The 54,846-nt window shown below is 64.9% G+C and carries 58 protein-coding genes and 1 pseudogene (2 of these 59 cut by a window edge); 27 read left to right on the top strand and 32 right to left on the bottom strand.

The features are described 5' to 3' along the window. The 5 genes from ACVWYP_RS25780 to ACVWYP_RS25760 form a co-directional block, all read left to right on the top strand. Positions 1-175, top strand: the 3' portion of a protein-coding gene (locus tag ACVWYP_RS25780) for a hypothetical protein (RefSeq protein WP_028340728.1). Its footprint begins 83 nt before the window's first position; 175 of the gene's 258 nt are visible here — the last part of the coding sequence; the start codon falls outside the window, past its left edge; it ends in the stop codon at positions 173-175. A 304-nt stretch (positions 176-479) separates the two neighbouring features. Continuing rightward, positions 480-1,769: a hemolysin family protein gene (locus tag ACVWYP_RS25775; RefSeq protein ID WP_304495334.1), complete on the top strand. Its 1,290-nt coding sequence runs from the start codon at positions 480-482 to the stop codon at positions 1,767-1,769. A gap of 121 nt (positions 1,770-1,890) precedes the next feature. Further along, positions 1,891-2,490: a formyltransferase family protein gene (locus ACVWYP_RS25770; protein WP_304495333.1), complete on the top strand. Its 600-nt coding sequence runs from the start codon at positions 1,891-1,893 to the stop codon at positions 2,488-2,490. 192 nt (positions 2,491-2,682) lie between these two features. Continuing rightward, positions 2,683-3,042: a hypothetical protein gene (locus tag ACVWYP_RS25765; protein ID WP_245288714.1), complete on the top strand. Its 360-nt coding sequence runs from the start codon at positions 2,683-2,685 to the stop codon at positions 3,040-3,042. 121 nt (positions 3,043-3,163) lie between these two features. Continuing rightward, complete coding sequence (locus ACVWYP_RS25760) at positions 3,164-3,541, top strand: hypothetical protein (protein WP_155258496.1); 378 nt, start codon at positions 3,164-3,166, stop codon at positions 3,539-3,541. Positions 3,542-3,611: 70 nt separating this feature from the next. On the opposite strand, the gene ACVWYP_RS25755 is transcribed toward ACVWYP_RS25760, so the two are convergent. Beyond that, complete coding sequence (locus ACVWYP_RS25755; RefSeq protein ID WP_038387136.1) at positions 3,612-4,010, bottom strand: RidA family protein; 399 nt, start codon at positions 4,008-4,010, stop codon at positions 3,612-3,614. 232 nt (positions 4,011-4,242) lie between these two features. On the opposite strand from ACVWYP_RS25755, the gene ACVWYP_RS25750 reads away from it, so the two are divergent. Beyond that, positions 4,243-5,118, top strand: a complete 876-nt coding sequence (locus tag ACVWYP_RS25750) for a DMT family transporter (RefSeq protein WP_304495331.1) — start codon at positions 4,243-4,245, stop codon at positions 5,116-5,118. Between the two features lie 87 nt (positions 5,119-5,205). Here the strand turns inward: ACVWYP_RS25750 and ACVWYP_RS25745 are convergent, their stop codons facing one another. Together ACVWYP_RS25745 and cysK are read right to left on the bottom strand one after the other, a co-directional pair. After that, a complete protein-coding gene (locus ACVWYP_RS25745; RefSeq protein WP_028340734.1) occupies positions 5,206-5,445 on the bottom strand; it encodes a BrnA antitoxin family protein in 240 nt (79 codons plus the stop codon). Between the two features lie 18 nt (positions 5,446-5,463). Then, a complete protein-coding gene (gene cysK, locus ACVWYP_RS25740) occupies positions 5,464-6,438 on the bottom strand; it encodes a cysteine synthase A (RefSeq protein WP_304495330.1) in 975 nt (324 codons plus the stop codon). Positions 6,439-6,664: 226 nt separating this feature from the next. On the opposite strand from cysK, the gene ACVWYP_RS25735 reads away from it, so the two are divergent. After that, the gene (locus ACVWYP_RS25735; protein WP_028332087.1) at positions 6,665-6,880 is read left to right on the top strand and encodes a hypothetical protein; all 216 of its coding nucleotides are present in this window, start codon (positions 6,665-6,667) and stop codon (positions 6,878-6,880) included. A 9-nt stretch (positions 6,881-6,889) separates the two neighbouring features. Here the strand turns inward: ACVWYP_RS25735 and tgt are convergent, their stop codons facing one another. Further along, positions 6,890-8,023, bottom strand: a complete 1,134-nt coding sequence (gene tgt, locus ACVWYP_RS25730; RefSeq protein WP_304495329.1) for a tRNA guanosine(34) transglycosylase Tgt — start codon at positions 8,021-8,023, stop codon at positions 6,890-6,892. Between the two features lie 247 nt (positions 8,024-8,270). Between tgt and ACVWYP_RS25725 the strand changes: the two genes are divergently transcribed. The 4 genes from ACVWYP_RS25725 (at position 8,271) to ACVWYP_RS25710 (ending at position 12,484) form a co-directional block, all read left to right on the top strand. After that, positions 8,271-9,404, top strand: a complete 1,134-nt coding sequence (locus ACVWYP_RS25725; RefSeq protein WP_304495328.1) for a patatin-like phospholipase family protein — start codon at positions 8,271-8,273, stop codon at positions 9,402-9,404. A 96-nt stretch (positions 9,405-9,500) separates the two neighbouring features. Then, positions 9,501-10,250, top strand: coding sequence for a TetR/AcrR family transcriptional regulator (locus ACVWYP_RS25720; RefSeq protein ID WP_304495327.1), 750 nt, complete (start codon positions 9,501-9,503; stop codon positions 10,248-10,250). A gap of 262 nt (positions 10,251-10,512) precedes the next feature. Beyond that, a complete protein-coding gene (locus ACVWYP_RS25715) occupies positions 10,513-11,130 on the top strand; it encodes a PepSY domain-containing protein (protein ID WP_304495326.1) in 618 nt (205 codons plus the stop codon). Positions 11,131-11,446: 316 nt separating this feature from the next. Further along, positions 11,447-12,484 carry an aspartate-semialdehyde dehydrogenase gene (locus ACVWYP_RS25710; RefSeq protein WP_304495325.1) on the top strand — a complete coding sequence of 346 codons (1,038 nt, stop codon included), beginning with the start codon at positions 11,447-11,449 and terminating at the stop codon, positions 12,482-12,484. 193 nt (positions 12,485-12,677) lie between these two features. Here ACVWYP_RS25710 and queA read toward each other — a convergent pair whose 3' ends face one another. From queA to coaD, 5 genes are all read right to left on the bottom strand, one after another. Beyond that, on the bottom strand, positions 12,678-13,754 hold the full coding sequence (queA, locus tag ACVWYP_RS25705) for a tRNA preQ1(34) S-adenosylmethionine ribosyltransferase-isomerase QueA (protein ID WP_304495324.1): 1,077 nt from the start codon (positions 13,752-13,754) through the stop codon (positions 12,678-12,680). 135 nt (positions 13,755-13,889) lie between these two features. Next, a complete protein-coding gene (locus tag ACVWYP_RS25700) occupies positions 13,890-14,354 on the bottom strand; it encodes a peptidylprolyl isomerase (RefSeq protein WP_028340742.1) in 465 nt (154 codons plus the stop codon). Further along, positions 14,330-14,770: a hypothetical protein gene (locus ACVWYP_RS25695; protein ID WP_304495323.1), complete on the bottom strand. Its 441-nt coding sequence runs from the start codon at positions 14,768-14,770 to the stop codon at positions 14,330-14,332. Before ACVWYP_RS25695 ends, ACVWYP_RS25700 begins: the two co-directional genes overlap by 25 nt. Positions 14,771-14,776: 6 nt before the next feature. After that, complete coding sequence (locus tag ACVWYP_RS25690; RefSeq protein WP_304495322.1) at positions 14,777-15,340, bottom strand: peptidylprolyl isomerase; 564 nt, start codon at positions 15,338-15,340, stop codon at positions 14,777-14,779. A gap of 46 nt (positions 15,341-15,386) precedes the next feature. Continuing rightward, entirely contained in the window at positions 15,387-15,884 is a 498-nt protein-coding gene (coaD, locus tag ACVWYP_RS25685) for a pantetheine-phosphate adenylyltransferase (protein WP_028340745.1), read from the bottom strand. Between the two features lie 266 nt (positions 15,885-16,150). On the opposite strand from coaD, the gene ACVWYP_RS25680 reads away from it, so the two are divergent. The 3 genes from ACVWYP_RS25680 to ACVWYP_RS25670 all read left to right on the top strand — a co-directional run bounded on the left by ACVWYP_RS25680 (position 16,151) and on the right by ACVWYP_RS25670 (position 19,564). After that, complete coding sequence (locus ACVWYP_RS25680) at positions 16,151-16,408, top strand: hypothetical protein (RefSeq protein ID WP_038387125.1); 258 nt, start codon at positions 16,151-16,153, stop codon at positions 16,406-16,408. 167 nt (positions 16,409-16,575) lie between these two features. Beyond that, a complete protein-coding gene (locus ACVWYP_RS25675) occupies positions 16,576-18,474 on the top strand; it encodes a KUP/HAK/KT family potassium transporter (protein WP_439711200.1) in 1,899 nt (632 codons plus the stop codon). Positions 18,475-18,592: 118 nt separating this feature from the next. After that, positions 18,593-19,564: a phosphotransferase family protein gene (locus ACVWYP_RS25670; RefSeq protein WP_304495321.1), complete on the top strand. Its 972-nt coding sequence runs from the start codon at positions 18,593-18,595 to the stop codon at positions 19,562-19,564. 105 nt (positions 19,565-19,669) lie between these two features. Here ACVWYP_RS25670 and gyrA read toward each other — a convergent pair whose 3' ends face one another. The 3 genes from gyrA to ACVWYP_RS25655 form a co-directional block, all read right to left on the bottom strand. Beyond that, positions 19,670-22,396: a DNA gyrase subunit A gene (gene gyrA / locus ACVWYP_RS25665; RefSeq protein ID WP_304495320.1), complete on the bottom strand. Its 2,727-nt coding sequence runs from the start codon at positions 22,394-22,396 to the stop codon at positions 19,670-19,672. 224 nt (positions 22,397-22,620) lie between these two features. Continuing rightward, entirely contained in the window at positions 22,621-23,019 is a 399-nt protein-coding gene (locus tag ACVWYP_RS25660) for a DUF2306 domain-containing protein (protein ID WP_304495319.1), read from the bottom strand. Positions 23,020-23,276: 257 nt separating this feature from the next. Next, positions 23,277-23,768, bottom strand: coding sequence for a single-stranded DNA-binding protein (locus tag ACVWYP_RS25655; RefSeq protein WP_304495318.1), 492 nt, complete (start codon positions 23,766-23,768; stop codon positions 23,277-23,279). Positions 23,769-24,216: 448 nt separating this feature from the next. On the opposite strand from ACVWYP_RS25655, the gene ACVWYP_RS25650 reads away from it, so the two are divergent. From ACVWYP_RS25650 to ACVWYP_RS25635, 4 genes are all read left to right on the top strand, one after another. After that, the gene (locus ACVWYP_RS25650) at positions 24,217-24,963 is read left to right on the top strand and encodes an outer membrane protein (protein WP_038387116.1); all 747 of its coding nucleotides are present in this window, start codon (positions 24,217-24,219) and stop codon (positions 24,961-24,963) included. A 258-nt stretch (positions 24,964-25,221) separates the two neighbouring features. Continuing rightward, positions 25,222-25,881: an outer membrane protein gene (locus ACVWYP_RS25645; RefSeq protein WP_304500299.1), complete on the top strand. Its 660-nt coding sequence runs from the start codon at positions 25,222-25,224 to the stop codon at positions 25,879-25,881. A gap of 350 nt (positions 25,882-26,231) precedes the next feature. Further along, positions 26,232-29,219, top strand: coding sequence for an excinuclease ABC subunit UvrA (gene uvrA / locus ACVWYP_RS25640; RefSeq protein WP_028340754.1), 2,988 nt, complete (start codon positions 26,232-26,234; stop codon positions 29,217-29,219). 10 nt (positions 29,220-29,229) lie between these two features. Then, a complete protein-coding gene (locus ACVWYP_RS25635; protein WP_369525519.1) occupies positions 29,230-29,424 on the top strand; it encodes a barstar family protein in 195 nt (64 codons plus the stop codon). Between the two features lie 289 nt (positions 29,425-29,713). Here ACVWYP_RS25635 and ACVWYP_RS25630 read toward each other — a convergent pair whose 3' ends face one another. The 6 genes and pseudogenes from ACVWYP_RS25630 to ACVWYP_RS25605 form a co-directional block, all read right to left on the bottom strand. Then, entirely contained in the window at positions 29,714-30,085 is a 372-nt protein-coding gene (locus ACVWYP_RS25630) for a VOC family protein (RefSeq protein WP_304495317.1), read from the bottom strand. Positions 30,086-30,230: 145 nt separating this feature from the next. Then, the gene (locus tag ACVWYP_RS25625) at positions 30,231-30,563 is read right to left on the bottom strand and encodes a PRC-barrel domain-containing protein (protein WP_304495316.1); all 333 of its coding nucleotides are present in this window, start codon (positions 30,561-30,563) and stop codon (positions 30,231-30,233) included. A 255-nt stretch (positions 30,564-30,818) separates the two neighbouring features. After that, positions 30,819-31,757: a YVTN family beta-propeller repeat protein gene (locus ACVWYP_RS25620; protein ID WP_304495315.1), complete on the bottom strand. Its 939-nt coding sequence runs from the start codon at positions 31,755-31,757 to the stop codon at positions 30,819-30,821. Between the two features lie 2 nt (positions 31,758-31,759). Continuing rightward, positions 31,760-32,299, bottom strand: coding sequence for an SRPBCC family protein (locus ACVWYP_RS25615; RefSeq protein WP_304495314.1), 540 nt, complete (start codon positions 32,297-32,299; stop codon positions 31,760-31,762). A gap of 156 nt (positions 32,300-32,455) precedes the next feature. Next, complete coding sequence (locus ACVWYP_RS25610; protein ID WP_422109746.1) at positions 32,456-32,926, bottom strand: AAA family ATPase; 471 nt, start codon at positions 32,924-32,926, stop codon at positions 32,456-32,458. A gap of 69 nt (positions 32,927-32,995) precedes the next feature. After that, a pseudogene (locus ACVWYP_RS25605) lies at positions 32,996-33,100 on the bottom strand (AAA family ATPase); the annotation flags it as partial. Between the two features lie 281 nt (positions 33,101-33,381). On the opposite strand from ACVWYP_RS25605, the gene ACVWYP_RS25600 reads away from it, so the two are divergent. Then, the gene (locus ACVWYP_RS25600) at positions 33,382-33,705 is read left to right on the top strand and encodes a hypothetical protein (RefSeq protein ID WP_304495313.1); all 324 of its coding nucleotides are present in this window, start codon (positions 33,382-33,384) and stop codon (positions 33,703-33,705) included. A gap of 295 nt (positions 33,706-34,000) precedes the next feature. On the opposite strand, the gene ACVWYP_RS25595 is transcribed toward ACVWYP_RS25600, so the two are convergent. The 4 genes from ACVWYP_RS25595 to ACVWYP_RS25580 all read right to left on the bottom strand — a co-directional run bounded on the left by ACVWYP_RS25595 (position 34,001) and on the right by ACVWYP_RS25580 (position 38,247). Continuing rightward, the gene (locus ACVWYP_RS25595; protein WP_304495312.1) at positions 34,001-34,876 is read right to left on the bottom strand and encodes a PCC domain-containing protein; all 876 of its coding nucleotides are present in this window, start codon (positions 34,874-34,876) and stop codon (positions 34,001-34,003) included. A 4-nt stretch (positions 34,877-34,880) separates the two neighbouring features. After that, a complete protein-coding gene (locus ACVWYP_RS25590; protein ID WP_304495311.1) occupies positions 34,881-36,521 on the bottom strand; it encodes an acyl-CoA synthetase in 1,641 nt (546 codons plus the stop codon). A gap of 199 nt (positions 36,522-36,720) precedes the next feature. Continuing rightward, positions 36,721-37,122: an SPW repeat domain-containing protein gene (locus ACVWYP_RS25585; RefSeq protein ID WP_304495310.1), complete on the bottom strand. Its 402-nt coding sequence runs from the start codon at positions 37,120-37,122 to the stop codon at positions 36,721-36,723. 180 nt (positions 37,123-37,302) lie between these two features. Continuing rightward, positions 37,303-38,247 carry a tetratricopeptide repeat protein gene (locus ACVWYP_RS25580; RefSeq protein ID WP_304495309.1) on the bottom strand — a complete coding sequence of 315 codons (945 nt, stop codon included), beginning with the start codon at positions 38,245-38,247 and terminating at the stop codon, positions 37,303-37,305. 101 nt (positions 38,248-38,348) lie between these two features. Here ACVWYP_RS25580 and ACVWYP_RS25575 point away from each other — a divergent pair, with 101 nt between their 5' ends. Beyond that, entirely contained in the window at positions 38,349-38,621 is a 273-nt protein-coding gene (locus ACVWYP_RS25575) for a GNAT family N-acetyltransferase (RefSeq protein WP_304495308.1), read from the top strand. Positions 38,622-38,736: 115 nt separating this feature from the next. Here the strand turns inward: ACVWYP_RS25575 and ACVWYP_RS25570 are convergent, their stop codons facing one another. Continuing rightward, positions 38,737-39,528, bottom strand: a complete 792-nt coding sequence (locus ACVWYP_RS25570) for a fumarylacetoacetate hydrolase family protein (protein ID WP_304495307.1) — start codon at positions 39,526-39,528, stop codon at positions 38,737-38,739. Positions 39,529-39,632: 104 nt separating this feature from the next. After that, positions 39,633-40,046 carry a DUF3597 domain-containing protein gene (locus ACVWYP_RS25565; RefSeq protein WP_038387103.1) on the bottom strand — a complete coding sequence of 138 codons (414 nt, stop codon included), beginning with the start codon at positions 40,044-40,046 and terminating at the stop codon, positions 39,633-39,635. A 288-nt stretch (positions 40,047-40,334) separates the two neighbouring features. Between ACVWYP_RS25565 and ACVWYP_RS25560 the strand changes: the two genes are divergently transcribed. Both ACVWYP_RS25560 and ACVWYP_RS25555 read left to right on the top strand, forming a co-directional pair. After that, on the top strand, positions 40,335-41,246 hold the full coding sequence (locus ACVWYP_RS25560; RefSeq protein WP_304495306.1) for a DUF2189 domain-containing protein: 912 nt from the start codon (positions 40,335-40,337) through the stop codon (positions 41,244-41,246). 231 nt (positions 41,247-41,477) lie between these two features. Further along, positions 41,478-42,293, top strand: coding sequence for a lytic murein transglycosylase (locus tag ACVWYP_RS25555; RefSeq protein WP_304495305.1), 816 nt, complete (start codon positions 41,478-41,480; stop codon positions 42,291-42,293). Positions 42,294-42,427: 134 nt separating this feature from the next. On the opposite strand, the gene ACVWYP_RS25550 is transcribed toward ACVWYP_RS25555, so the two are convergent. Continuing rightward, positions 42,428-42,712, bottom strand: a complete 285-nt coding sequence (locus tag ACVWYP_RS25550) for a hypothetical protein (RefSeq protein WP_028332121.1) — start codon at positions 42,710-42,712, stop codon at positions 42,428-42,430. A 732-nt stretch (positions 42,713-43,444) separates the two neighbouring features. On the opposite strand from ACVWYP_RS25550, the gene ACVWYP_RS25545 reads away from it, so the two are divergent. The 4 genes from ACVWYP_RS25545 to ACVWYP_RS25530 all read left to right on the top strand — a co-directional run bounded on the left by ACVWYP_RS25545 (position 43,445) and on the right by ACVWYP_RS25530 (position 46,622). Continuing rightward, positions 43,445-43,597, top strand: coding sequence for a DUF1127 domain-containing protein (locus ACVWYP_RS25545; RefSeq protein WP_016846063.1), 153 nt, complete (start codon positions 43,445-43,447; stop codon positions 43,595-43,597). Between the two features lie 110 nt (positions 43,598-43,707). Next, positions 43,708-45,141 carry a methylenetetrahydrofolate--tRNA-(uracil(54)-C(5))-methyltransferase (FADH(2)-oxidizing) TrmFO gene (gene trmFO, locus ACVWYP_RS25540; protein ID WP_304495304.1) on the top strand — a complete coding sequence of 478 codons (1,434 nt, stop codon included), beginning with the start codon at positions 43,708-43,710 and terminating at the stop codon, positions 45,139-45,141. Between the two features lie 5 nt (positions 45,142-45,146). Further along, positions 45,147-46,250, top strand: coding sequence for a serine/threonine protein kinase (locus tag ACVWYP_RS25535; RefSeq protein WP_304495303.1), 1,104 nt, complete (start codon positions 45,147-45,149; stop codon positions 46,248-46,250). An 87-nt stretch (positions 46,251-46,337) separates the two neighbouring features. Then, positions 46,338-46,622 (top strand): DUF1488 family protein, encoded by a 285-nt coding sequence (locus tag ACVWYP_RS25530; RefSeq protein ID WP_304495302.1) that lies wholly within the window; start codon positions 46,338-46,340, stop codon positions 46,620-46,622. Here ACVWYP_RS25530 and ACVWYP_RS25525 read toward each other — a convergent pair. From ACVWYP_RS25525 to yajC, 5 genes are read right to left on the bottom strand one after another with little or no spacing between them, the layout of a single operon-like run. Next, positions 46,619-47,482: a phytoene/squalene synthase family protein gene (locus ACVWYP_RS25525; RefSeq protein WP_304495301.1), complete on the bottom strand. Its 864-nt coding sequence runs from the start codon at positions 47,480-47,482 to the stop codon at positions 46,619-46,621. The two genes, ACVWYP_RS25530 and ACVWYP_RS25525, sit on opposite strands and share 4 nt — an antisense overlap. After that, positions 47,479-47,862 carry an Mth938-like domain-containing protein gene (locus ACVWYP_RS25520; RefSeq protein WP_038387097.1) on the bottom strand — a complete coding sequence of 128 codons (384 nt, stop codon included), beginning with the start codon at positions 47,860-47,862 and terminating at the stop codon, positions 47,479-47,481. Before ACVWYP_RS25520 ends, ACVWYP_RS25525 begins: the two co-directional genes overlap by 4 nt. Before the next feature lie 6 nt (positions 47,863-47,868). After that, entirely contained in the window at positions 47,869-48,903 is a 1,035-nt protein-coding gene (gene secF / locus ACVWYP_RS25515; RefSeq protein ID WP_028342066.1) for a protein translocase subunit SecF, read from the bottom strand. A 10-nt stretch (positions 48,904-48,913) separates the two neighbouring features. Further along, the gene (secD, locus tag ACVWYP_RS25510; RefSeq protein ID WP_028342067.1) at positions 48,914-50,515 is read right to left on the bottom strand and encodes a protein translocase subunit SecD; all 1,602 of its coding nucleotides are present in this window, start codon (positions 50,513-50,515) and stop codon (positions 48,914-48,916) included. A gap of 40 nt (positions 50,516-50,555) precedes the next feature. Further along, positions 50,556-50,912, bottom strand: a complete 357-nt coding sequence (yajC, locus tag ACVWYP_RS25505; protein ID WP_026192737.1) for a preprotein translocase subunit YajC — start codon at positions 50,910-50,912, stop codon at positions 50,556-50,558. A 190-nt stretch (positions 50,913-51,102) separates the two neighbouring features. Here yajC and ACVWYP_RS25500 point away from each other — a divergent pair, with 190 nt between their 5' ends. Then, on the top strand, positions 51,103-52,086 hold the full coding sequence (locus tag ACVWYP_RS25500) for an ATP-binding protein (RefSeq protein WP_304495300.1): 984 nt from the start codon (positions 51,103-51,105) through the stop codon (positions 52,084-52,086). A gap of 240 nt (positions 52,087-52,326) precedes the next feature. Here ACVWYP_RS25500 and ltrA read toward each other — a convergent pair whose 3' ends face one another. Next, positions 52,327-53,703, bottom strand: a complete 1,377-nt coding sequence (gene ltrA / locus ACVWYP_RS25495; protein WP_225164672.1) for a group II intron reverse transcriptase/maturase — start codon at positions 53,701-53,703, stop codon at positions 52,327-52,329. 501 nt (positions 53,704-54,204) lie between these two features. Beyond that, positions 54,205-54,846, bottom strand: partial view of a LysM peptidoglycan-binding domain-containing M23 family metallopeptidase gene (locus ACVWYP_RS25490; RefSeq protein WP_453946019.1) — the 3' end only. 750 nt of this gene lie beyond the right edge of the window; 642 of the gene's 1,392 nt are visible here — the last part of the coding sequence; its start codon lies off the right edge, out of view; the stop codon is at positions 54,205-54,207.

The raw sequence follows: 54,846 nt of genomic DNA, 5'->3' as shown, positions 1-54,846 counted from the left end.
GCAACTCGCGGACCCCTCGCTCACCGCCTTCTCTCGCCGCGAATTGCGCAACCAGATGAAGCAATGCAACGCCGATTTGCGCGTGCAACTGCAGGCCGCCTCCAAACGAATGCTGGTGCAGCCCGCCTCATCGGGCAGGACGTTCGCCAAGCCGGCGCTGCGGATCCTCGCCTAGAGCACGATCCGGAAACGTGCGAAGCGGCTTTCCCTCGCGACAAACGCAGGGCGTTTGCGCGGAGATCATGCTCAAACAATGGGCTGAAGCGCGATGACGATTCAACCCAATCTCATCGCGCCTCAGCGTTTGTCTGGCTGTCACACATGCCAGCGCGCCAAAATGCCGCGATCTCCTGCTGCATGCTGGCCATACGCACCCTCTGCTTGTGCAGGGACGCCCGACAAGGCACAGCAAAACCGCTCCGGTATGCCTATATTGGGCGTCGTGTAGCGGCCAATGCCGCCAATGTTTAGGGACTCCCGTGTTATATCTGGAACTTGCGATCGTGGCGGTCTTGATCGTCGTCAACGGTCTGTTGTCGATGTCGGAGCTCGCGATCGTCTCCTCCCGTCCGGCGCGCCTTGCGGCGCTGGTCGAACGAGGCGTCAGCGGTTCGCGCCGCGCACTTGCACTGGCCTCCGATCCCGGCAAGTTCCTCTCCACGGTGCAGATCGGCATCACGCTGATCGGCGTGCTGTCGGGCGCCTTCTCGGGCGCAACGCTTGGTCAGCGTCTGACCCAATGGTTGCTTGAGCTCGGGGTGTCCGCAGGCATCGCCGACGCGGCCGGCGTCGGCCTCGTCGTCGGCGTGATCACCTATGCCTCGCTGATCGTCGGCGAGCTGGTGCCGAAGCAGATCGCATTGCGCGATCCCGAGTCGATCGCGGTCAAGGTCGCTCCGGCCATGACCATGATGGCGCGGCTGTCGCTGCCGCTAGTGTGGCTGCTCGACCGTTCCGGCAAGCTGCTGCTGTGGGTGCTCGGCCATCGCGAGGATGCACAGGACCGCATCAGCGAGGACGAGATCAAGACGTTGGTGGTGGAGGCCGAGAACGCCGGTGTGCTCGAGCCCGGCGAAAAGGAGATGATCGCCGGCGTGATGCGGCTCGGCGATCTTCCGGTCGGCGCGGTGATGACACCGCGCCACGAGGTCAGCCTGATCGACCTTGCCGCCCCCGCGGCCGAGATCCTGGCGACGCTGCAAAAGAGCAGTCACTCGCGCTGCGTGGTGTTCGACGGCAACCGCGATCATGCGCTGGGCATCGTGCAGGCCAAGGACGTGCTCGACGTCTACCTCGCGGGCCAGACACCCGACATCCGCGCGCTGACGCGCGATGCGCCGATCATTCCGGAGACCGTCGACGCCCGCGACGTGGTCGCGATCCTGCGCGACTCCAGAGTGCATATCGGCCTCGTCCACGACGAGTACGGCACCTTCCAGGGCGTCGTGACCAGCGCCGACATCCTCGAGGCCATCGTCGGCGCCTTCCACACCGAGGAAGGCCCGGCCGAGCCCGCCTATGTCCGGCGCGCCGACGGCTCCTATCTGATCTCGGGCTGGATGCCGGCGCTGGAATTCAGCGAACTGCTCGGCATCGCGCTGCCATCGCCGCGGCCGTACCAGACCGCGGCCGGCTTCCTGCTGCATGAATTCGGCGCGATCCCCGATGTCGGCGCGAAAACCGCCGCGCAGGGCTGGGAATTCGAGATCGTCGACCTCGACGGCCGGCGCATCGACAAGGTTTTGGCCAGCAAGCAGCCGGCGGCCTGACATTTGCCACCCGGCCGTCCTGTTGATAAGCGGCAAGACAGCGAAACAGGCGGCCGCGGTGTGCTATCGGCATAGCCGCGGCCCGAGCAATCCCCGAATAAACCCCACGGAATAGATCCCCATGCGCATTACCCTCGTCGGTTCCCGCCATTTCGGCGTGACGACCCTGAACATGCTGCGCGAACACCACGTCACGCTGGTCAGGGTGGTCGTGCATGACGGTGAGGACCGGCTGGCGGCAGCGGCCAGGGCGGCCGGCATCGAGGTCGTTGTCCAGGCCGATCCCAAGCTGGTGACGGCCGCCGAGATTGCGCCGGATACCGACCTGATCGTGACCGCCCACAGCCACGCCCGGGTCAGCAGGGAGGCGCTTGCCGCGTCCAGGCTCGGCGGCATCGGATACCACCCGTCACTGCTGCCGCGCCACCGCGGCATCGCGGCGGTGGAATGGACCATCAAGGAAGGCGATCCGATCGCCGGCGGCAGCATCTATCACCTCGCCGACCGCATGGACGCCGGCGCGATCGCCGCGCAGGACTGGGTGTTCGTCAAGAAAGGCGAGACCGCCCGCGAGCTGTGGGAGCGCGCGCTGGCGCCGCTCGGTTTGCGTCTGCTCGCCCAGGTCATCGACTATGGCAAGGTCAACGGCGCGCTGCCGGCCAAGGTCCAGGATGAGCAGTTTGCGACCAAGGCGCCGAATCTGAGCCCTGGCAAACACTAATCCGAGCTAGAGTATATAAATACCTCGTTCGGAAAAGCCACGCTCGGATTTTCCGTTCCTGATCCGGAACCGAATTCACTATGATGTGTTTGAGTTCACAGGAACATTTGGGGACCCCGCGACGCAGCAAATTTTGAACACATTGTGACAGGATAAGCCGCGTCATCACACGAAATTACAGGGATTTGATTCATGCGTTCGATCCGCATTCGCGACCTGATTTTGGTCACTACGGTCGCTTCGGCCGCCGCCCTCACCGCTGCTCCCGTCTCCGCTCAGCAGCCTTATGACGGCCTTTGGAACGTCACCGTCGTCACCAAGACCGGCAGTTGCGAACCGTCGCAGAGCTCGACCGTGACCGTCGCTGAAGGAAAGATCTCGGCCCAGGGCGCGGCGATCTCCGGCACCGTCGGCAGCGGGGGACTTGTGCGAGTCTCGATCAATGGTGCATATGCGAACGGACAACTCAGTGGCAACTCCGGATCGGGGAAGTGGAATGGGGCATCAGCTGGCGTACCGTGCAGCGGCCGATGGGAAGCGTCCCGTCAGTAAGATCACCAGCCTATCAAGTTTCTTCGCCATCGCGCGGCGGCCAGCATTTGCAGCCGCCGCGTTTTTCGTGACAGCACTCGCAAGCACCACGGGCCATGCCCAGTCCGGCCCGTTCGCCGGCATGGCAGGCACCTGGTCGGGCGCCGGCTCGGTCATGCTGGATGACGGCTCCAGCGAGCGCATCCGCTGCCGCGCCACTTATCACGTCGGTGGGCCCCGCATGACCATGAGCCTCACCTGCGCCAGCGACGCCTACAAGTTCAACCTGGCGGCCGATGTGCAGGCCGAAGGCAGCGCGGTCAGCGGCAATTGGAGCGAGTCCAGCCGCAATGTCAGCGGCTCGTTGCAGGGTCGCGGCGGCGGCGGCAACTTCCAGGTCGTTGCCAGCGCTCCCGGCTTCAATGCCGACATCTCGATGCGCACCACCGGCAACAAGCAGGCGGTCACGATCAGGGCCGACAGCCAGTTCCGCGGCGCCAGCATCGTGCTGTCGAAGTAATCGATCCGCGCTCCAACGTGCAAAGCCCTCGGGTCATCCCCGAGGGCTTTTTGTTTACTCCCCAGCGGTGCTATGCCGCAGGCACGAATGCCGTGACCTCGATCTCGACCTTGGCGCGCTGATCGACCAGCCCGCCGATATAGAGCAGCGTCGACGGCGGGAAATTACGCCCGAGCGTCTCCTTCCACGCCGCGCCGATACCGGCGCCCGCGGCCTCATATTCGCTGCGACTGGTCAGGTACCAGGTCAGGCGGACAATGTGCTCGGGGCCGGCACCGGCTTCGTTCAACAGTTTGATGATGCGCTTCAGCGCGGTGCCGACCTGGGCGGCCATGTCGGGGGCGTAGTCGCCCTTCTCGTCGCCGCCGGTCTGCCCCGCCAGCACGATCCACTTGCCGGGCGCGTCGAACGCGACACCGTGCGAGAAGCCGCGGGGTTTCGACCATTCGGCCGGTTGCAAAACACGCATGAGCAGATCCTCCTTTATGGCGTTCGTCATTCCGGGATGGCTCGCAGAGCCAGACCCGGAATCTCGAGATCCCGGGTTCGCCCGTTTCACGTGCGCCCCGGGATGACAGCGTAGTCGATGCTGCTTAGCAGAGATCACGTGGGTGACGCATCACCGCGCAGGCAGAATTGCGCGTTGCAAATTCATGGCAGCTCGCCGATACCGGGCACCCCTCCTCCGCTCGTTCCCCGTCATGGATCGCACGCCCTCAAAGACCCGCGCAGCATTGTGGATGTCCGGCTGGCTCGCGCTGATGCTGATCGTGGCGGTGGCCGGCCGCGAGGCGACGCGCGAGGTCAATGTCTTCCAGCTGATGGCCGTTCGCGGCGTGCTCGGCTTCGCGATGCTCTATCCGCTGATCCACATGAACGGCGGGTTTGCGATCGTGAAGACCGCACGGGTGCACGTCCATATCGCGCGCAACCTGATCCATTTTTGCGCGCAGCTTGGCTGGTTCTTTGCGCTGACATTGATCCCGATCGGCCAGGTGGTTGCGATCGAGTTCACGATGCCGATCTGGACCGCGATCCTTGCGGCGAGCTTTCTCGGCGAGCGGATGACGGCGTGGAAGATCGTCGCGATCGTGCTTGGCCTTGTCGGCGTATTCGTGATCGTGCGGCCGGCGGCCGGCGCGATCAATCCGGGCCAGCTGATCGCGCTTGCCGCGGCGGTCGGCTTCGGCATCTCGGTCGCCGTGGTCAAGTCGCTGACGCGGACCGAGCAGACGCTGACGATCATGTTCTGGATGCTGGTGGTGCAATCGCTCGCGAGCATCGGGCCTGCCCTCTACGTCTGGACCTGGCCGCCGCTCTCGACCTGGGGCTGGCTCGTCGTGATCGCGTTCTGCGGCACCTTCTCGCACTATTGCATGGCGCGCGCCCTGCTCCACGCCGACGCGACTGTCGTGATCCCGATGGATTTCGTCCGCGTGCCGCTGACGGCGATCGCCGGCTGGCTGATCTATGCCGAAAGGCTCGATGTCTACACGGTGCTGGGCGCGGCCATGATCCTGGCGGGCAACCTCATGAACCTGAAACCAACCGCAAGGAAGCCGGCGCGCGCAAGGTGACGCCCGCGCCGTGCGCGCGTAGCGCCGCCGCGCCCTGCCAGCCAAAGGCCCGGGGATCATCCCGGGCCTCCTGGTTTCGAAAGCGCGTTACTTTCCGGCGGCCTTGCGCAGCGCCGCGTTGATGCGGTCCTGCCACCCGGGGCCGCCCGCCTGGAAATACTCCAGCACGTCCTGATCGATCCGCAGCGTGACTGGCTCGCGGACGCCGGGGACAGCGACGGTCTTTGGCACCGCGTCCGCGACCTTGGTGGTGGCGCGCTTGAACGCCGCCTCGGCTTCGCTGCGGGCATCGCTCAGGGTTCGCGGTCGCCTCGGCTGGTCGGCCATATGTTGGATTCCTGTGTCTCAGATTCCTTCAAACAGTACCGTGGAGAGATAGCGCTCCGAGAATGACGGCACAATCGCCAGAATGGTTTTGCCGGCCGCTTCCGGCCGCTTGCCGATCTGCAAGGCGGCTGCGATCGCGGCGCCCGACGAGATACCGCCGGGGATGCCTTCGTTGCGCGCCAGCTCGCGCGCGGTCTCGATCGCGGTCGCGCTGTTGACCTTGACGATCTCGTCGATCACGGAGCGGTCGAGGATGTCAGGGATGAAGCCTGCGCCGATGCCCTGGATCTTGTGCGGCGTGTGCTGGCCGCCCGACAGCACCGGGCTCTCTTCCGGCTCCACCGCGACGACGCGCAATGACGGCTTGCGCGGCTTCAGCACCTGGCCAACGCCCGTGATGGTGCCGCCGGTGCCGACGCCGGCGACGAAGTAATCGATGTTGCCGCCGGTGTCGTTCCAGATCTCCTCGGCGGTGGTGCGGCGATGGATCTCGGGATTGGCGAGGTTCTTAAACTGCTGCGGCATGACAGCGTTGGGCGTCGTGCGCACCAATTCTTCCGCGGTCGCGATCGAGCCCTTCATGCCCTGCGCGGCCGGCGTCAGCACAATCTCCGCGCCGAGAAAGGCCAGCATCCGCCGCCGCTCGATCGACATCGATTCCGGCATGACGAGCTTGAGCCGATAGCCGCGCGAGGCCGCGACATAGGCAAGCGCAATCCCGGTGTTGCCCGAGGTCGGCTCGATCAGCACGGTGTCGGCATTGATGATGCCGGCCTTCTCCATCGCCACGATCATCGCCGCGCCGATGCGGTCTTTCACGCTGGCCGCCGGATTGAAGTATTCCAGCTTGGCGAGGATCGTCGCGTTGATGCCAGCCGCCTGCGGCAATCTGCGCAGCCGCACGGTCGGCGTAGAGCCGATCGCATCGACGATGGAGTCAAAGACGCGGCCGCGTCCGGGTTGCACTGCACTCGTTGTCGACGGCGCGTCCATCAAGCGGCTCCTGTAGCGGGATGTGCTGGAAATATGCGGTCTTGTCTCATTAGAAGCAGCGCATCATGACGTGCAAGTGAGAAACCGCCGTGGCGCGAATTCGTTGCATCGCAAAAAAAGAACCTACGCAAATAACGTAAAACCTACGCATTTGTGTTGCGACATGGTCAAACAAATGCGTTTATATACTTTCGTCAGGTGCAGCTCAGAACGCAAAGGAGGTCACATGCCAGCTCTCGCTGAAGTTCTGTCGACCACAGCGTCCAGGCCCGATCCGCGCGGCTGCGATTTGCCGACCTGTCCGGTGTGTGCTGACTCCATGGTGGCGGCGGAAGCCTCCGCGTACCTCTTCGACAATCTGATCAGCTATCTCTGGACCTGCGACAACTGCGGTTACGGGTTCGTGACCAAGCACGCGGTGAAACCGATCGTGTGCAACTGATCACACAGCTCACCTTGGAGCGATGTCACCGCGCGCCCAACCGGCGCGCGTTTTCGTTCTGAAGTCCTCGAACGCGCCGTTCGCCACCGCATCACGGATGCCCTGCATCAGCTGCTGGTAATAGGCGACGTTGATTTCGGACAGCAACATTGCCCCAAGTGTTTCGCCCGATCGCACCAAGTGATGCAGATAGGCGCGCGAATAGCCATTCGCCGCCGGCCACGGACTCTCGTCGTCGAGCGGACGCGGGTCGTCGACGTGCCGGGCGTTGCGCAGGTTGATCTGGCCGAAGCGGGTGAACGCCATGCCGTGGCGTCCGTTCCGTGTCGGCATCACACAGTCGAACATGTCGACGCCGCGCGCCACCGCCTCGAGGATGTCCTCCGGCGTGCCGACGCCCATCAGATAACGCGGCCGATCGACCGGGAGCGCCGGCGCGGTCTCCTCGATCATCGCCAGCATCACCGCCTGCGGCTCGCCGACCGCGAGGCCTCCGATCGCATAACCGTGAAAGCCGATGTCGGTCAGCCCGCGCGCGCTGACGTGCCGCAGATCCGGGACGTCGCCGCCCTGCACGATGCCGAACAGCATGTAGCCGTCCGGCGCCGCCTCGAAGGCGCGCTTGGAGCGCTCGGCCCAGCGCAGCGACAGCTGCATCGCGCGCTCGATGTCGGCGCGCTCGGCCGGCAGCCGGACGCACTCGTCCATCTGCATGGCGATGTCGGAGCCGAGCAGCCGCTGCACCTCGATCGAGCGCTCCGGCGACAGCTCGACCTTGGTGCCGTCGATATGCGAGCGGAAGGTCACGGCCTTCTCGGTCACCTTGCGCAGCTCCGACAGCGACATCACCTGGAAGCCGCCGGAATCCGTCAACATCGGGCCGCCCCAGCCGGTGAAGCGCTGCAGGCCGCCAAGCCCGGCAATGCGCTCGGCGCCGGGCCGCAGCATCAAGTGATAGGTGTTGCCGAGCACGATGTCGGCGCCGGCATCGCGCACCTCGCGCCAATGCATGCCCTTCATCGCGCCCGCGGTGCCGACCGGCATGAAGGCGGGCGTCCGCACGAGGCCGTGCGGCGTGGTCAGGCGCCCGGTGCGGGCGGCGCCGTCGGTTGCCAACAGCTCGAAATGGTTGGGAAGATTCATGCGGCTGCTTATTGCGTGTCGCCGGTGCCCGATCAACCCGTCGGATAACGGCCCTCGCGCGACTTCGTGAACACGGGCAACCGGCCGGACGCTTGCCTTGCATCGTCCGCCCCGCTAAACAAAACGAAACAGTGTCGTTTTATGACGACAATATGGCAACCGGCTTCCGCAGCGACGTCAATCCGCGAACGTGACTGGCAGAGATGGTCTCACCCCCTAGCGCCCGGCCCGCGGCGCCGGCCCTCGGATGACGGCCGCCCGCACGATCCGGCAAGCGGTCCTGCTGTGCGGCCTCGCCTTGGCGCTGGCGGCCTGCAGCTCGCTGCCGCGGATGCCCTACACGGCCGCCGATGCCGCCAATGCGCGGGTGCTCGACCTCGACGGGCTGCGCCGCTATGCCGACGAGCCGGCGTCAAAATTCAAGCTCGAGAAGAGCGACCTCGCCCCGATCAAGACCTACCTCGCGCTCTCCGGCGGCGGCGCCGACGGGGCCTATGGCGTGGGCGTCCTCAACGGATGGACTGCGGCCGGCAACCGCCCGGCCTTTTCGGTTGTTTCCGGCGTCAGCACCGGCGGACTGATTGCGCCCTTTGCCTTCCTTGGCCCGCGCTACGACGACACGCTGAAGGAGGTCTACACCTCGGGCATCGCGGAAAGCCTGCTGCAGGATCCGAGCCTGATGCGGGTGCTGTTCGGCTCCGGCCTGTTCGGCAACAAGCGGCTGCGCGAACTGGTGGCGCGCTACGTCGGGCCGGACATCCTGAGCGAGGTGGCGCGCGAAAACGCCAAGGGCCGAAAGCTCCTGATCGTCACCACAGATCTCGACACCCAGCGCACGGTGATCTGGGACATGGGACGGATCGCCGCGGTCGGAACGCCCGAGGCGCTGCAGCTGTTTCGCGACGTGATGGCCGCCTCCGCCAGCATCCCGCTGGTGTTTCCGCCGATCATGATCGACGCCGAGGGCCAGGGCCGCCGCTTCCAGGAGATGCATGTCGACGGCGGCGTGACCGCGCCGGTGCTGACGCTGCCGGACGCGCTGCTGTTCCGCGAGCGCGGCTGGCCCGCCAATGGCCGCATGAACATCTACATCCTCGTCAACAAGAAGCTCGAGGGCAACTTCGAGCTGGTGTCGAACTCGACGATCGACGTCGCCTCCCGCAGCATTTCCGCGATCACGCAGGCGCAGACGCGCTCCGTCATCCTCTCGACCTATGACTTCGCCCGGCGCAACCGGCTGGGTTTCCATCTGTCCTACATCGAGCGCGACTATCCGGCGCCGGAAACGCAGGGTTTCGACACCGCCTATATGCGCGCGCTCTACCAGTACGGATACGACAAGGCCGCCGCCGGGCAGGCCTGGACCGCGACGCCGCCTTGAGCGGCCTGCTCCCGGTACCGCCGAATGGACGAATCCGCATCGCGCGGGTTATAGACCGGACAGACCCGTCCGACGCACAACGAGATGAATGGGCAAATGGGATTGACGGCAACCAAGGCCAAGGCGGCCAAACGCGGCGTGATCAAGTCACGCGGCGGCCGGCCGACGCGGGACGCCGCGATCGAGCGCGACCAGCGGCTGATCGAGGTCGCCACCCGCCTGTTCCTCGAGCGCGGCTTCGATGCGACGTCGATAGACGCGGTGGCCGAGGCCGCCCGCGTCAGCAAGCCCACCGTCTACGGTCAGTACGGCGACAAGCGCGGCCTGTTCGCCGCGGTGCTCCGCCGCGAGATCGCCCGCTGGCTTGCCCCGCTCGCCGCTGCGGCGGCCGAAGCGCAGACCGGCAGCAACTGCGACGGTTCGGTCGAGGAACGGCTGATCGAGCTCGGCCGCCAGCTACTGGTGCTGAATTGCAGCGCCGACTCCATCGCCTTCAGCCGGATCCTGACCGCGCAAGCGATCAATTTCCCCGAGGTCGCCAAGCTTGCCGTCGACGAGGGCTGGTCGAAGGCGGTTTCCACCACGGCGGATTTCTTCGACCATCTGGTCGACATGGGCGTCCTCGATCTCGAGGACACCACGATCGCGGCCGAGACATTCCTCAACATGGTGGTCGGCCACACCCACCGGATGGCGACATTCGGAATTCCGATCGACATGAAGACCGCCGAGACCCGGATGGAGGTCTCGATCCGGCTGTTTCTCGCCGGCGCCGTCGGGCCGCAGGACCGGCTTCGCGAGGCGGCCAAGGAAGCGACGAAGACGCGCCGCCGCCCGGCCCGCTGACAGTTTTAGGATCGTTGCATCGTCTCACACGTTGTCGTGATGAACCTTGAAGAAAACAGAACGAAACCGTATTGTTTAGTTGCAATGAGACGCGGAACCCAAGTTCAGCCCCCCAACGGTTTCGTGTCGCCTTGTAACTTCGATCGTCACGACGGAGCTGCCGCCATCGCTCCGTCTGAACGTTCGGCGGCCGACCTCTGACTAACAAAGGTCGGCCGCACTTTCTCTGCCCGGGGGGCGGTTCGACGCGACGGATGCGACCATGACGACGGGACGATTACACGCACTGCGGCATTGGGCATTCGGCACGCGGCTGCTGGCAACCGCGCTCATTGCCCTGCCCTTCGCGACGCCGGCCTACGCGATCACGAGCTCAACGGCCGCGGCGCTCACCCCGCAGGACAACGACACCGCGCTCGACGTGCACGCGGTTCGCCGCGAGCTCGACAGCTTCCAGGCGGCCCAGATCTCGCTGCGCAAGGCGATGGCGATTGCGGAGGCGCTGCACTCCGGCTCGATCACCGCCGACATCAGCTTCGACGGCGCGTCGGAGCCCGCGGTCTACCGGGTCAAGACCATGCAGCAGGACCGCATCTGGCGCCACGCCATTGACGCGGCGACCGGCGAAGTGGTGGGTGGCGAGGCCGCCGCGCCGCTGAAGTCGCTCGGCACCGAAGACCGTGACAACCTCGCCGTGCTCAGGGCGCTCCGGCATCGCCTCGCCGACGCCGTGCGGGTGGCCGAGCGCACGACCTCGGGAAAGGCGATCAGCGGTGGCCTGATGCGCGAACGCGGCAAGCTCAATTTCGTCATCGTCGTGCTCGCCGGCAGCGATCTGAAAGAGGTGATCCTCGAACCGCCCGGCGCGCGCAGGCGCTGAGGCCGGCGCGGGACTCGCCAAGCTTTCCCTTGCCAAGTTTTCCCTCGCCAAGTTTTCGCCCAAAAGCCGTTGACGGACGCCGATCTGTCCCGCATAAGTCCGAACCATGATCACCGCGACCAAATGCACCAGCAAAACCACCAAGCCCTCCGGGGCCTCGGGAGGCGTGCGCGCGTAGTCGGTCGAACCGCATCATCTCTACCCGAAGCCCCGCCTGATGAAGGTCCGGGGCTTTTTTATTGCCTGCAGCCCAACAGCATGATCCGGAAAAGTGGGAACCGGTTTTCCGATCAGATCATGCTCAACCGAGACTGAAATGGAGGACAAAGTGAGTAACGATCCCGTCGTCGCGATTGTCGGCGTCACCGGCGCCGTCGGCGCCGAATTCATCGCCACCATGGACAAGCGCGGCTTCCGCGTCGGCAAGCTGAAGGCGCTGGCGAGCGCCCGCTCGGCTGGCAAGACCGTCAGCTTCCGCGGCAAGCCGGTCGTGATCGAGGAGCTGACCGAACGCGCCTTCGAGGGCGTCGACATCGCGCTGTTCTCGGCCGGCAGCGGCATCTCCAGGAAGTTCGCGCCGCTTGCGGTGAAGTCCGGCGCTGTCGTGGTCGACAATTCCTCGGCGTTCCGGATGGATCCGAATGTGCCGCTGGTGATCCCCGAGATCAACGCCAACCGCATCCGCGACCACAAGGGCATCATCGCCAACCCGAACTGCGCCGCCATCACCGCGCTGGTGCCGCTGTGGCCGATCCACCAGAAGAACCGCATCAAGCGCGTGATCATCTCGACCTACCAGGCCGCGAGCGGCGCCGGCGCAGCCGCGATGGAGGAGCTCGTCGAATCGACCCGCGCCAATCTCAACGGACAGGTCTATACCCCGAAGGTGATGCCGCACCCCTACGCCTTCAACCTGTTCAGCCACAACACCGCTATTGATCCGCAGACCGGCTACAACGACGAGGAGACCAAGGTCATCAAGGAGACCCACAAGATCTTCGAGGACGAGAAGATCGCGGTCGGCGTCACCTGCGTGCGGGTGCCGGTGCTGCGCGCGCATTGCGAGGCGATCACCTTCGAATGCGAGAAGCCGATCACCGAGGACCAGGTGCGCGCGATCATGGCGCGGGCGCCGGGCGTCAAGGTCGTCGACGATCGCACCAAGAACTACTTCCCGATGCCGATCGACGCCTCCGGCCAGGACGACGTGCTGGTCGGCCGCATCCGCAAGGATCTCAGCGATCCCAGCGGCCACTCGATCTCGATGTTCGTCGCGGCCGATCAGCTGCTCAAGGGCGCCGCCCTCAACGCGGTGCAGATCGCCGAGCTGCTGCCCGAACGCGCGATGGCGTGAATGCAAGAACCGTCATCCCCGCGCAATGGCGCAGCCATTGTCGCTGGAGGAGCCCGCGCGGCGGGCGTCTCGAAGGATGCATCGGCCCCAGTCGGGCCGTCGCCCTTCGAGGGCCGCTGAAGAAGCGGCCGCCTCAGCGACAAAGGCGAAGCCTTTGCGCGGGGGTGACGGTGAAGCAGCCGTGCTTGCGGAGCTAGCCTCGCGCGCGAAACAGCAGGCACGCGTCACCGTAGGAGTAGAACCGGTAGCCATCCCTGATCGCGTGGGCGTAGGCGCGTTGCATCGTCTCGAGGCGGGAGAACGCCGAGACCAGCATGAACAGCGTCGAGCGCGGCAGATGGAAGTTGGTCAGCAAAATATCGACCGCGCGGAAGCGGTAGCCCGGCGCGATGAAGATCGAGGTTTCCGCCGCAAACGGCTCGATCGCGCCGTCGGCATTGGCGGCGCTTTCCAGCAGCCGCAGCGACGTGGTGCCGATCGCGACGATCCGGCCGCCTTTTGCGCGCGCGGCATTCAAGGCGGAAGCGGTCTCGGCGGAGATGCAGCCCCATTCGGCATGCATCTTGTGCTCCGAGGTCTCCTCGGTCTTCACGGGCAGGAACGTCCCTGCCCCGACATGCAGCGTGAGGCGGTGCAGCTCGACGCCGCGCCTCTTCAGCGCGGCCTCCAGCGCGGGCGTGAAATGCAGCCCCGCCGTCGGTGCTGCGACCGCGCCCTCATTGGCGGCGAACATGGTCTGGTAGTCGCTGACGTCCTGGTCGTCAGGCGTGCGCTTGGAAGCGATGTAGGGCGGCAGCGGCGTGGCGCCGACATCAGCGATCGCCTGGTCGAGCACCGGACCATGGAACGAGAATGACAGCGTCACCTCGCCCTCCTGCCCCTTGGCTTCGACCTCTGCATCGAGATTGCCGAGCAGGCAGACCCTGCCCTCATTGCCGAAGCGGATGGTATCGCCGGGGCTGAGCTTCTTCGCCGGCTTCACCAGCGCCTGCCAGCGCGAGCCGTCGAGCCGCTTGATCAAGGTCGCCTCGATCTTCGGTTCGGTGTCGCGCCCGATCCGGCGGCCCTTGAGTTGCGCCGCGATCACCTTGGTGTCGTTGACGACGACCTGATCGCCCGGCTCCAGCCACCGCGGCAGGTCGGCGATCGCGGCGTCGCGCAGCACGCCGTCCAGATGCACCACCAGCATCCGCGCGGCATCGCGCGGGCTCGCGGGGCGAAGCGCGATGCTTTCCGGGGGGAGTTCGAAGTCGAAGAGATCGGTGCGCATGGCGGTGAATAATACCTCAGCGCCGTCATTCCGGGGCACGCGAAGCGTGAACCCGGAATCTCGAGATTCCACAATGCGCAATTACGCATTGGGGTTCGATGCTGCGCATCGCCGCGGAATGACGGAGTGTTTGACTTACGCCGCGTCGACGGCCATCCGCGCCTTGACGATCTTGTCCGGATCCTTCACCGGCTCGCCGCGCTTGATCTTGTCGACGTTCTCCATGCCCTCGGTGACCTTGCCCCAGACGGTGTACTGGCCGTTGAGGAACGAGGCGTCGTCGAAGCAGATGAAGAACTGGCTGTCGCCGGAATCCGGATTGGCGGCGCGGGCCATCGAGGCGGTGCCGCGGACATGCGGCTCCTTGTTGAATTCGGCCTTCAGCTTCTTGCCGGAGCCGCCCATGCCGGTGCCCTGCGGACAGCCGGTCTGCGCCATGAAGCCGTCAATCACGCGATGGAACACGATGCCGTCGTAGAAGCCCTCGCGCACCAGTTCCTTGATCCGCGCGACGTGGCCGGGCGCGAGATCCGGGCGCATCTCGATCGTGACCGGGCCCTGGGTGGTTTCGAGGATCAGAGTATTTTCGGTAGCAGCCATGCTCGCTTCTCCTGGCTTCGGGGTGGATACTTCTTATTCCTGAACGGGATTGCGAATGGACGGCCGGCGACCGCGCCGCCCAGGCTCTCGGTAAATGGCAACGGCGTACAGCGTTGCAACGTCTCCATCACCGCGATCCGGTATGCAATCCGGTCGTTGTCGGTCGCCTCCTGCGATTCATAGCTGATCCTGGGATGTCCGAGGATCGCGCCCTCGCGGTTGAAGCTGACAATGACGGTGATGTCGATCGGGCCGGCCTTGTCCGCCGGCGGCGGCCGCCAGCAGCGGTGGATGGCCAGAACAACGTCCTTGATCGTATTGAGTTGCTCCGGCTCGGCCGCCGCAGGTCCACCTAGCGCGAGCCACACCAGCAGCGGCGCGGCGAACCAGGCACGTGGTTTGCTGCGCGCCGCCATCGCGGATCACTTGATGTCGGATGCGACCTGCACCTTCACCATCTTGTCGGGATCGGTGACGGCTCCGCCAGGCGAGCCCGCAGATGCCTTCTTCAGCTTGTCGACCACGTCCATGCCCTGCACCACCTCGCCGACCACGGTGTACTGGCCATTCAGGCTCGATCCGTCGGCGAACATGATGAAGAACTGCGAATTGGCGCTGTCGACGCTGTCGCCGCGCCGGGCCATGCCGACGATGCCGCGCTTGAACGGGACTTGGGAGAATTCCTGCTTCAGGTTCGGATATTTCGAGCCGCCGGTGCCGTTGAAGTTCTGGCCGTCGCCGGTCTGCGCCATGAAGCCGTCCATCACGCGATGGAACGGCACGTTGTTGTAGAAGCCCTCGCGCGCCAGCTGCTTGATGCGCTCGGCATGCTTGGGCGCGATGTCGGTGCGCAGCTTGATGACGATGCGGCCCTTGGTGGTGTCGATCACGATCGCATCGGCCTTGTCGAGATTGGCCGGCAGCGGCTGCGCGACCGCGGGCACGACGCAGAGCAGCGCGGCAACGAATGCGAGAATGCGGATCATGGCAACTCCGGAGCTTTAACGTTCGGGGTGTGGCAGGCCGCCGGGGTCAGCCGGCGAACTTGGCCTTCAGGCTAGCGGCGACCGATGACGGCACGAATGAAGAGAAGTCGCCGCCCATCTGGGCGATTTGGCGCACCAGTGTGGCGGTGATCGGGCGGACCGCAACCGACGCCGGAACGAACACGGTATGCACCTCCGGCGCCATGGCCTCGTTCATGCCGGCCAGCTGCATCTCGTAATCGAGATCGGTGCCGTCGCGCAGGCCGCGAATCATCAGCGTGGCCTTGGACGCACGCGCCGCCGCGACCGTGAGATTGTCATAGGTCGCGCTCTCGAAGGCGCAGCCCGCCTGCTGGGCGATGGGGCCGAACACCTCATGGACCATGGCCAGCCGTTCCTCGGTGGAAAACAGCGGCTTCTTGCCGGGATGGACGCCAATGGCGACGATCAGGCGGTCGCAGAGGAAGACCGCCTGTTTCACCACGTCCAGATGGCCGTTGGTGACGGGATCGAAGGAGCCGGGATAGATCGCGATACGGGACATGGTCCCTCCTAACCCGCCCGGCTCTCCCCGGCAAGCCGCCCGGGTTCCATCGCCTGCTCGAAACAAATTTCCAGTCGTCCAGTGAACGAGTCCTGGGATGCCAGCGTCTACGGGGTGAATGTTTCGTCGGCCGTTGGCGGACGAAACAAAACCGGCCCTCGACGAAACCATTTCCCGCGGTGGCGAAGACACCAGGAAACTTGCGGCCGGTAGACGTTGGACAACGAAACGACGGGCCCGGGCGGCCCGATCAACTGGGGACCGTCATGATCAAGGCACTTTCCGCCATCGCTGTTGCCGCGTTCATTGCCGCCGCGCTCACCGTGCTGCCGGGCTTTGCGCCGCAGGTCGAAGCCTCCACCCCGCAGCCGCTGGCCAAGAGCGACCGTCTCGACGTCCACCCGGTCGGCAAGGACTGCTCGCAGCAGGCCTGGCCGAATTTCGAGGCCTCGTGCCTGCGCACCGCCGGCAACAAGACGGTGGTTCGCGAAGCCCGCCTGGTCACCGCCGACCGTACCCCGTAGCGCGCATTCAAGCGAAGTCGATCGTCAGCCTGGCGTAAGGTCAGGCCGTCACACAAAACCCAATGGTAATTTGCGACGTCCCGTCGCAGACTATCGTCTAAGGCGCCCGGCCGGATAACCCGGCGCGCGCAAGACATCGGGGGATTGCCGTGACGAGTACGCCCGCCATCGTTTCTTCTGGCCACCCCCCGTCCAGTCCGATCCCGGTTGCCGTCACGCTCGGTGCCCTCGGGGTCGTCTACGGCGACATCGGCACCAGCCCCCTCTACGCCCTGAAGGAAGCCGCCAAGGCCGCCACCCATGGCGGTCCGCTCACCGAGAGCGCGGTGCTCGGCGTGGTCTCGCTGATCCTGTGGGCGCTGATCCTCATCATCTCGATCAAATACGCGATGCTGATCCTGCGCGCCGACAACCGCGGCGAAGGCGGCATCGTCGCGCTCTTGGCGCTGCTCTCGGCGCGCAACGCGGCGCCCGGCACCTGGCGCGCCCACCTTCTGGTGGTCGGCCTGATCGGTGCCGCCCTTCTCTATGGCGACGGCGCGATCACGCCGGCCATCTCGGTGCTGTCGGCGATCGAGGGCCTCAAGGTCGACGCGCCCTCGCTGACCCCTGCGGTGGTGCCGATCACCGTCGTCATCCTGATCGGCCTGTTCATGATGCAGAAGCAGGGCACCGGCTTCATCGGGAGGATCTTCGGCCCGGTGATGCTGTTCTGGTTCGCCGTGCTGGCAGCGCTCGGCATTCACGGCATCGTCAAGGCGCCCGGCGTGCTGGTTGCGCTGAGCCCGCTCTATGCATTCGATTTCCTGATCCATCAGGATTTTCACGTCAGCTTCGCCATCCTCGGCGCTGCCTTCCTCGCGGTGACCGGCGGTGAGGCGATGTATGCCGACATGGGACATTTCGGCCGCTTTCCGATCCGGCTCGCCTGGTTCGCCGTCTGCCTGCCTGCTTTGGTGCTGAACTATTTCGGCCAGGCCGCGCTGTTGATCACCGATCCGACCGCGATCGACAACCCGTTCTTCCAGCTCTCGCCGGACTGGTCGCACTACCCGCTCGTGCTGCTCGCGACCATTGCCACGGTGATCGCCTCGCAGGCCATCATCTCGGGTGTGTTCTCGCTGACCCAGCAATCGATCCAGCTCGGCTTCCTGCCGCGCATGCACATCGAGCACACCACGAGCGATGCGATCGGGCAGATCTACGTGCCGCTGGTGAACTGGCTGCTCGCCGCCGGGACACTCGGCGCCGTACTGGTCTTCGGCAGCTCCGACGCACTCGCCGGCGCCTACGGCATTGCGGTGTCGCTGTTGATGGCGATCACCACGCTGCTTGCAGCGCTGGTCGCGATCCAGTGGGGCTATTCGCCGATCATCGTGATCGCGGTGAACGGCTTCTTTTTCGTGATCGACGCGATCTTCTTTGCGGCGAACTCGACCAAGCTGTTCGAAGGCGGCTGGTTCCCGCTGCTGCTCGCCGCTGCGGTGGCCTTCCTGATGCTGACCTGGCGCGGCGGCGTGAAACTGGTCGAGACGGCGCGCAGCAAGCTGCGTCAGCCGGAAGAAGATCTGATCGAGACCGCGGTCAACAAGTGCCACAGCCGGCTGCCGGGCACCGCCATATTCCTCGCCTCCGCCCCTAACGGCGTGCCGCTCGCCTTGACCCAGTTCGTCAAGCACAACCACGTGCTGCACCAGCGCGTGCTGCTGGTCACGGTACAGATCGAGGAATCCCCGCGCATCTCGGATGAGGATCGCGTTGTGGTTCACGACGTCACCCCGGGCATCATCCGGGTCATCCTGCGTTACGGCTTCATGCAATATCCGACCGTTTACGAAGGGCTGAAGCTCGCCTGCCGTCAGGGCAAACTGCCCGGTCTCCGGCTGACCGATGTGACCTACTACATCGGTCGCGAGACCATCATTCCGCGGGAAGACATTCCGGGCATGTGGGTGTGGCGGGAATCGCTGTTCGCCTTCCTGCAGCGCAACGCCGAGCGGTCGGCGGCGTTCTTCGGCGTGCCGACCGGACAGGTCGTGGAGTTCGGGACGGAGATCGAGATTTGATCTCGCCGCCTGCGTAGCTGCGTAGCCCGGATAGAGCGAAGCGCAATCCGGGACAATCGAAACCGCACCGCAAGCTCCCGGATTTCGCTTCGCTCCATCCGGGCTACGGCATTTGCAAATGTCCGACGATCCGCCTCTTCAGCTGAAGCCGCGCCTGGCGATTTCGATCGACCAGGCGCAGGCGATCATCGATCGGGTTGCGCCGGGCTCGCGCGTGGCAGGCATCACCGAGCTTCGCGGCGGCGAGATCAGCACGATCCTCGAGATCACGCGGGCGGATGCGCCGAGCTGCATCCTCAAGGTCTACCCCGCCCAGCTGCAATGGAAGATGGCGAAGGAGGTCCATGTCCTTGGACTTCTGCGCGACGCCGGCATTGCCATTCCGCGCATCCTCGCAGCCGACGACAGCCGCGCGCTGATCGACTTCAATTTTGTGCTGATGAGCAAGCTCGACGGCGTCGTGCTCGGCAACCGAGAGGCGGCGCTGACGGATCAGGAGCTGTTTTCGATCTACGCCGCCATGGGCGCGGCGCTCCGCCATATCAATGCCATCACGCTCGACAGCTTCGGCTATATCGGCCCGCACGGCGTCTGGACGTCGCACCCGACCAACCGCGCCTACATGTCCGCGCAGTTCGAGCGGAAGCTGACCGAGTTTTGCACGCGCGGCGGGGACGAAGCGCTGGCCGCGCGGCTGCGGGCCGGCATCCTGGCGCGCAGCGTCCTGCTCGACGCAGCCGACACGCCTCGCCTCTGCCACTATGACTTCCACGCCGGCAACGTGCTGGTGACACCGGAGGGGCAGCCGCGTCTCACCGGCATCGTCGATTTCGAGAATGCCACCGCCGGCGATCCGCTGATGGACGTCGCCAAGGCGCTCTATTACTTCACGCCGAAGGACGCGCCGAAGCGCGACGGATTGCTCGCGGGCCACGGCACAAGCGAGCGGCCGGACTGGGAGGCCACGATCGCGCTCTACCGGCTGGCCTGCACGCTCGAGCTCTGGTGCTGGTTCGCGCAGATCGGCAACGCGGACGCGCTTCCGAAGATCACCGAGGAGTTGGAACGCGCCGCGAATACCCTAGCGTAGCCCGGATGGAGCGAAGCGCAATCCGGGACGACCGACGCCGCATCAACAGCCCCGGATTTCGCTTCGCTCTATCCGGGCTACAGGAAATTCAACGGCCCGGCGGCGCTAGCCGCCGTTGCCGTTCTCGCCGTTTTCCTCTTCCGGAATGTGCTCGACCGAGACCACGTGCTCGTCCTCGGCGGTGTCGAACACGATCACGCCCTGGGTCGAGCGGCCGGCGACGCGGATGTCGGCGACCGGGCAGCGGATCAGCTGGCCCTTGTCGGTGACCAGCATGATCTGGTCGGCGTCCTCGACCGGGAACGACGCCACCAGGTTGCCGTTGCGGTTGTTGACGCTCATGGCGACGATGCCTTTGCCGCCGCGGCCGGTGGTGCGGTACTCGTAGGACGAGGTCCGCTTGCCATAGCCGTTGACGGAGACGGTCAGCACCACCTGTTCGGCCGCCGACAGTTCGGCATAGCGCTCCTGCGACAGCTGGATCGCATTCGCGGTCTCCTCGCCCTCGGCCTCGACCGGCTCCTCGGCCGCGGCCTCGCCGGCTACGGCGCGGCGCATCTTCAGGTAGGCCGAGCGCTCGTCCGAGGTGGTCTCGACATGGCGCAGGATCGCCAGCGAGATCAGCTTGTCGGCCTCGGCCAGCGCAATGCCGCGCACGCCCATCGAGGTGCGGCCGGTGAAGACGCGCACATCGGTGACGGGGAAACGGATGCACTGGCCGCCGGCGGCGGTCAGCAGCACGTCGTCATGCTCGGTGCAGATCTGGACGTCGACGATCGCCTCGCCTTCCCCGAGCTTCATGGCGATGATGCCGGAACGGCGCACGTCGACGAAGTCGGACAGCTTGTTGCGGCGAACGGTGCCGCCGGTCGTCGCAAACATCACGTCGAGATTGGCCCAGGAGGATTCATCCTCCGGCAGCGGCATGATCGTGGTGATACGCTCGCCCTGCTCCAGCGGCAGGATATTGATCAGCGCCTTGCCGCGCGCGTTCGGCGCCGCCATCGGCAGCCGCCAGACCTTCTCCTTGTAGACCTGGCCGCGCGACGAGAAGAACAGCACCGGCGTGTGCGTGGAAGCCACGAACAGGCGCGAGACGAAATCCTCGTCGCGGGTCTGCATGCCGGCGCGGCCCTTGCCGCCGCGGCGCTGCGCCCGGTAGGTCGACAGCGGCACGCGCTTGACGTAGCCCGCATGCGACACGGTGACGACCATGTCCTCGCGCTGGATCAGGTCCTCGTCCTCGACCTCGCCTTCCTGCTCGATGATCACAGTCTTGCGCGGGGTGGCGAACTGCTGCTTCACCTCCGCCAGCTCGGTCTTGACGATGCCCTGTACGCGGGCACGCGAGCGCAGGATGTCGAGATAGTCGGCGATCTCGGCCGCCAGCTTGTCGAGCTCTTCGGAAATCTCGTCGCGCCCCAGCGCGGTCAGGCGCTGCAGCCGGAGATCGAGGATGGCCCTGGCCTGCTCCATCGACAGCCGCAGCGTGCCATCCTCGTTGATGCGATGCCGGGGATCGTCGATCAGCGTGATCATCGCCTCGACGTCGCGGGCCGGCCAGTCGCGCGACATCAGGGCCTCGCGCGCGGTGTTCGGATCGGGCGAGGTTCGGATGACACGGATGATCTCATCGATATTGGCGACCGCGATCGCGAGGCCGACCAGGATGTGGGCGCGATCGCGCGCCTTGCCGAGCAGGAACTTGGTCCGCCGGGTCACCACCTGCTCGCGGAACGCGACGAAGATGGTGAGCAGGTCCTTCAGATTCATGGTCTGCGGACGGCCGGAATCCAGCGCCAGCATGTTGGCCGGGAAATTGGTCTGCAGCGGCGTGAACCGGTAGAGCTGATTGAGCACCACGTCGGGCACCGCTTCGCGCTTCAGCTCGATGACGACGCGATAGCCGTCACGGTCGGACTCGTCGCGCAGGTCGCCGATGCCCTCGATCTTCTTCTCTTTGACGAGATCGGCGATGCGCTCGACCATCGTCGCCTTGTTCACCTGATAGGGAATCTCGGTGATGATGATCGCTTCACGGTCCTTGCGGATGGTGTCGATCGTCACCTTGCCGCGCATCACGATCGAGCCGCGGCCGAGGTGGTAGGCGCTGCGGATGCCCTGACGGCCGAGGATCACGCCGCCGGTCGGGAAGTCCGGTCCGGGAATGATGTCGATCAGCTCGTCGATCGTGAGCGCCGGATTATCGATCAGCGCCACGCAGGCGTCGACGACCTCGCCGAGATTGTGCGGCGGAATGTTGGTCGCCATGCCGACGGCGATGCCGCCGGCGCCATTGACCAGAAGGTTCGGGAACCGGGCCGGCAGAACCGACGGCTCTTTCTCGGAGTTGTCGTAGTTCGGCTGGAAATCGACGGTCTCCATGTCGATGTCGGCCAGCACGGCCAGCGCCGCCTTGGTCAGCCGCGCTTCGGTATATCGATAGGCCGCCGGCGGATCGCCGTCGACCGAACCGAAATTGCCCTGACCGTCGATCAGCGGCACGCGCAGCGAGAAATCCTGCGCCATGCGGACCATCGCGTCGTAAATCGACTGGTCGCCATGCGGGTGATATTTACCGATCACGTCGCCGACGACGCGGGCGGATTTCACGTATTTCTTGTCCGGCGTATGTCCCTGCTCATGCATCGAATAGAGGATGCGCCGGTGCACCGGCTTGAGCCCGTCGCGCGCATCGGGCAGCGCACGCGACACGATCACGCTCATCGCGTAATCGAGGTAGGACTTCTTCATCTCGTCGAGAATGGAAACGGGACGAATATCTGAGGGTCCCGGCGGCTCGCCGGGCTTGTGGTCGTCGTTATCGGACAAAGGGGAAATCCGGTCAGTTCTACTGGGGAATCATATAGACCATCGAAGGCCTGATAACCACCCTTGCGCGGCTCCGGCAAGCCGTTTTTCCCTTCGTTTTTTCATGCACTTACGGGTGGAGCGCCGAGGTTCCGGCTGCTTGGTCGGGAAGCGCGTAGCGAATGGCGAATAGCGAATGGAAAAATCCCTGTTCGCCACTCGCCATTCGCTACTCGCCTCTCCCGTCAGTGGCCGAAAACCACCGCATGCATGATCCGCCCGGGCATGAAGGTGAACAGTCCGGCGATGAGCAGTGCGCCGAAGAAGATGCCGATCATCGTGAACCTGTGGCGGCGGACATTGTGGCTCCGAGCGGCCGTTACGCCGAGCACCAGCATCGCCAGCGAGAAGATCGACAGCAGGTGGATCGGGCTCCAGGGACCGACCAGCTGGATCTGATGGATCCAGAACGAGCTTCCGGCGACCACCAACATCAGGATCACCCAGATCCAGCCCAGGGTCCGGTGCGGCAGCGTGCCCTTGGGGGCGGCGAGCTGAACGGAGCCGAGCACGAAGGCGGCCATCGCGGCAAAGGCGTGAAGCGGGATCGCAGGCGCTGCGTCGAGCAATGGCGCGAGGCTCATGATGACGGCCCTCGAGTGAAGCTCGCGGCCAGACATCAAATGCCGCAGATCAATGTAAATAACATTTACATCGACCTGTGTCAAAGTTCAGGGAACCCGCATCACCGCACGTGAACCACCGCCGTTCTAGCAGATGGTTACGGGGTTATCCTCATAATCCACACGAGGAGATTGCCGCTCCGGATCGCAGCGACCGTTCCGGAAAATGATCTTCACGGAACGGCGCCTGACGGCATCGATAGAAGCGCGACCGCTCCTCAGAACGGGATGTCGTCGTCCATGTCGCTGTTGCGGCTGCCGCCGCCCGCGGCGACGGCGCGGCGCGGCGCCGAGCTGACCGGTCCGGACGAGCCGAAATCGCTGCCGCTATCATCGGAGAAGCTGCCGCCTCCACCGCCGCGCCCGTCGAGCATGGTGAGGTTGGAGTTGAAGCCCTGCAGCACGACCTCGGTCGAGTACTTCTCGACGCCGCTCTGGTCGGTCCATTTGCGGGTCTGCAGCTGACCCTCGATGTACACCTTGGCGCCCTTCTTCAGATACTGCTCGGCGACCTTGCAGAGGCCCTCGTTGAAGATCACGACGCGGTGCCACTCGGTCTTTTCCTTGCGCTCGCCGGTGCCCTTGTCGCGCCAGGTTTCCGAGGTGGCGATGGAAAGGTTTGCGATCGGACGGCCGTCCTGCGTCCGCCGGATTTCCGGATCCTTGCCGAGGTTGCCCACCAGGATCACCTTGTTCACGCTTCCTGCCATCGCATCATCTCCACTCAAAACCGGGCGTCCGGACATCGGCCGCCACTCTCAACCTTCGCCACTTACGTCGCAGGCGTCGTGGATGACCCTATACGCCGGTGCCGGCTCGCCGCCTTTGCCGTCGCGCCGGTTATCCACGATATTCGAGATATAGCATCGCATCCGGAATTGTTCCAGTTTTGTTCGCCACAACCAGCCGTAGAAGCGGCCAGTGCTGACGGAGCGGCAATCGACATCGGCACCGGCCGACGCCTGGCAGCGAGATCTATAAAAATAGCAAGCAAATCAGTGCCTTGCCTCATCGTTACTTCTTCCGCGAGTGTTGCATTTGGGAGACGGCGTTTGCGGTTGAATCAGCGTATAGCTACCAATCATGGCGCGGGCGCTCGCGTCTGGGATCGTGCTTCGGGACCGTTTGGAAGCCGATCGGGGAGCTGGGGGATTGATAATGAAGAAGTTTTTGCTCGGTACGGTTGCTCTGATTGCGTTTGCTGCGCCTGCCGCGGCCGCCGACCTCGCTGCGCGCCCCTACACCAAGGCGCCGCCGCCCGTGATTGCCCCGATCTATGACTGGACCGGTTTCTACATCGGCGCCAACGGCGGCTGGGGCTCGAGCCACAATTGCTGGGACCAGCTCCCGGCCGGCATCTTCCTCGCCTCGGACGGTTGCCATGACGCAACCGGCGGCGTCGCTGGTGGCCAGATCGGCTATCGCTGGCAGGCCGGCGCCTGGGTGTTCGGCCTTGAAGCGCAGGGCGACTGGGCTGACCTGAAGGGCAGCAACGGCAGCGCGATCTTCCCGGGCCTGTTCACCAACCAGTCCAAGATCGACGCGTTCGGCCTGTTCACCGGCCAGATCGGTTATGCCGTCAACAACGTGCTGCTCTACGCCAAGGGCGGTGCGGCGCTGACCGACAACCGCTTCAACACCTACTTCACCCCGACCGGCGTGCTGGTCGGCAGCGCAAGCGACACCCGCTGGGGCGGCACCGTCGGCGCCGGCATCGAAGTCGGCTTCGCGCCGAACTGGACCGCAGGCATCGAATACGACCACCTGTTCATGCAGGACAAGACCTACAACCTGATCGCCCCCAACGGCACGCTGAACAGCACCATCCGTGATCGTCAGGACGTCGACCTCGTCACCGTCCGCGTGAACTACAAGTGGGGTGGCCCGGTCGTCGCGCGCTACTGAACGCGCGAAGCAGATTGATCCAGACAAAAGGCCGGCCTCGTGCCGGCCTTTTTGTTTGTGCGCCGGCTTTTCGTTGCGTGTGCGCGTGCGCCTCACCGCGGCCGTTTTCGGTGCGTTGTGGTTTCGCGGATACACACGTTCCGGCATTTCTCTGTAGAAGCACCGGCACGTCACGCGACACTGCTGTGACGCTCTCTTCAAAATCTTTGAAGGGACAACAAGAAAATGGGCAAGAAAAACGGGACTCGGACTTTGAAAATCAGGAATGTTTTGCTGGCATCGGCCGGCTTGTTTGCACTGAGCGCTTTTGCACCTGCGATGGCCGCCGACATGGCGGCTCGCGCCCCCTACGTGAAGGCTCCGCCGCCGGCCGCGATCTACAACTGGACCGGCTTCTACGTCGGCGGCTTCGGCGGCTACGCCAGCGAGAACTCCGGCACCCCGAGCATGGAAGGCGGCTTCGGCGGCGGTACCATCGGCTACAACTGGCAGGCCGGCAACATCGTGTACGGCCTCGAGGTCGACGCTGCAGGCGCTGACATCGACGCTTCGGTCTCCGCCCTCGGCGTCACCGCCCGGAGCAAGATCGACTCGCTCGGCACCGTGCGCGGCCGCCTCGGCTTCGCCGTCGACAAGGTGCTGTTCTATGGCACCGGCGGCTACGCCTGGGCCAACAACGAGGTCAGCGTCACCGCGCTCGGCGTGACCGCCTCGCAGAGCAACTTCCACTCCGGCTGGACCGTCGGCGCCGGCGTCGAGGCGTTCATCGCCCCGCAGTGGTCGATCAAGGGCGAATACCTGTATCGCAGCCTCGACAGCGAGAACTATTTCGGCGTGCCGTCCGGTACGCTCGAGCTGCACAGCGCCCAGTTCGGCGTGAACTATCACTTCGGCGGCCCGATCGTCGCCAAGTACTAAGATCGATCTGCGATCAGATCGCACGGAAAGGCCGGCCTCGCGCCGGCCTTTTTGCGTAGGAGCGTTTTTAAGCGAAGCGGATTCCGGCTCGCGCAAAGAAAACGCGTCAAAGCAGGAATCTGGAGTCCCCCGTTCCGATTCCGTCGGAACGGGAAAGGCTCTCGCGGAACCGGCGCTGCTGACGGCTGCTGCCATCAGGCAAACTATCCGTTGATGGACGCGACTCAGCACTGGAAATTGTCGGCCGTTCTTCCTACGTTCCAGTCTTCACACCCCATCGGCGCAAGGTCCCGGCATCACCGGCGATGCGCGCCCAAAAGGCGCCCAAGCATGCGCCCGGAACTGTCGCTATGGATGAAGTGCTCAAGGCGAAGCGCCAACAGAACGCCGGCTCCTCATCGCGTGCCATCACGATCCGTGGCGCGCGCGAACACAATCTGAAGAACATCGACGTCGAGATTCCCCGCGACAAGCTCGTGGTGTTCACCGGCCTGTCCGGCTCCGGCAAGTCGTCGCTCGCGTTCGACACCATCTATGCCGAGGGCCAGCGCCGCTACGTCGAATCGCTGTCGGCCTATGCGCGCCAGTTCCTCGAGATGATGCAGAAGCCGGATGTCGACCAGATCGACGGCCTGTCGCCGGCGATCTCGATCGAGCAGAAGACCACGTCGAAGAACCCGCGCTCCACCGTCGGCACCGTCACCGAGATCTACGACTACATGCGCCTGCTCTGGGCGCGCGTCGGCGTGCCCTATTCGCCGGCCACCGGCCTGCCGATCGAGAGCCAGATCGTCTCGCAGATGGTCGACCGCGTGCTCGCGCTGCCGGAAGGCACCCGCCTCTACCTGCTGGCGCCGGTCGTGCGCGGCCGCAAGGGCGAGTACAAGAAGGAGCTCGCCGAGTACCTCAAGAAGGGCTTTCAGCGCGTCAAGATCGACGGCACCTTCTACGAACTGTCCGAGGCGCCCGCGCTCGACAAGAAATTCCCGCACGACATCGACGTCGTGGTCGACCGCATCGTGGTGCGTCCCGACCTCGCCCAGCGCCTCGCGGAAAGCTTTGAGACCGCGCTGAAGCTCGCCGAGGGCCTCGCCGTGATCGAATACGCCGATGCGCCGGCGGCGGCCGCCCAGGACGACAAGAAAGAGGACAAGAAGAAGACCGCGAAGATCCACGACAAGAGCGGGCCCGAGCGCATCCTGTTCTCGGAAAAATTCGCCTGTCCGGTCTCCGGCTTCACGATCCCCGAGATCGAGCCGCGCCTGTTCTCGTTCAACAACCCCTATGGCGCCTGCCCGGCCTGCGGCGGCCTCGGCGTCGAGCAGCATATCGACGAGGATCTGGTCATCCCCGACAAGGAGCTGACCTTGCGCAAGGGCGCGATCGCGCCCTGGGCGAAATCGTCCTCGCCCTATTACATCCAGACCCTGACCGCGCTCGGCAAGCACTACAAGTTCACGCTCGACACCAAGTGGAAGGACCTCACCAAGAAGGTCCAGAACGCGCTGCTGCACGGCTCCGGCGACGACGAGATCAAGTTCTCCTATGAGGACGGCGTCCGCTCCTACGACACCAAGAAGCCGTTCGAGGGCGTCATCACCAACATCAACCGCCGCTACCGCGAGACCGAGAGCGAGTGGGCGCGCGAGGAGCTCGGCAAGTATTTCTCCGACGTGCCCTGCGCCGGCTGCAACGGCCACCGGCTGAAGCCGGAGGCGCTGTGCGTCAAGATCGGCGGCAAGCACATCGGCGAGATCTCGGAGCTCTCGGTGAAGCGCGCCGGCGAATGGTTCGAGACGGTGCCGGAGGCGCTGAACGCGCAGCAGAACGAGATCGCGACACGCATCCTGAAAGAGATCCGCGAGCGCCTGACCTTCCTGCTCGACGTCGGCCTGAACTACCTGACGCTGTCGCGCTCGTCCGGCACGCTGTCGGGCGGCGAGAGCCAGCGCATCCGCCTCGCCTCGCAGATCGGCTCGGGCCTCACCGGCGTGCTCTACGTGCTGGACGAGCCGTCGATCGGCCTGCACCAGCGCGACAACGCCCGCCTGCTCGACACCCTGAAGCGGCTGCGCGACCTCGGCAACACCGTGGTCGTGGTCGAGCATGACGAGGACGCCATCCGCCTCGCCGATTACGTGCTCGATATCGGGCCCGGCGCCGGCATGCATGGCGGCCACATCGTCGCCGAGGGCACGCCCGACCAGATCATGCGCAACCCGAAATCGCTGACCGGCAAGTATCTCACCGGCGAGCTTTCGGTTCCCGTGCCCGACCGGCGGCCACCGAACCACCGGCGCACCATCAAGGTCGTCAACGCCCGCGGCAATAACCTCAAGAACGTCTCCGCCGAGATTCCGCTCGGCCTGTTCACCTGCGTCACCGGCGTGTCCGGCGGCGGCAAGTCGACGCTGCTGATCGACACGCTGTACCGCGCCATCGCCCGCAAACTGAACAATGCCAGCGAGGGCGCGGCGCCGCACGACCGCATCGAGGGCCTTGAGCACATCGACAAGATCATCGACATCGACCAGTCGCCGATCGGCCGCACGCCGCGCTCCAACCCCGCGACCTATACCGGCGCCTTCACGCCGATCCGCGAATGGTTCGCCGGTCTGCCCGAAGCGAAAGCGCGCGGCTACGAGCCCGGGCGCTTCTCCTTCAACGTCAAGGGCGGCCGCTGCGAAGCCTGCCAGGGCGACGGCGTCATCAAGATCGAGATGCACTTCCTGCCCGACGTCTACGTCACCTGCGACACCTGCAAGGGCAAGCGCTACAACCGCGAGACGCTGGAGGTGCTGTTCAAGGGTAAGAGCATCGCCGACGTGCTCGACATGACCGTCGAGGAAGCCGCCGAGTTCTTCAAGGCGGTGCCGCGCGTGCGCGAAACCTTCCAGACCCTGCACCGCGTCGGCCTCGACTATATCCATGTCGGCCAGCAGGCGACGACGCTGTCGGGCGGCGAAGCCCAGCGCGTCAAGCTGGCGAAGGAGCTGTCAAAGCGCGCCACCGGCCGCACGCTCTACATCCTGGACGAGCCGACCACCGGCCTGCACTTCCACGACGTCGCAAAACTGCTCGAGGTGCTGCACGAGCTCGTCGCCCAGGGCAACACGGTCGTCGTGATCGAGCACAATCTCGAGGTCATCAAGACCGCCGACTGGGTGATCGACCTCGGCCCCGAAGGCGGCGACGGCGGCGGCGAGATCGTCGCCTGGGGCCCGCCGGAGGACATCGTCAAGGCGCCGCGCAGCTACACCGGCAAATTTTTGGCGCCGGTGCTGAAGAAGGCGAACAGCAAGCCGAGGAAGAGCTCAGCGAGCGAGGCGGCGGAGTGACATTGGCAGGGTGAGCGGGCTGCAAACAAGCTTCGCGTTCGGAGATGACAGCGCTCCGCACACCGCTGCGGCGCGCGCAGACATTCCCGAAAACGTGACAAGCAAAGCAGCGCTCTTGGCAACGCTCGCAGCGCAGCTCCGACTCCCCGATTACTTTGGCAACACTTGGGATGCGTTCGAGGAATGTATTCGCGATCTCTCATAGTTGCCCCACGGTCCCGTATTCGTAGCGCATGCGGACGTGCCCCTGATTAGCGACGTGTCGAACGCCATGACCTATGTGGCAATTCTGAATGACGCTGTTTGCAAGATGTCGCGATCGGCGGACCATCCGCTTTCTGTCGCATTTCCACCCCAGTATCGCGACCAGGTCATGTGGTTGCTTCGAGCGGACCACGCCCGTCGCACGTAGCGCGCAGGATGGGTGGAGCGAAGCGAAACCCATCGACTCATCTCGCGGCCCGAACGATGGGTATCGCTTCGCTCCACCCATCCTACGGATTTCCTCGGTAAGTGGCTATCTGCCAGACGTTTGCCCAGGAATCCCGGGCCGTCGCTCGCGTGTCGCCATAGGGCGTGTCCGCAGGCGCCTCGATCGATTCAGCGCCGGCCACTATCGCCCGCCGATAGGTCTCGTCCGCGTTCTCGACATAGACATAGAGAAAGGCCGGCATCGCCTCGCGGACGCCTCCGCCGTCGCTGATCAGGATGATCGAGTCTCCGATCCGCATTTCCGTTGGCGCGCCGGGCCGGACTTCGCCTTCCGCGCCGAAAACGTCTCTCAGGAATCCGGCCAAGCCGGCGACGTCGCGTGTGACAATTCGGGTTATGACGGAAGGCCAGCCGACGGGCTTGAACTGGGGCATGGGTCTGCGTTTGCTTAGGTCACGACGACGCGTCGTAGACTAGTAGCCCGGATAAGCGAAGCGACATCCGGGACTCTCGGAGTCATCGACGTCTGCCCCGCATGTCGCTTCGCTCATGCGGGCTACAACAACTCTCACCTCCGCGCTACACCGCCCAATAATTCGGGTGCGTGTAGGCGTGCGAGCGGTCGCCCCAGTCGAACTCGTCGCCGTCGAACTCGGACGGGCCGGACCGCAGGTCGTCCAGCGTCACCTCGGCCTCGAAGGCCTGGCGCACAGGGTCAAAGCGCAGTGCGGCCCATCTGACGGGATAGTGGTGGTGGGTGCTCAGCACGCCGCCGGTCTTGATGATGGCGTAGGCCACCGTTCCGCTCACCTTGTCGAGCATCAGCCGCTCGATCGACCCAAGTTTTGCGCCGTCGCGCCCGTAGACGCAGACGTGCTCGACCCGGTCACTGGGCACCAAGGTATGATGCATTGCATCCTCCCTGTTTCCTGGTGTTTGCCTGATAATATAGGCCTGTCGTCCCGAGGAGCCAACAGGGCGCCGAGCCGTGGGGCGTAGAGGATGGGTAGAGCGAAGCGAAACCCATTAGCCCACGGCCCGAATGATGGGTATCGCTTCGCTCCATCCATCCTGCGATGGTCCGCAAGTAGCCCGGATGAGCGAAGCGATATCCGGGACTTTCTCGTGCCCCGCATATCGCTTCGCTCATGCGGGCTACCGGCCCCCCTACTCCGTCCTTCTCAAGAATGCCCCGAACGCGCGCGGGCCGTCGCCGACCTTGACCTCGCCAATCACCTTCATCTCGGCGGCGTCGATCACGCTCAGCGTGTTGCTCTCCCAGTTCGCGACCAACACCTGCTTGCCGTCGGCGGTCGCCTCGATGCCTTCGGGGTAATCGCCGACCGTGATGCGCTTCACGGGCTGCAAGGTCGCGAGGTCGAACACGCTGACCTTGCCGTCATACTGGTCGGTGACGAAACCGCGGCCCTGCGCCAGCGCCACCGCGTAGGGACGCAGGCCGACATGGACGCGGCCGATCTCGCGGGCGGTCGCGATGTCGATCACCGAGACGTCGTTGGTACCGACATTGGCGGTGTAGGCGCGCTTGCCATCGGCATCGATCGTGACGCCGAACGGCCGCGTCCCGACCTTCACGATCCCCCTCCGCTCGCGCGAGGCGGTGTCGATGATGGAGACGCTGTCATCGTCGCGATCGGCCGACAGCAGCAGCAGCCCATCCGGCGTCACCGCCAGCCCGGACGGCGATGCACCGACCGCGATACTCGCGGCGACACGCCGCTCTCTGGCGTCGATCACCCGCACCGCGGCGGCGTACCAGTCGGCGACATAGACCGTGGCGCCGTCGGGCGCGACCGCGATGCCGAGCGGCCCGCCGCCGACATCAACCCGGCCGACGACCTTTCGCGTCGACGCGTCGACCACCGTGACCGCCTTGGCATCCGGGCTGGTCACATAGGCGAAGCGGCCGTCATTGCTGACGGCAACGCCGGCGGGCTTGCCGCCGATCGCGATGGTCGCGACCGGCTTCGAGGTCGCGAGATCGACCACCGTGAGGTCGTCGCTGAGCTGGTTGGTGACGAACGCCTCCTCGGCGCGCGCGGCGCCGAGGCTGGCAAGCAGCGCGACGAGAGCAATCGCGCGCACGCTCAGGTCCCGCTCTCGATCTTCTTCTTCAGCGCTTCGAGCCCGGCCTTGTAGAGCCCGCTCACCGCCTTCACCGCGGCCTGGTCGCTCAGCTCCGGGGGCGGATCATTGTTGGGAAATCCGCGGTAGAACGCGCCGGCCCATTCCAGCTTCGACTTGCCGTCCGGCGCCGGCGACACCGTCAGCGTCGAGGAATAATTGGTGACCGGCAGCACCTTCACGTCGACCGCGGTGATCCGGTACGAATAGCTCATCATCTCCGGTTCGTATTTGTAGAGTTCCTCGTCGACGGTGGCGCCGGGGCCCAGCGTCAGCCGCCGCGTGGCGCCGATCTCGTTGCCCTTCTCGCCCTCGGTCTTGGTGACGCCGGCGAGCCAGTTCATGTCCTGGAAATTGCCGATCACCGCCCACACCTTCGCCTGCGGCGCGTCGATCTCGATCGATTCCCGCACCTTCTGGCGGGTCGGCCCGTGAGCCCACGCGGCCCCCAACACAGCCAATGCCGCCACCACGACGCAAGCTCGCGCGATCGTTCGCCTCATCCTTGTTCTCTCCCGATGTGTGTCGGCCATCCGCCGCCTGGCGCATGCCGCAGTTTATGGTCCGGGTTCTAGACTAGATCGGGGACCGGCTTCTTGCACCAGAGCGAAGTCGCGGCCGGCGGCTTCCCCGGGAGGCAAGCCCGCCGGGCGGCGGTCTCACTCCTCGATCGCCGCCTCGACGAACCCTTTGGGATCGTCGCAGAACTCGCGCATGACCTTGTAATGATCGGTGTCCCTCAGGTTCACCGGCTCCAGCCCGTATTTCGTCAGCCGCAGCAGCGTCGCATTCGGATAGGCCATCAGCACCGGTGAATGCGTGGCCATGATCACCTGGCAGTGGCCGGTGCCGTTCATCCGGTGCAGCAGCTTGAGGAATTCGATCTGGCGCGACGGCGACAGCGCGGATTCCGGCTCGTCGAAGATGAAGATGCCTTGCCGCTGGCAGCGCTCCTCGAAGAAGCGCAAAAAGCCCTCGCCATGCGAATGCGACAGGAAGTCAGCATAGGGGCTGGCGACGGAGTCGAGATATCTGGCGACCGAGAAGAAGCTCTCGGCGCGGAAGAACCAGCCATTGGTGATTTTCGGCAGCCAGCTCGCGCGGAGCGCGGTCGCAAGCGAGCCGCCCATTTCCTCGACCGCATTGCTGTGATCGACCGGCATATAGCCCTTGCCGCCGCCGGCATCATCATAGCCGGCCATCACGGCGATCCCCTCGAGCAGCGTCGACTTGCCGGTGCCGTTCTCGCCGACAATGATGGTGATTGCCTTGTCGAAGCTCAGCTCGAAATCGTCGCGCAGCAGCGGCAGCACGAACGGGTAAGCCTCGCGGTCCGGGATCCGCGCAGGCTCGAGCCAGACCCGCCGCAGGTATGGCGCGGGCATGTTGATCGGGCGGTTTCGTCTGGCCATCGGTGCAACCTTTGGGGGCTCGCGCCTCGAAACGCACAATCCCAGATCGATATGGCCCCGTCAAGAACGTAACAAGAACAACAAACCCAGGCCAGAAGCGATGTCGATGCGTCATGCTAACAGATGCGCAAGCGCCCGCTGCCGCCACCACCCTTCAACCGAGACCCGCGCCGATGCCCAGCCGCAGCTATGACCTCTTCCGCAAGGCGATCCTCACCGAGCAGCAGGTCGTCTGCATCTATGACGGCCGGCCGCGCGAACTCTGCCCGCACATCATCGGCCACAACAAGAGCGGTGAAGAGGCCGTGCTGGCCTGGCAGTTCGCCGGCGAGAGCTCGGGCAAGCTTCCGCAATGGCGCTGCCTGCGGCTCGCCAATGTCAGCGACATCAGCCTGCGCAAGGGCCGTTGGCACGAGGGCGGATCGCACCGCACCGAGCAGACCTGCGTCAGCGCCATCGACCTCGACATCAACATCCATGTCCGCAAGCGGCGGTGAGCGGCCCATACATCTGAGTTGCCTGACGGCGCAAGCACCGCTTTCCCTGCGCCCTCCGCTCAAGCGAGGGCGGAGCGAAATGCAAAGCTCGGGCAAACATGTCGCGAGAATGCGGATGTGTGACGCGCAGGCGGCATGACACACTCCCTGTCGTCCCGGCGAAGGCCGGGACCCATAACCACGAATGACTATTGTTGCTCGACGCTGGAACGACGAGTCCCTCTCACAACAACTGCTGCGGAGTATGGGTCCCGGCCTTCGCCGGGACGACGCGGGGATGGGGTATGCCATGCCCCTACGGCTGCTCCGCCTCCGCCAGCACTTCCAGCGCCAGCTCCATCGTCATCAACACCGGATTGTCGCCGCGCACCAGGCGCCCCTCGGCGATGCCGCCGAGATAGTCCACCAGTGCGATGTCGAGCTCGGCATGCAGCCGGCCATCCGCGTCCGGTGCGATCTCGCCCGCGGTCACCGCAAGCTCGGTCGCGAACGGCACCACGCTGTGGCCTTCGGTGAAGACGGCGCCGATGGTCGAGCCGACGCCGCCATGCAGCCGCGCGCGCAGGATGCCGTGCTGGCGGCAGAAGCCTTCCAGCGCGCAGGCAAAATCCTGGTTCGGCCGCAGCCGCAGCGCGAAGGCATGGCTCGTGGTCTTGGCCCCGCGCGGCGCGCTGGCGACGGGACCGAACAGCTTGAAATTGGTCTCGCTGTCCGCCTCGGCCAGGAACGTCGCGCCGTCGATCCCGAACGCGTTGACCTCGAACGGCTCGGCGACAATGGTTTCATCCGGCAGCATGTGGCCGCCGTTGAAGCGGCCATCGGCCTCAGTCCACAAGCCGTGGCAATGAAAGAACGGCGCGCCGTCGCGTTCGCCGAAGGTCAGCGCCGCGAGCTTGAGGCGCGTCACGCCGTCGGGGCGGAACGTGTCGCTGTAGAACGCGGCGTTGACGCCGTCCTTCGACAGCGCCGGCATCACATAGGCGAACGGCCCGAGCGCGCCGCTTTTCGCGCTCAGCACGCCGCCGGAAAACCCCTCCGCCGCAAAGCCACGGCGCACGGCTTCGAGCAAGGAAGTGCCGGCCTCGAGCACGAATGAAAAGGCGCGGCCCCGCGCGCTGACCCATTGGATGCGCTCTGGACGCGGAGCGCCAGGCTGGGCGATGCTGCGCATCGCCTCACGCGCCCGTCGATTTGGCGATCACCTCGAGCAGCCCGCGCGCCTCGAGCTCGTCGCGGATAAGTCGCTTCGGCACCTTGCCGTAGCCGGACTTCGGCAACGCCTCCCAGAAGAAGAAGCGTTTCGGCATCTTGTAGCGCGGCACTTTTGGCGCGAGATAGGCGGCAAGCTCCGCCTCCGCGACCGCCTCGGTGCCCTCGCGCGCGACGCAGACGGCGACGCCGACCTCGCCCCAGAAGGGATCGGGCACGCCGAGCACCGCGACCTCGCCGACCGCGGGATGCGTCAAGAGCTTCTCCTCGATCTCGCGCGGATAGATGTTGGAGCCGCCCGAGATGTACATGTCGGAGGCGCGGCCGGTGATGTAGACGAAGCCCTCCTCGTCCATGTGGCCGAGGTCGCCGGTGCGGAACCAGCCGTCGCGAAACGCCTTCGCATTGGCGTCGGGATTGTCGTAGTAGCCGGCGAACACGCCGGGACCGATCACGCAGATCTCGCCGGTCTCGTGCGCCTTCAGCTCGCTTCCATCGTCGCCCTGGATCGAGACCTGCATCCCGGTGCGCTCGAAGCCGCAGGTGCCGATCCGCGCATGCGGGCCGTCCTCGGGATCGTGCAGACCGGGAGGCAGCACCGTGATGTTTCCGGTGACCTCGCCGAGGCCGAAATATTGCACCAGCACGCCGCCGAGCTTGTTCAGCGCCGCCTTCTGGTCCTCGCGATACATCGGCGCGCCGGCATAGATGATGTAGCGCAGCGAGGAATGGTCGTGCTGGTCGGCGGCGGGATGCTCGACCATCATCTTCAGGATGGTTGGCACCGTGAACATGTTGCTGACGCGATGCCTGGCGATCAGCCTGAAGGCTTCGGCGATGTCGAACTTCTCCGACGGCAGCAGGATGGTCGGCACGCCGCGCGCGGTCTGCACCAGCTGATGCACGCCGGCGCCATGCGACAGCGGCGCCACCACCAGCGAGGCGTCCTCTTCCGTCGTGCCGGGCATCAAGTCGGCGAGATGGTTGGTGATGACGAAGGCCATCTGGCCATGGGTCAAGACCGCGGCCTTGGAGCGGCCGGTGGTACCGGAGGTGAAGAAGAACCAGCAGGGATCGTCGTAGTCGACGGCAACGTTCTCGACCACAGCGCTTGCGTGTTTGGCGATGACGTCACCGACGGTCGCCTCGCCGAACGTGCCCTCCTCCCCGATCCGCCAGACGAATTCGAGCGCGGGATTGGCGGCCGCCTTGGCATGCTCGGGGAAGTCGGCGTGGCAGAGAAACGCCTTGGCGCCGGAGGCCGCCGCGAGATAGGCGACCTCGTCCGGCATCAGGCGGAAATTGGTCGGCACCCAGACCGCGCCGAGCCGGAACGCCGCGAACATCGACCAGAACATCTCGTCGCAGTTCTTGGAATGCACCAGGATGCGGTCGCCCTTGACGATGCCGCGCGCGGCCAGCGCCGCCGCCAACGCCGAGACATTCTGGTCGATGTGACGCCAGGACCAGGCCTTCTCTTTCCAGATGAATCCGGGGCGATCGCCGTGGCGGCGGGCGTTCTGGGTCAGGATGTAGGCGAGGTTCATCACCCGGCGCGACACCTGCGCGATCCCGCCGCGCGGCGCGGCAGCAGCCGTCCCGCTCATTGCCGCCCCGCCGATACGCACAACAGACAGGGCAAGGTCAGGACGGTCATCGGGTATTTCCTCGGTCAGAACCGGGCGTCTTCAAGCGCCGTACCACCCGGTTTATCGCCAAGCCGCCGCCTTCGGCAAGGCCCGCCGGACGCAGCGCGATGATACCGCGCGCCGGCGGCGGCCAGCCCATTGTTTTCTGCCCAGGCCGCTACTGCGGGTGCTTGGCGAGTTCCTGCTCGCTCAGGTTCCAGTCCTGCCACAGCTGCAACGCGCCTATAAAGGCGACCACCGCGCCGAGCAGGATGTGCCAGAACTGCAGCCAGTGGTCCTCGGCGTAACCGAAGACCAGGGGCGATGCCATCAGCCAGAGGCCGAGCAGGATGCTGGCCACCTCCTCCCAGCGGTGCAGCGCGACATATTCGAGCTGGGCGATACCGAGCACCAGCATGCCGACCATGAAGCTGTTGAGGACGAGGTGGCTGCGCTCGATATCGACGGCGCCGCTCACTTGCATCGGAAACCAGGGCGAGACCATGATCAGCACGCCGAGCAGCATGCCGAACCAGTCCTCCCAGGGACGGTGTGTGTTGAAGAAACGATTGTCAGACATGACGAACCTCCTCCGACAAGAGGCATACGTCGGCGGCCGGCTCCGCCACTCCGTACCAGACGACCATCCGGCCGCATCAGGGGCGTATGTCTGACATCAAACGTAATCGAACTGCATCCATCCGCAAGGCCCGTCCCGCGCGTGTGCGACGCGGCAGCGGCGATCGTGGCCGGCAGCGTGTCACCGCGCCCCGCCGAGCCGCGCCAGTGCCCCCTTGGCGCTCTGCAGATCGGGCTGCAGCTCGAGCGCCTTGCGGAAGTCGGCCGCCGCGCCCTTCTTGTCGCCGAGCCGCAGCTTGGCCTGGCCGCGATTGTTCCAGGAATAGACATCGTTCGGATCGTATTGCAGCGCCTTGTCGTAATCGGCGAGCCCGCCCTTGTTGTCACCCTGATAGAGACGGATCATGCCGCGGTTGCGCCAGCCGCGCGCATCGGTCGGCGCGATCCTCGCCGCCTCGCCGTAATCGGCGGCTGCGCGATCGAGCTGCTCGGTATCGCGATAGACATTGCCGCGGTTGATATAGGCGAGCACGTTGGGATCGAGCCTGATCTCGGTGGTGAAGTCGGCGATCGCATGGGCCGCGTCGCGCTTGCGGTAGTAGACGAAGCCACGATTGCCGTAGGCGGTGGCGAGCTGCGGATTGAATTTGATGGCGAGGGTGAGATCGGCCAGCGCGCGGTCGAGATCACCCTTGTTGAGCCAGGCATCGCCACGATTGTTGTAGGCCAGCGCGAACGCCGGATCGATGCGGATCGCCTCGTCGTAATCGGCAATCGCATGATCGAGATCGCGCTTGAAGGCGTAGACGCGGCCGCGATTGGTGTAGGCGCAGGCATAGGCGGGATCGAGCTTGATGGCCTCGTTGAGGTCGGCGAGCGCAGCGTCGAGCTCGCGCTTCTCGGTCAGCCCATGGCCGCGATTGCAATAGGCCCCGGCCAGCCGCTTGCCGCTCTCGGTCTTGCCGTCGATCACCGTGGTGCAGGCGGCCACGCGGTCGCCGGGCGCTGTCGTCGGGCCGATGCAGCTCTGCCAGCTCGGATCGTCGCCGGCGGCGGCTTTCGGCGGGTTTGGAAGCGTCAAGGCGGCGCCGAGCAATACGGCGGTCAGGCAGGTCAAAATGCGCATATCGTCAATCCACAAATGCCAATTTGCGGGTTGGTCGCGGCTTTGCACCGGCCGGTTCACACGCTTACATCAGGGCCTGTGAATCAACCGGGATTTTTGCGATGGCCGCCGTGCGCGACAACAGGGACCAAAACCGCTTCGAGCTCGACACCGAGCGCGGCCTCGCCTTTGCGAACTACCGGCGGACGCCCGCGGCCGTCATCATCACCCATACCGAGACACCGCGCGCCCTGCGCGGCCGCGGCATCGCATCGGAGCTGGTCAAGGGTGCGCTGGATCTGATCCGCGCCGACGGCCGCAAGGTAATCGCCGGCTGCGGTTTCGTGGTGGATTACCTCGACAAGCATCCGGAATACGCGGACCTTGCCGGCTAGAGCCCTTTCCGTTCCGATGGAATCGGAACGGGGCTCCAGCTGCTTCTTTTGAAGCGTTTGCCTTACGCGAACCGGTACCCACTCGCTCGAAAACGCTATTGCGCTTCACGCGGCGTCAGACGATCTTGATCGACATGTCGGGCAGGCCCTCGAGCTTGCACAGCAGCACGTCGCCCTTGACGACCGGGCCGACGTTCTCCGGCGTACCGGAATAGATGATGTCGCCGGCCTTCAGCTCGAATGCCTCGGACAGCTTTGCGATCTGCTCGGCGACGCTCCAGATCATGTTCTTCAGATCCGAGCTCTGTCGCACCGTGCCGTTGATCGCGAGCGAGATGGCGCCTTGTGTGAAGTGGCCGGTCTTATCAGCCGGATGGATCGGCCCGAGCACCGCGGCATGGTCAAAGCTCTTGCCGATCTCCCAGGGCTTCTTCTCCGCGGCCATGCCGTTCTGCAGATCGCGCCGCGTCATGTCGAGGCCGAGCGCGTAGCCATAGACGTGATCGAGCGCCTTGTCGGCCGGAATATTGGTGCCGCCGGACTTCAGCGCGGCGACCAGCTCGACCTCGTGGTGATAGTTCTTGGTCAGCGACGGATAGGGATGATCGGCGACGGTGCCGATCGCGACATTCTGGATCGCATCCGTCGGCTTCTGGAAGAAGAACGGCGGCTCGCGCGTCGGGTCCGAGCCGCGCTCGATCGCGTGCGCGGCGTAGTTGCGGCCGATGCAGTAGATGCGGCGAACCTGAAACACCTCGCTGGCGCCGACGATCGGGATCGTCACGGCTGGGACCGGAAACATCGCCTTCGGCGCGGCCTCGGCATGGGCCGGCGCAGATTGCGCGGCGGCGCCGGCCAGTGCGAGGGCGCCGGTCGCAAGCATCGTCCGGCGATCGAGATCAGTCATGGTGTTCTCCTTGTTGTTGTTGGCCGATCTATAGATGTTCGCCGGTCGATAAAAAAGGGCCCGCGCTGGCGCGGGCCCTTTTTATGCGCGGGAGGATGATCCCGTCAGTGCTTGATGTCGGGGGGCAGCTTGCCGCCATTGGCCGCGAGCTTGGTCATCACCTGCTTGTGCAGCCAGATATTCATGCTGGCGGAATCGTTGGTGTCGCCGGTGTAGCCGAGCTCCTTGGCGAGCTCCTTGCGGGCCGACAGGCTGGAGTCGATGTCGAGCGCCTTCATCAGGTCGACGATCGAGGTCCGCCACTCGAGCTTCTCGCCCTTCGCGGCAACCGCCTTGTCGAGAATCGGGGCGACGTCAACCGACTGCGCCGGCGCCGCGCCGGCGGGCACCGCGGCAGGAGACGACGATGCGCTGCCGGATCCACCGGCGGGAGCTGCGCTTGTGGCCGTTCCGCCGGCGGGCGCGGCGCTGGCGCTACTGCCGAAGATCGCGCCCATGATTTTTCCGAAAATGCTCATCGTTCGCTCCCAAGAGAGTTGAGATGTGAAGGCCAGACGGCCTTGGCGCGCCTGACCGAGGTCGCAGTTCAAGTCTATCGCCCCCTCCATAGCTTGCCAATGCGACATTCACTTAAGCGTGAGTGCTTTTGGCACAGTTTGGGAGTAGCCTCATTGCACAGTTCGCGACACGGCCAGTTCCCTGCTCTGTCTTTCGCGTCTGGCTTGCTCGTGATCGCTTCGAGAGGCGGTAGGTTTGTGCCCGCGTGCCGGGCGCTGAATGCGACCGCCCAGAGGGAGACAACGACCATGGCCACGTCATATCAAGGCAATGTCACATCGATGACGCAGAGCGGACAAGGCACCGCGTCTGCGCCTGTTATCCGCACCATCGGCCTGTCCGACTTGCATCATGCGCTGCGTCTCGGCTGGGAAGACTTCAAGGCGGTGCCAAGTCACGCCATCATCCTCTGCCTGATCTATCCGGTGCTCGGCCTCGTGCTCGCGCGCACCGTGCACGGCTATTCCGTGCTGCCCCTGCTGTTTCCGCTGGCCGCGGGCTTTGCCCTGCTCGGCCCGTTTGCCGCCATCGGCCTCTACGAGATGAGCCGCCGCCGCGAAGATGGCGGGGAAGCATCTGCATGGGATGCCATGGAGGTATTCCGCTCGCCGTCATTCGGCGCGATGCTTGGGGTCGGAACGCTGCTGTTCGCGCTGTTCGTGACCTGGATCGCGACCGCCCAGGCGATCTACACGGCGGTGTTCGGCTATGAGACCGCAGCCAACATTCCCGATTTCGCCGCGCGCGTGCTGACCACTCCGCAAGGCTGGTGGCTCATCGTGGTCGGCTGCAGCGTCGGCTTCCTGTTCGCGCTCGTCGCACTTTGCATCAGCGTGATCGCCTTCCCCATGATGCTCGACCGCCAGGCAACCGCCGGCGAAGCCATGGTGACGTCGATGCGTGCCGTCGCACAGAACCCGGTGCCGATGGCGGCCTGGGGCCTGATCGTCGCGGTGCTGCTGGTGCTGGGCACGATCCCGTTCTTCCTCGGGCTTGCCGTGGTGATCCCGCTGCTCGGTCACGCCACCTGGCATCTCTATCGCGAGGTCATCGTCAAGGATCCGAATGCGCGGCCGGTAACCCCCGAACCGCGCGAGCGCAAGCCCGCCGCGGACTTCCCGGCCAATCTGTTTCCGTGGCGGCGCAGCGATCGCGGCTAAGCGCCGCTAACCCGGATTCGTAAACGTCAAAGCAACCGCCGGCCGATATGTTCGGCCGGCGGTTTGTCGTCCCGGACCGTCAAGAGGATGTGAAATTGGCGTGGCACTTGCAGCGCGGCCTGAGAAAAAGCGGCTCGGTCGCGAGCCTTGTTTTGGCCGCTGTTGCCGCGAACATACCCGCCGCCCTTCGCGACCAATCGACGACATCGCAGACTCCGGAGTGAATTGCCTATGACCTCTCGCTTTTGCTTTCGCACGCTCGCCATCGGCGCGTGGCTGTTGACCTCGACGGCGTCGGTGCTGGCTGCCCAATGCGGCACGGGCACGTTCGAATCCTGGCTCGACGATTTCAAGAAAGAGGCTGCGACGAAGGGCATTTCGCAGAACGCGATCCAGGCCGGGTTGACCGGCGTCACGCAGGACAAGGCGATCCTCGCCCGCGACCATTCGCAGCAGGTATTCAGCCAGACGTTTGAGCAGTTCTCGGGCCGCATGGTGCCGCCGCGCCTCAATCGCGGCGCCGACATGATGAAGCGCTACGGCTCCGTGCTGTCGCGGATCGAGGAGGCCTACGGCGTACCGGGCGAGATTCTGGTTGCGATCTGGGGACTGGAGACCGATTTCGGCGTCAACACCGGCAAGTTTCCGACCATACGTTCGCTGGCGACGCTCGCCTATGACTGCCGCCGCTCCGACATGTTCAAGGCCGAGTTGATGGATGCCTTGCGCATCGTCGAGCGCGGCGATCTGCCGCCGCAGGAGATGCGCGGCGCCTGGGCCGGCGAGATCGGCCAGACTCAATTCATGCCGTCGTCCTACATCAAGTTCGCGGTCGACTTTGACGGCAACGGCAAGCGCGACCTCCTGCACAACGTGCCCGACGTGCTGGCGTCGACGGCAAACTACCTGAAGAGCTATGGCTGGAAGAAGGGCAAGGGCTGGGAGCCCGGCAGCGAGAATTTTGCGGTGATCCAGCAGTGGAACAAGAGCGAGGTGTACGCCAAGACGATCGGCTACTTCGCCACCCAACTCGCCAAGGCTCCATAGCGCCTTCACGCCAGATTGCGTGGCGCAGCGAGGCCAACCTTCCGCTCTGACTCGATCAACGCTGCTCCAGCTACGGGTGAATCAAAAAGGGCCGATCGCCCCAGGCAATCGGCCCTTATCGCAATGATCAAAGCTTACTTCGCCATGCTGGCTTCGGCAGCCTTGCTGAGGTGCGCGCCGCATGCGCCCCACTTGTTGTTCAGCATCGCGTCCTGGGCGAGCGAGACTTCCTTCTCCGCCGCGAATTTGACCTCATTGTCAGCCATGGCTTCGACTGCAGCTTCGGTCTTGCCGAGATTGGCACCGCTGCAGCCGAGGCCCGCGTGATGACGATGCGCAGCCTGAGCGGGAGCGACAGCGTAGGCAACGGCAGCCACGGTGGCTGCTGCGATCAATGTCTTAATCATGGGATGATCCATCTGTTGTTCTTGGACAGATCCCAGCGTGATTGCGGAATCTGCGGAACGATTATTCGCTGTTCCCGGCACCGTTCAGAATGAACTTCGCGCGATACAAATGTGATGAGCGCTGCGCGCGTATCGCGCATGCGTTGCATAGTGTTTTGATTACAAGGCAGTAAGGAAGCAGCGCCGCAATAGCTTTGTTCGGCGTGTTCACTTCAATCGAGACTCACTTCCGATAATCAGCAGCACATTCCGCGCGACATGCGACCCGCGACGGAAATCCGTTGCGGCACAGGATCGAATTACCGCCTACGTCAATGCGACTGATTGACGCGACACCATCTCCTGTCCGAGATCGCAATGAAGTGAATATAAGATCATTTTAACGACAACCGCTTGCATGCGAATCACGCATGGAACACATCGCTGTGATCCCTCCCGTAACGAGGGACCTCGGCTTGAACAAACGGTCCGTAATTACCACGTAAATGACGCAACCACGCCTGCCAAGATTTCAATAACTGACTGATTTCAGAAACGTTTTGTTGGCATACTCGGCCTTTATGGAACTTCCGTCTACCGGGCAGTTTTCGATGCGCCAAACGGTTAACCGGAACTTACTGCCGCTATGCGTTTTGAGCCTAGCTGCATCGCAACATCGGAACTACCGCACTGCACTATATCATCTATATTCACTTCAACGATGAGGCTTTGGAAAAGCTGAATCTGAATTACTAGGAGACTACCATGTTGCTCTCGCTCATCCGCATGATCCAGGCTTTCCGGGATTATCAGCGCAATGTCAGCGAACTGTCCCAGCTCAGCGATCGTGAACTCGCCGATATCGGCCTCGACCGCTCGGACATTCCGCGCGTTGCCGCCGGCACCTACAACGGCTAATCGGCCGCAGGCCATCTGCTGAACGGATAACGCCCGCTTCCACAGCGGGCGTTGTCGTTTGTGGTGCGGTTTCAGATGCATATGAGATCAAAACGCGCTAACGCTGCGCGATGACACCGCATCAATCCTCTTCCCAACCCGTGCACATCGTGGGCGCGGGGCTCGCCGGCTCGGAGGCCGCCTGGCAGGTCGCCAATGCCGGCATCCGCGCCGTGCTGCATGAAATGCGCCCGCACCGGATGACCGAGGCGCACCGGACCGACGGCTGTGCCGAACTGGTCTGCTCGAACTCCTTCCGCTCCGACGATGCCGCGAATAACGCGGTCGGGCTGCTGCACGCCGAGATGCGGCGCCTGGGCTCCCTGATCATGCGCTCGGCCGACGCCAACCAGGTGCCCGCCGGCGGCGCGCTGGCGGTCGACCGCGACGGCTTTTCGGCCGCCGTCACCAAGGCGCTCAACGAACATCCGCTGATCGAGATCAGCCGAGAGGAAGTCGCAGGACTGCCGCCGGCCGACTGGAGCAACGTCATCGTCGCGACCGGTCCCCTCACCTCGGCACCGCTTGCCGACGCCATCAGGCAGCTGACCGACGAGAGCGCGCTGGCATTCTTCGACGCGATCGCGCCGATCGTGCACAAGGATTCCATCGACATGTCGGTGGCCTGGTTTCAGTCGCGCTACGACAAGGTCGGCCCCGGCGGCACCGGCGCGGACTACATCAACTGCCCGATGACGAAGGAGCAGTATGACGCCTTCGTCGCGGCGCTGCTCGACGGCGAGAAGGTCGACTTCAAGGACTGGGAGACCAACACGCCCTATTTCGACGGTTGCCTGCCGGTCGAGGTGATGGCCGAGCGCGGTCACGAGACGCTACGCCACGGGCCGATGAAGCCGGTGGGATTGACCAATCCGCACAACCCGACCGTCAAGCCGTATGCGATCGTCCAGCTGCGGCAGGACAACAAGCTCGGCACGCTCTACAACATCGTCGGCTTCCAGACCAAGCTGAAGCACGGCGCGCAGCAGCGCGTGTTCCGGACCATTCCTGGCCTTGAGAACGCGGAGTTCGCGCGCCTCGGCGGCCTGCATCGCAACACCTTCCTGAACTCGCCAAAGCTGCTCGACGGTCAGCTGCGTCTGCGCGCGCAGCCGCGGCTGCGCTTCGCCGGGCAGATGACGGGCTGCGAGGGTTATGTCGAGTCGGCCAGCGTCGGCCTGATCGCCGGCCTCTGTGCCGCCGCCGACATGCGCGGTGCCGCGCTGACGCCGCCGCCGGCGACGACCGCGCTCGGCGCGCTGCTCGGCCACATCACCGGTGGCCACATCGAAACGATCGAGGCCGGTTCGCGTTCGTTTCAGCCGATGAACATCAATTTCGGTCTGTTCCCGCCGCTGGCCAGCGCGCCGACCAAGAAGCCGGACGGCTCGCGGCTGCGCGGCAACGAGAAGACCGTCGCCAAGAAGCAGGCGATCAGCGCGCGCGCTCTCGCCGATCTCGACCACTGGATCGCAGAGCATCTGCGCGTTGCGGCAGCGGCCTGACAGTCATGAGCTTGCCGAAAGACGATGACGCCACCCTGTCGGTGCGGTGGAGCCAGGGCGTGCTGCTCAAGCGCGACGTGTTCTCGACCGTCGAGCGCGGCCGCTTCCGCGCCGATGACGGCGAGGTCGACGGCGTGCTGCGCCGGCTCGATCAGGTGCCGCTCTGGTCGTTCGGTCTGGCGCTGCATCTGTTCTCGCGCGAGCGCCGCGCGCTGACCTTGGCGCGCGACCTCGACGTCGGGCCAAAGCTGTTGTGGGCCGGCCGGCGCGCGCTGGTGCGCGGCTTCATCGACGGCGCGGCGCTGCATCTGGCGAAGCCGCATGGCGACGTCGCCTATTTTCGTTCCGCCAAGGCCGCGTTGCGCAAGCTGCATCGCGCCGGCATCTGCCACAACGATCTCGCCAAGGAACAGAACTGGCTGGTCGGCCGCGATGGCCGCGCCTACCTCACCGACTTCCAGCTTGCCGCCTGCTTCAAGACCCGCAGCCGGCTGTTCCGCATCGCCGCCTATGAGGATCTGCGGCATCTTTTGAAGCACAAGCGCAGCTACGCACCGGAGGCGTTGACGCCGAAAGAGCGCAAGGTACTCGCAAAGAAGTCCGCGGTCGCCAGCGTCTGGCTCAAGACCGGCAAGAAGGTCTATCAGGCGATCACGCGCGGCATCTTCAATTTCACCGACCGCGAAGGCGGCGGCCGCAGGCTGGTCAACGACGCCCCGGTATTGATCGATCTAATCCGCAAGAATCCGCAGGTGCGCGACACCGCGATCGTCGCCTTTGCCGATCGGCGCGTCGGCGTCGGACTCTACGCCTTCGTCGAGGCGGACCAGTCCGCGCTGGAAAAGACGCTGCGCAATGAGCTTGCCGCGGCAAGGGGCATCAAGCCGCCCGAACACATCCAGGTCGTGCACGCGCTGCCGCGCGATGCCGCCGGCAAGCCGCGCACCGAAATCCTGCAGCTCGTCGCCATGAACCAGATCGACCTGATCGAGCCGATGATGCGCAGCGACGCCGATCGCGAGTTCCTCAAGGACATCCTCGAGCAACGCAAGAATCTGCGCGACCGCTTCAATTTTGAAGTCGCCGAGATGGACCGGCCGGCAGGTTAGAGCGCGCTTCTCGGCGCGTGGCCCTCGACAAACGCGGCGCGAAGCTTCACTCTTTGCGAGGGGTAGCGCGCTCAAGGGACAAGTTTAATGCCACTCACCCGTGGCCGGATCGGGGGATACGATTCCGAACGACTGGCGTTCGGATTCACCATGATGAACGGCGACCAGGAAATCGAATGCCAGATCAGCGACGCCGCGTTGGACGAGCTGGCCGGCACGCGCGGAACGGCGAGCATGGCGCGGCAAGCCCAGTTCGTTGCGCTACGCGACGCGGTGGAGCAGATCGCATCCGACATCTATGACAGCGGCCCGATGGTCAGGGGCGCAATGATCCGGATCTTCACCAAGCACATTCCGAAAGAGCAGAGCTAGCGACCGAACTCCTCCGTGCGCGCGGCTCGCCACAACGTCCAGAGCGTACGCAGGCGCGAGACCGCCTTCGGCAGGAACGGGTCGTAGTCCTCCCTCCTCGCCCGGTTCAGCTCGCGCCTGACGCAAGCGAGCGGCAGAAAGATCGGCCTCACACCGGACGGGACATCCGCAAGCAGTCCGAATGCGGTCTTGAGATGGCCTTGGGCCTCCTCCGCAAGCTGATCGATCGCGGCACGGATGTTCGGCGTCACCTTGCCGGCAAACACCTCCTCCTTGCTGCCGCCGTGCTGCTGCAGCAGCTGTAACGGCAGAAACAGCTGCTGCCGTGAGGCGTCGCGGCCGACCGAAGCGATGACCTGCGCCATGCCCTGGGCAAGACCGGCATGACGGGCCAGGTGATCGATCGCCTCCGACGGCCGCGCCACCACGCGCGTGGCCTGCGAGAACAGCACTGAGGCCGTGGCGTCGAGATAGCCCTCGAGCGCGGTCAGCGACGGCATCGGGTCGTTGTAGAGATCGAACTGGTGCTCCTCGACCAACAGCGAGAATGGCGAGACCGGCAGACGGTGATTGCGGATCGTGTGTAGCAATTCTGCCGCGACCGGATTGCCCTCGACGCCGCCATGGCCCGCGCCGGCCAGCATGTCGGTCCACCATTGCAGCCGCATTTCGCCGGGGAGCGGCTGGCTGACCTGCTCGTGCACGCGCGAGACCTCGATGTTGAAGGCGTAGATCGCAAGCATCGCCCGCCGTTCCGGACCGGGCAGGAACAAGGTCGACGCGTAGCGCACGAAGTCATGGCTCCGCACCAGATCGGCGCAGAAGGCCGCGCCGTCCTTCGGTGCCTCCGTCGCGCTCATGGCACCGCGATCAACGCCGCCGCGACGCGACGCCGCTCGCCCAGCATGATGTTGTAGGTGCGGATCGCGGGTCCCGTCTGCATCGGATCGAGCACCACCCGCACGGCCCGCAGGGCCTCGCGCAGGCCCTTTGGCGGGACCCAGACGTCGGTGCCGGTGCCGACGATCAGCGTGTCGATCGCGTTGGCGGCCGCGAACACCTTTTGCAGCGAGTACTCGTCGATCTCCTGCGGTCTGGTGACCGGCCAGGCCCAGATCGAGTCAGGCAGGCACAGGAGCGAGCCGCGGTGCGACATATCGGCAAACGCGAAGCCGCCCTTGCCGTAGGCCTCGATCGGCGCCGACCTCGGAAGATGGGGAGCGTCCGAGGGGTTGCTCATGACCGGCTACTTCTTGGCTGCCGCCGTGTCCGGCTTCTTGGCCGGCGCGTCCTGCGCAGCCTCTCCACCCCGCGTGGTGTGAACACCGAGATAGATCAGGATCGGCGCCGCGATGAAGATCGAGGTGTAGGTGCCGACCAGCACCACGCCGAACATCATGACCGCGGTGAAGCTGTGGATCGCCTGGCCGCCGAACAGCAGCAGTGCGAGCAGCGCCAGCGTCACGGTGACGTGGGTGATGATCGAGCGCGACAGCGTCGAGTTGATCGATTCGTTCAGCAGCTGCGGCATCGGCATCTTCTTGTAGCGCCGCAGCATCTCGCGGATACGGTCGTAGATCACGACGGTGTCGTTGAGCGAGTAGCCGAGAATAGTCAGCAGCGCCGCGATGCTGGTGAGGTCGAAATCGACCTGGGTGATCGACATGAAGCCGATCGTGAGCACGATGTCGTGGACGTTGGCGATCATGGCGCCGAGCGCGAACTGCCATTCGAACCGGAACCAAAGGTAGATCAGGATGCCCATGATCGCGAACATCAGGCCGATCATGCCGTAGGCCAGCAGTTCGCCGGAGACGCGCGGTCCCACCACCTCGACGCGGCGGTAGTCGACGGATTCGCCGAGCGCGCCGCGCACTTTCGTCACCGCATCCTGCTGCGCCTTGTCGCCGCCGGGCTGCTCGGCGACGCGGATCAGGACTTCCGCCGGACCGCCGAACTGCTGCAGCTGCACCTCGCCGAGGCCAAGGCCGTTCAAGGTCGTGCGCATCGCGGCGATATCGGCGGTGCCGGACTTGGCCTGCACCTCCAGCAGCGTACCGCCCTTGAAGTCGATGCCGAAATTCAGGCCGTGGGTGAAGAACAGCGTGATGGCAAGGATCGAGAGCAGCGCCGAGATCGGGAAGCTGATGCGGCGAAAGCGAGTGAAGTCGAAATGCGTGTCGTCAGGCACGATGCGCAGCGCCGGCAGCAGGCCGAGCGCCGCGACCACGGTCAGCACGGTAATCAGGATACCAAGGCCAATGAGAACGGTATGAGTCACAACAGGCCTCTCAGATCGGCACGGTTTGCGGCCGCTTCCACCGCACCCAGCCGGCGACGATCAGGCGCGTCAGGGTAAAGGCGGTGAACACCGTGGTGATGATGCCGATGCCGAGCGTCACGGCAAAGCCGCGGACCGGTCCGGTGCCGATGTAGAACAGCACGGCGGCGGCGATGAAGGTAGTGATGTTGGAGTCGAGGATGGTCGCCAGCGCCCGCTTGAAGCCGGCGTCGATCGCCGAGATCGCGTTGCGGCCGCCGCGCAATTCCTCGCGGATGCGCTCGTAGATCAGCACGTTGGAATCGACCGCGATGCCGACGGTCAGCACGATGCCGGCGATGCCGGGCAAGGTTAGCGTGGCGTTGAGCAGCGACAGCAGTCCGAAGATCATGGCGACGTTGATCGCCACCGCGATGTTGGCGAACACGCCGAACAGCCGATAGGTGATCAGCATGAACACGATGACCAGGATCGAGCCGACATAGGCCGCGAGCTCGCCCTTCTCGATCGAGTCCTGTCCGAGGCCGGGACCGACGGTGCGCTCCTCGATCACCGTCAACGGGGCCGGCAGCGCGCCGGCACGCATCAGGATCGCCAGATCGTTGGCCGATTGCACGGTGAAGCTGCCGGAGATCTGGCCCTGTCCGCCGGTGATCGGCTCACGGATGACGGGTGCCGAGATCACCTTGTTGTCGAGCACGATCGCAAACGGCTGGCCGACGTTTTCGGCGGTCGCCTGCGCGAATTTGCGCGCGCCCGACGTATTGAACTTGAAGCTGACAATCGCCTCGCCGGTGCGCTGGTCAAATCCGGGCTGGGCATCGGAGAGCTCGCCTCCGGAAACCAGGACCTGCTTCTTGACGACATACGGAACCGGCGGCGGTGACGCGCTCATCAAGAGCTCGGAGTCCGGCGGCAGGCGGCCCTGCTGGGCCTGGTCGGGCGACACCGAGCTGTCGACCATGCGGAATTCCATCTTGGCGGTCTTGCCGAGCAGTTCCTTCAGGCGTGTCGGATCCTGCAGGCCCGGCACCTGGACCAGGATGCGGTCGGTGCCCTGACGCTGGATCACCGGCTCGACCGTGCCGAGCTCGTTGACGCGCCGTTCGACGATCTGGATCGATTGCTCGATGGTCTGCCGGATGCGCTCGGTGATCGCGGCCTGCGGGACCGTCAGGCGGATCAGGCCGCCGCCGGCATCGGCAACCTCGAGGCTGCGCTGGCCGCTGGAGCCGAGCAGGCCGCCGAGCGGCTGCGACAGCTCGCGGAGCTTCGACAATGCCGTCGACTGGTCGCCTTCCTTGGAGATGCGGACTTCCACCGCGTCGTTGCGTGTGTTGAGGCCGGTGTAGCCGATCTTGGCTTCACGAAGCACCTTCCGAACATCGTCTCGAATCTGGTCGAGCTTCTCCTTCTTCACGTAGTTGGAGTCGACCTCGAGCAGCAGATAAGAGCCGCCCTGCAAATCGAGGCCGAGGACCAGGCGCCGCTGCGCCCAGGCCGGCCAGGTCTTCACCTGCGCCTCGGGGAAGAAATTGGGCACGGCGCACAGGCAGACCACCAGCGCTGTCAGGATAATCCCCAGCGCTCGCCACCGCGTGAAATACAACATCGAATTGACCTGTCAGATTCGGCAAGAGGCTCCGCGGCAATCAGCTCGCGGACGCCTCGTCCTTGGCGTCGCCCTTCGCCGGCTCACCCTTGGTCCGCACGCCCGAGATCATCTGCCGCATCTGGCGCACGCGCACGCCGTCCGAGATCTCGAACTCGATCTGGTCGTCGTCGACCACCTTGGTCACCTTGCCGACGAGGCCGCCCGAAGTCACCACGGTGTCGCCGCGGCGGATGTTCTTCACGAGGTCCGCATGGTCGCGCACCTTCTTCTGCTGCGGGCGCAGAATCAGGAAGTACATGATGACGAAGATCAGCGCGAATGGCAGCAGTGACATCAACATGCTGTTGGTGTCACCAGTCGCTCCAGCCTGGGCAAACGCAGGAGTAATCAGCATTCGGACGATCCTCGGATAAGACGGGAAAGAACCGGCAGCGCCCTCGGATTCGGGGCGGTATGGCGGTCCGGACAAATTCGCGCGGACTATAGCGGCCGCGGTCCCAATTGCAACGTTAACGGACCTTCATTTAGGGCGCTTGCGGGACCGCCGCCAGCCCGATAAGGCTGCGCCGTCAGGAACTGGACAAATGCCGAAAAAAGCCAAGAAAACGACCAGTAAAACAACCCGCAAAACCACCCCCAAGGCTGCCGCCAAGCATGCTGAAAACGCCGCGACAAAACGCCCGGTAACGGCGCTCGACGGCGCAGCGGCCGAGCGGATCGCGAACGCCCTGGAGGTCATCGCCAGCCGCCTCGCTGACGCCTCCCCGGCCCTCGATCCGGCCGAGACCTTCGGCGCCGCGGACGCCTTTGTCTGGCATCCGGACGGGCGCCTGGCTCCGGTGCCACGCGTCAGCCGCGTCGAGATCGGCCTGCTCAAGGGCGTCGACCGGATGCGCGATATCCTGATGGAGAACACCGAGCGCTTCGCCGACGGCCTGCCCGCCAACAATGCGCTGCTCTGGGGCGCCCGCGGCATGGGCAAGTCGTCGCTGGTCAAGGCCACCCATGCCAGCATCAATCTCGACCGCAAGCCGGCCGACCGGCTGAAGCTGATCGAGATCCACCGCGAGGACATCGAGAGCCTGCCCGGCCTGATGGAGCTGCTGCGCAGCTCCATCTTCCGCTTCATCGTGTTCTGCGACGACCTCTCCTTCGACGGCAACGATGCTTCGTACAAGTCGCTGAAGGCCGTGCTGGAAGGCGGCATCGAGGGGCGCCCCGACAACGTCATCCTCTATGCGACCTCGAACCGGCGGCATCTCCTGGCGCGCGAGATGATCGAGAACGAACGCTCGACCGCGATCAATCCCGGCGAAGCGGTCGAGGAGAAGGTGTCGCTGTCGGACCGCTTCGGCCTCTGGCTCGGCTTCCATCGCTGCAGCCAGGACGAATACCTCGCGATGGTGAAGGGCTATTGCGACCATTACGGCATCAAGATCGCCGAGGACGAACTCGAGCGCGAGGCGCTCGAATGGTCGACCACCCGCGGCTCGCGCTCGGGCCGCGTCGCCTGGCAGTACACGCAGGAGCTCGCGGGCCGACTCGGCGTGCGGCTGAGCGGCCAGTAACAGGCAATGAAAGGCATAGCCCTCCCGTCATTGCCTGTGTAGCCCGTATGGAGCGCAGCGCAATCCGGGATCGTGTACTCCGCGGGTGAGCTCCCGAATTTCGCTTCGCTCCATCCGGGCTACGCGGCTGAGCGGCAAGTAATCGTCACAGCAATCATCAATCGGGATAGGGGGGAGCCTCGCGGCTCCGCCCCTCCCACACCACCGGACATACGGGTCCGTATCCGGCGGTTCAGTGGATTATGCGGTCTGCAGCGCCGCGACGGAAGCCAAGCCGAGTGAACTGAAGAACGCGATTGGCATGGCGATGGTGAGTGCGGGACTGTTCGCGAGCCGCCAGGGGCCATGTGGGCTTCCGGCGGTTTGCGCCGCCCGATCCCGGCCGACGCCGCGGCGTCGCAGCTCGGCAAAACGAGTGATTCCGCGCTTCCACTGCTTCCAGGCGATGGCGCGCAACCGCCGCCTGAGCCATTGATCAAGGTCGCGCAATATCGACGGGGTTTGGCAGAAGCCGAAGTAGCCGCGCCATCCGATCAGATAGACGGACAACTCCTTGACAATCTGCGCAAGGCTTCGGCCGCGCGTGCGCCGTGTCAGCTCCCGAACTTTCGCCTTGAAGCGGGCGAGCGCCTGCGGCGCAATGCGCCGCCGCGGTGCTGTCCCGCCGGTGAAGCTGAAGCCCAGGAACTTGCGAACGCTCGGTTTGGCGACCGCACTCTTGGCCTTGTTGACCTTGAGCTTGAGGCGCTTTTCGAGGAACTTCTCGATGCCGGCCAGCACCCGTTCGCCCGCTCGCTGACTGCGCACATAGATGTTGCAGTCATCGGCATAACGCACAAAGCGGTGGCCGCGCTTCTCCAGTTCCTTGTCCAGCACATCCAGCATCAGATTCGACAACAGCGGCGAGAGCGGACCGCCTTGCGGCGTGCCCTCTTCCGTCGGGCTGACCACCCCTCCCTCCATCACCCCCGCATTCAGGAATCCGCGGATGAGCTTCAGAAGGCGCTTGTCAGTCACCCGTTTGGCGACCAGCCCCATCAGGACGTCGTGGTTGACCCGGTCGAAGAACTTTTCCAAGTCGATGTCCACGACGACGGCGTGCCCGGACGCGATATACGCCTGCGCCCGTTCCACCGCCTGATGCGCCGAGCGGGTCGGCCGGAAGCCGAAGCTCGTCTCGGAGAACGTCCCATCCCAATCCGCCTGCAGCACCTGCATCACCGCCTGCTGGATGACGCGGTCGAGCACCGTCGGGATGCCGAGCGGCCGCAGGCCGCCCGACGCCTTCGGTATCTCGACCCGCCGCACCGGCTGCGGCTTGTAGGTGCCGTCAAGCAGTTGAGCTCGGATCGCGAGCCAGTGCTCTTTCAGGTGGGCCGGCAGTTCGTTGACGGTCATCCCATCGACGCCTGCCGCGCCCTTGTTGCGCTTCACTTGCGCCAACGCTTTCTTCAGATTCTCACGCTCGACCACTGCTTCCATCGACAGCCCTGCGACCGCCGGGCGTTCAAGACTGGCCGTCGCCGCGCTTGCTTCGGTCTCTCGGACGGCGGCGCTTTGGGCTTCACCCTTCGCTCCGGTGTCCGAGTTCAGCTCAACCTGATTCTTCTGCCGCATGGCTCGCGCGAGATCGACCGCTCTACTAACCACTTCCACCGTTCGGGCCTTCGGCGGCGCGCTGCCGCCTACTATGCCCTCGGCTGACTTCTGCGCTGCGGTCAGGCCGCCTTGCGACGACCTCAGTCCCGTTGCCGGGACACAGCGCAGACCTCCCGAGGTAAGACCGACCGCCTTCGCCGCACGCCCGCCGGATTTACCACCCCGACCCTTGATGACCTTGGACTTCGCGACCGTTTGCTCGCTCGTCCGGCCGGGTAGGCCTCGTTATCCGGTTCTTGTCCATCGGGCCGCGGCTTTGCTCCACGCTTTCTTCAGACCCCACCTCGCGATGATGCCCTTGCGCTTCGCTAACCCTTCGCCGCCATCAGGCTGGGTAGAGGACTTCCACCTCCAAGCTGTCGTTCATACTCGGCACACAAACAAAACGGGGGAGGCTTGCGCCTCCCCCGCTGTCTTTGTTGTGAGACTTGGAAGTCCCTTGAAGTCCCGACGCGTAGCTTACGCGCCGTTGAGGAACTGGAGCGGGTCGACCGGCGACGATCCCTTGCGGATCTCGAAATGGAGCTGCGGCGAGCCCGCCTCGCCGGACTGGCCCGACTTGGCAATCACCTGACCGCGCTTGATGGTATCGCCGCGCTTCACCAGGATTTCGCTCGCATGGGCGTAGGCGGTGACGTAGCCGTTGGAATGGCGAACCAGCACGAGATTGCCGTAGCCCTTCAGCTCATTGCCCGAATAGGCGACGACGCCGTCTTCGGCCGCTTTCACCGGCGTGCCCTCGGGCACCGCGACGTTGATGCCGTCATTGACCTTGCCGTTGGTCTTCGAGCCGTAGGCGGTGATGACCTTGCCGCGCACCGGCCAGCGGAAGGTCGGCAACGCGCCGGTGGCCTCGCTCGACTTGGTGACGACGGGCGCTTCAGCGGCAGCCGCCGGCTGTTCGACTGTCGCGGTCGGCTGGACCAGCCGCGCGCTCTGCTGCGGCAGCGCGGTTGCAACGACCTTCGGGGCTGCGACCGCCGGTGCCGGAGCCACTGCAGCAATCGGCGCAGCAGCAACAGGCTGAGTGACGGGCGCAGGTGCCGCCATCGCCGTCTTGGCGCCGGGCACCACAAGCTTCATGCCGAGGCTGAGCCGGGC

The organism is Bradyrhizobium sp. USDA 3262, assembly GCF_054060035.1.
Note: the sequence above shows the minus strand (reverse complement) of the source record. Positions and strands in the feature narration are given on the sequence as shown.

Bases quoted from the DNA above. Each gene is read 5' to 3' on its own strand.
- ACVWYP_RS25770 (WP_304495333.1), top strand. From the start codon at position 1,891: ATGCGCATTACCCTCGTCGGTTCCCGCCATTTCGGCGTGACGACCCTG.
- ACVWYP_RS25765 (WP_245288714.1), top strand. From the start codon at position 2,683: ATGCGTTCGATCCGCATTCGCGACCTGATTTTGGTCACTACGGTCGCT.
- ACVWYP_RS25760 (WP_155258496.1), top strand. From the start codon at position 3,164: ATGGCAGGCACCTGGTCGGGCGCCGGCTCGGTCATGCTGGATGACGGC.
- ACVWYP_RS25755 (WP_038387136.1), bottom strand. From the start codon at position 4,010: ATGCGTGTTTTGCAACCGGCCGAATGGTCGAAACCCCGCGGCTTCTCG.
- ACVWYP_RS25750 (WP_304495331.1), top strand. From the start codon at position 4,243: ATGGATCGCACGCCCTCAAAGACCCGCGCAGCATTGTGGATGTCCGGC.
- ACVWYP_RS25745 (WP_028340734.1), bottom strand. From the start codon at position 5,445: ATGGCCGACCAGCCGAGGCGACCGCGAACCCTGAGCGATGCCCGCAGC.
- cysK (WP_304495330.1), bottom strand. From the start codon at position 6,438: ATGGACGCGCCGTCGACAACGAGTGCAGTGCAACCCGGACGCGGCCGC.
- ACVWYP_RS25735 (WP_028332087.1), top strand. From the start codon at position 6,665: ATGCCAGCTCTCGCTGAAGTTCTGTCGACCACAGCGTCCAGGCCCGAT.
- tgt (WP_304495329.1), bottom strand. From the start codon at position 8,023: ATGAATCTTCCCAACCATTTCGAGCTGTTGGCAACCGACGGCGCCGCC.
- ACVWYP_RS25725 (WP_304495328.1), top strand. From the start codon at position 8,271: ATGACGGCCGCCCGCACGATCCGGCAAGCGGTCCTGCTGTGCGGCCTC.
- ACVWYP_RS25720 (WP_304495327.1), top strand. From the start codon at position 9,501: ATGGGATTGACGGCAACCAAGGCCAAGGCGGCCAAACGCGGCGTGATC.
- ACVWYP_RS25715 (WP_304495326.1), top strand. From the start codon at position 10,513: ATGACGACGGGACGATTACACGCACTGCGGCATTGGGCATTCGGCACG.
- ACVWYP_RS25710 (WP_304495325.1), top strand. From the start codon at position 11,447: ATGGAGGACAAAGTGAGTAACGATCCCGTCGTCGCGATTGTCGGCGTC.
- queA (WP_304495324.1), bottom strand. From the start codon at position 13,754: ATGCGCACCGATCTCTTCGACTTCGAACTCCCCCCGGAAAGCATCGCG.
- ACVWYP_RS25700 (WP_028340742.1), bottom strand. From the start codon at position 14,354: ATGGCTGCTACCGAAAATACTCTGATCCTCGAAACCACCCAGGGCCCG.
- ACVWYP_RS25695 (WP_304495323.1), bottom strand. From the start codon at position 14,770: ATGGCGGCGCGCAGCAAACCACGTGCCTGGTTCGCCGCGCCGCTGCTG.
- ACVWYP_RS25690 (WP_304495322.1), bottom strand. From the start codon at position 15,340: ATGATCCGCATTCTCGCATTCGTTGCCGCGCTGCTCTGCGTCGTGCCC.
- coaD (WP_028340745.1), bottom strand. From the start codon at position 15,884: ATGTCCCGTATCGCGATCTATCCCGGCTCCTTCGATCCCGTCACCAAC.
- ACVWYP_RS25680 (WP_038387125.1), top strand. From the start codon at position 16,151: ATGATCAAGGCACTTTCCGCCATCGCTGTTGCCGCGTTCATTGCCGCC.
- ACVWYP_RS25670 (WP_304495321.1), top strand. From the start codon at position 18,593: ATGTCCGACGATCCGCCTCTTCAGCTGAAGCCGCGCCTGGCGATTTCG.
- ACVWYP_RS25660 (WP_304495319.1), bottom strand. From the start codon at position 23,019: ATGAGCCTCGCGCCATTGCTCGACGCAGCGCCTGCGATCCCGCTTCAC.
- ACVWYP_RS25655 (WP_304495318.1), bottom strand. From the start codon at position 23,768: ATGGCAGGAAGCGTGAACAAGGTGATCCTGGTGGGCAACCTCGGCAAG.
- ACVWYP_RS25650 (WP_038387116.1), top strand. From the start codon at position 24,217: ATGAAGAAGTTTTTGCTCGGTACGGTTGCTCTGATTGCGTTTGCTGCG.
- uvrA (WP_028340754.1), top strand. From the start codon at position 26,232: ATGGATGAAGTGCTCAAGGCGAAGCGCCAACAGAACGCCGGCTCCTCA.
- ACVWYP_RS25630 (WP_304495317.1), bottom strand. From the start codon at position 30,085: ATGCCCCAGTTCAAGCCCGTCGGCTGGCCTTCCGTCATAACCCGAATT.
- ACVWYP_RS25625 (WP_304495316.1), bottom strand. From the start codon at position 30,563: ATGCATCATACCTTGGTGCCCAGTGACCGGGTCGAGCACGTCTGCGTC.
- ACVWYP_RS25615 (WP_304495314.1), bottom strand. From the start codon at position 32,299: ATGAGGCGAACGATCGCGCGAGCTTGCGTCGTGGTGGCGGCATTGGCT.
- ACVWYP_RS25610 (WP_422109746.1), bottom strand. From the start codon at position 32,926: ATGGGCGGCTCGCTTGCGACCGCGCTCCGCGCGAGCTGGCTGCCGAAA.
- ACVWYP_RS25600 (WP_304495313.1), top strand. From the start codon at position 33,382: ATGCCCAGCCGCAGCTATGACCTCTTCCGCAAGGCGATCCTCACCGAG.
- ACVWYP_RS25595 (WP_304495312.1), bottom strand. From the start codon at position 34,876: ATGCGCAGCATCGCCCAGCCTGGCGCTCCGCGTCCAGAGCGCATCCAA.
- ACVWYP_RS25590 (WP_304495311.1), bottom strand. From the start codon at position 36,521: ATGAGCGGGACGGCTGCTGCCGCGCCGCGCGGCGGGATCGCGCAGGTG.
- ACVWYP_RS25585 (WP_304495310.1), bottom strand. From the start codon at position 37,122: ATGTCTGACAATCGTTTCTTCAACACACACCGTCCCTGGGAGGACTGG.
- ACVWYP_RS25580 (WP_304495309.1), bottom strand. From the start codon at position 38,247: ATGCGCATTTTGACCTGCCTGACCGCCGTATTGCTCGGCGCCGCCTTG.
- ACVWYP_RS25575 (WP_304495308.1), top strand. From the start codon at position 38,349: ATGGCCGCCGTGCGCGACAACAGGGACCAAAACCGCTTCGAGCTCGAC.
- ACVWYP_RS25570 (WP_304495307.1), bottom strand. From the start codon at position 39,528: ATGACTGATCTCGATCGCCGGACGATGCTTGCGACCGGCGCCCTCGCA.
- ACVWYP_RS25565 (WP_038387103.1), bottom strand. From the start codon at position 40,046: ATGAGCATTTTCGGAAAAATCATGGGCGCGATCTTCGGCAGTAGCGCC.
- ACVWYP_RS25560 (WP_304495306.1), top strand. From the start codon at position 40,335: ATGGCCACGTCATATCAAGGCAATGTCACATCGATGACGCAGAGCGGA.
- ACVWYP_RS25555 (WP_304495305.1), top strand. From the start codon at position 41,478: ATGACCTCTCGCTTTTGCTTTCGCACGCTCGCCATCGGCGCGTGGCTG.
- ACVWYP_RS25550 (WP_028332121.1), bottom strand. From the start codon at position 42,712: ATGGATCATCCCATGATTAAGACATTGATCGCAGCAGCCACCGTGGCT.
- ACVWYP_RS25545 (WP_016846063.1), top strand. From the start codon at position 43,445: ATGTTGCTCTCGCTCATCCGCATGATCCAGGCTTTCCGGGATTATCAG.
- trmFO (WP_304495304.1), top strand. From the start codon at position 43,708: ATGACACCGCATCAATCCTCTTCCCAACCCGTGCACATCGTGGGCGCG.
- ACVWYP_RS25535 (WP_304495303.1), top strand. From the start codon at position 45,147: ATGAGCTTGCCGAAAGACGATGACGCCACCCTGTCGGTGCGGTGGAGC.
- ACVWYP_RS25530 (WP_304495302.1), top strand. From the start codon at position 46,338: ATGCCACTCACCCGTGGCCGGATCGGGGGATACGATTCCGAACGACTG.
- ACVWYP_RS25525 (WP_304495301.1), bottom strand. From the start codon at position 47,482: ATGAGCGCGACGGAGGCACCGAAGGACGGCGCGGCCTTCTGCGCCGAT.
- ACVWYP_RS25520 (WP_038387097.1), bottom strand. From the start codon at position 47,862: ATGAGCAACCCCTCGGACGCTCCCCATCTTCCGAGGTCGGCGCCGATC.
- secD (WP_028342067.1), bottom strand. From the start codon at position 50,515: ATGTTGTATTTCACGCGGTGGCGAGCGCTGGGGATTATCCTGACAGCG.
- yajC (WP_026192737.1), bottom strand. From the start codon at position 50,912: ATGCTGATTACTCCTGCGTTTGCCCAGGCTGGAGCGACTGGTGACACC.
- ACVWYP_RS25500 (WP_304495300.1), top strand. From the start codon at position 51,103: ATGCCGAAAAAAGCCAAGAAAACGACCAGTAAAACAACCCGCAAAACC.
- ltrA (WP_225164672.1), bottom strand. From the start codon at position 53,703: ATGCGGCAGAAGAATCAGGTTGAGCTGAACTCGGACACCGGAGCGAAG.